This window comes from Streptomyces sp. NPDC003027, from assembly GCF_053591435.1.
In genome coordinates, this window is the sequence record NZ_JBSFTU010000022.1 from 57,287 (window position 1) to 111,188 (window position 53,902).

Consider the following 53,902-nt stretch of genomic DNA (forward strand, 5'->3'; position numbering starts at 1 on the left):
AACGGGCGGCCCAACCTGGGCGGCTTCATGGCGGTCGACGCCGAGGCGGGCAGCAAGGACTACGGCCGCATAAAGCTGCTGAGGGTGACCTCCGAAGTGCCGGGCCCGGCCCAGGTGCAGAGCAAGCTCAACGGTCTGCCGGAAGTGGCCCAGTTCGTCCGGGACATGAGAGGCGCCGACTCCGACATCCAGTACGGCAACCTCCTCACCGTGCCGCTGGACGGAGGGTTCCTCTACGTCGAGCCGGTGTACGCCCAGGGCCGCAACGCGCTCTACCCGCTGCTGAAGAAGGTCGCGGTGTCGTACGTGGACGCCGATCAGCCGGACGGTGACACCACCAAGGACACCACGGTGTTCGAGAACAACCTCACCGAGGCGCTGAACAAGGTCTTCGGCGTCGAGGGTGTGACGCCGCCCCAGCCGGAGCAGCCGGGAACGACCCCGCCGACGACACCGACCACGAACGACGAGGCGCTGAAGAAGGCCATCGCCGACGCGCAGAAGGCGTACAACGACGGAGAGGCCGCGCTGGCGAAGCAGGACTGGGCGGCCTACGGCAAGGCCCAGGACGCCCTCCAGCAGGCGCTCCAGCGTGCCGCGGAGGCCGGCGCCAAGCTGAAGTCGGAACAGAAGCCGGCCGACCAGAAGCCGGCCGACCAGAAGCCGGCGGACAAGCCGGCGGGTGACGCCCCCAAGCCGGGGACGACACCGTCCAGCAGCGCGAGCCCGCCGAGCGGCTGAGAGGCCTGGTCAGGCACCACCCCGCGTCGTGGTACCTTTGAGGAACAACGACGCGGGGTGGAGCAGCTCGGTAGCTCGCTGGGCTCATAACCCAGAGGTCGCAGGTTCAAATCCTGTCCCCGCTACTGAAGACGAGGGCCCGGATCCATCAGGATCCGGGCCCTCGTCATGTTCCGGGTCGTCCGCCACGCGTCCCGAAGGCCGCGTGGGATGGGGCGAGTTGGGGCGAGACGTGTTTGACTTATCTCTCTGTGGGCATGTCGACAAAACGCCGAAGTGACCTCACTGGCTGCGGTATACCAGGTGTACGCGCGTTGCGGGTGGTGCGACGATGGGATTTATGGGGGACAGGGCAACTCTGTTGGAGACAGGGCGGTTTGTGCAGCGGCACGCCAAGAATGCCGCGGATGACATCATCGAGGCCGCGGGAGCCGTCGATGCGGCCGTCGACACCACCGCCGAGACCGAGAACGAGACCGAGACCGAGGCGCGTCACCGCCGCGCCGCCGAGAACGGCGACGCCGCGTCGATGAGCGTGCTCGGCGCGCTGCTGCTGCGCCGCGGGGACCTGGACGGCGCCGAGCCGTATCTGCGCGGAGCCACGGCCGAGGGGGACCGTGCCGCGGCCAACAACCTGGGGGTGCTGCTGCACCAGCGCGGATACGCGGACGAGGCCGCCGGTTGGTGGCGCGTCGCCGCCGTGGCGGGCTCCGCCGCCGCCGCCCACGCGCTCGGCCGCCACCACCGCGAGCGCGGGGACGAACCGGCCGCCGAGTACTGGCTGCGCCAGGCCGCCGAGCAGGGCCACGCCCTGGGCGCGTACGCCCTCGCCGACCTCCTGGAGCACCGCAGCGACGTCGGGGCCGAGCGCTGGCTCCGCGCCGCCGCCGAGCGCGGCCACCGCGAGGCCGCCTACCGGCTCGCCCGCACCCTGGAGCGCCGCGCCACCGGCGTGGCCGGAGGCCCCGTCACGGGGGCCGCCACGGCCCCGCACGGCATCGGCGCGGGAGCCGGCACCGACCGCCGCACGGACGCGGGCGCGGTCCCGCACGCGGCGGCCACCGGCGAGCGCCCCGACGAGGCCGCCCGCCCCGCCACCCGTGCGGGCGCCGGGGCCGCCGGCACCGTGCCGCCCGGGGACGACCTGGCCGAGGCCGAGCAGTGGTTCCGGCAGGCCGCCGCGCGCGGTCACCGGCGGGCCGCGCTCCACCTCGGCGCGATCCTGGAGAAGCGGGGCGAACTCAAGGAGGCCGGCCGCTGGTACCTCAGCTCCGCCAAGGCGGGCGAGGCCAAGGCCGCCTGCGCGCTCGGGTTCCTGCTGCGGGACGCCGGTGACGAGGAGAGCGCCGCCGTGTGGTGGCTGCGCGCCGCCCAGGACGGCGACGGCAACGCCGCCAACGCGCTGGGCGCCCTGCACGCCGCCCGGGGCGAGCAGCAGACGGCCGAGCGCTGGTACCGCGCCGCGATGGACGCCGGCGATGTGAACGGGGCGTACAACCTCGGGCTGCTCTGCGCCGCCCAGGACCGCACCCAGCAGGCCGAGCAGTGGTACCGCCGGGCCGCCTACGCGGGGCACCGCGAGGCGGCCAACGCCCTCGCCGTGCTGCTCCTGCAGGCCGGCGACGCCGGGGGTGCCGAGCCGTGGTTCTCCAAGGCGGCCGAGGCGGGCAGCGTCGACGCCGCCTTCAATCTCGGCATCCTCTACGCGGGTCGCGACGACGACCGTACGGCGCTGCGGTGGTACGAACGCGCCGCCGCCGCGGGGCACACCGAGGCCGCCCTCCAGGTCGGCATCGCCTGCCTGCGGGACGGCGACGAGCAGTCCGCCGAGCGGTACCTGCGGTGCGCGGCGGGCGGGGGCAGCCCCGAGGCCGCGTTCCGGCTCGCCACCGTCCTCGACGCGCGCCGGCCCGAGCCGGGACCGCCCGAGCTCGGCGCCGCCCGCGAGGAGAAGAGCGAGTGCGAGGAGTGGTACGAGCGGGCCGCCCAGCAGGGACACCGGCGCGCCCAGGTGCGGGTCGGCATGCTCGCCGCCGCGCGCGGTGACGTGGCGGAGGCGGCGCACTGGTACCGCGAGGCGGCGGAGGCCGGCAGCCGTAACGGCGCCTTCAACCTCGGTCTGCTCCTGGCCCGCGAGGGCAGCGAGCGCGAGGCGGCCCTGTGGTGGACCCGCGCGGCCCGCGCGGGGCACGGCCGCGCCGCCCTGCGCCTCGCGCTGCTCGCGGCGCGGCGGGGCGAGCTGTCCGAGGGGCGGCGCTGGTGCGCCCGCGCGGTGGAGCTGGGCCCCGCGGAGGTGGCCGAGCGGGCCGCACGCCTGAGTGAGGCGCTGCACCAGGAGCTGACCGCGTAGGCCGGCGCGGAAGGGATTTGCGCTGGTCGTGGGCGTCCCGTAAGGTTGGGTTCACCGACGCGGGGTGGAGCAGCTCGGTAGCTCGCTGGGCTCATAACCCAGAGGTCGCAGGTTCAAATCCTGTCCCCGCTACTCAGTAGCGACGAAGGCCCGGATCCAGTCACTGGATCCGGGCCTTCGTCATGCGTGAGATCCGGGCCTTCGTCATGCGTGCCGGCGCGCCCGTCCGGATCCGGACATGGAAGAAGCCCCCACCGCGGTGGGGGCTTCTCGTCGTCCCAGGCCGAGGGCGTGTCTCAGGCGGAGGCGGCGCAGTTCGGGCAGACGCCTCGGTACGTGACCTCGACGTCGGAGATCGTGAAGCCGAAGCGCTCCGAGTCCGGGAGGTCGGCCAGCGGGTTGCCCGCCGGGTGTACGTCACGGATCGCGCCGCAGCGGCCGCAGATCAGGTGCTGGTGCGGGCGGTGCGCGTTCGGGTCGTACCGCTTGGCGCGGCTGTCCGTCGCGACCTCCATGACCTCGCCGAGCGTGACCATCTCGCCCAGCGTGTTGTACACGGTCGCCCGGGAGATCTCCGGCAGCTTCTCCACAGCGCGCGCGTGGACCTCGTCGGCGGTCAGGTGCACATGATCCCCGTCGAGGACCTCGGCCACAACGCGGCGCTGCGCGGTCATCCGCCAGCCGCGGCCGCGCAGTCGTTCCAACAGGTCACTCATAGGGCCAGCCTAACAGTCATGGGATCCGGTCCCGAACGGGTGTGACTTTGGAAGTTAACTTGACTTAGACAATGTCTATCGTAGGATCGAACCCGGCATTGGCCAAGTGTTTCCTCGGGGCGTGTGACCGGGGAGTCGGCCGAAGGACAGGACTTGCAGGAATTGACGCAGGAGGCGCACGTGACGCAGGGACCGCTCACCACGGAGGCCGGAGCACCGGTCGCCGACAACCAGAACAGCGAGACGGCGGGCGTCGGCGGTCCCGTCCTCGTCCAGGACCAGCTCCTCCTCGAGAAGCTCGCCCACTTCAACCGCGAGCGCATCCCGGAGCGCGTCGTCCACGCACGTGGTGCGGGCGCGTACGGCACCTTCACGGTCACCCGTGACGTCTCGCAGTGGACGCGTGCCGCGTTCCTCTCCGAGGTCGGCAAGCAGACCGAGACGTTCCTGCGCTTCTCCACCGTCGCCGGCAACCTCGGCGCGGCCGACGCGGTGCGCGACCCGCGCGGCTGGGCGCTGAAGTTCTACACCGAAGAGGGCAACTACGACCTCGTCGGCAACAACACCCCGGTGTTCTTCATCAGGGACGCCATCAAGTTCCCGGACTTCATCCACACCCAGAAGCGCGACCCGTACACGGGCTCGCAGGAGGCGGACAACGTCTGGGACTTCTGGGGCCTCTCGCCCGAGTCGACCCACCAGGTGACCTGGCTCTTCGGTGACCGCGGCATCCCCGCCTCGTACCGCCACATGGACGGCTTCGGCTCGCACACCTTCCAGTGGAACAACGAGGCCGGCGAGGTCTTCTGGGTCAAGTACCACTTCAAGACCGACCAGGGCATCAAGAACCTCACTCAGGACGAGGCCAACAAGCTCGCCGGTGAGGACCCGGACAGCCACCAGCGCGACCTGCGCGAGGCCATCGAGCGCGGTGACTTCCCCAGCTGGACCGTTCAGGTCCAGATCATGCCGGCGGCCGAGGCGGCCACCTACCGCTTCAACCCGTTCGACCTCACCAAGGTGTGGCCGCACGCGGACTACCCGCCGATCGAGATCGGCAAGCTGGAGCTCAACCGCAACCCGGAGAACATCTTCGCCGAGGTCGAGCAGTCGATCTTCAGCCCCGCGCACTTCGTGCCCGGCATCGGCCCGTCCCCGGACAAGATGCTCCAGGGCCGTCTCTTCGCCTACGGCGACGCCCACCGCTACCGCGTCGGCATCAACGCCGACCACCTGCCGGTGAACCGCCCGCACGCCACCGAGGCGCGCACCCACTCCCGTGACGGCTTCCTGTACGACGGCCGCCACAAGGGCGCGAAGAACTACGAGCCGAACTCCTTCGGCGGCCCGCACCAGATCGACCGCCCGCTGTGGCAGCCGGTCCCGGTGACGGGTATGACCGGCGACCACGCCGCTCCGATCCACTCCGAGGACAACGACTTCGTCCAGGCGGGGAACCTCTACCGCCTGATGTCCGAGGACGAGAAGGGTCGTCTCATCGACAACCTGGCGGGCTTCATCGCCAAGGTGTCGCGTGACGACATCGCCGAGCGGGCGATCAACAACTTCCGCCAGGCGGACGGTGACTTCGGCAAGCGGCTCGAGGCCGCGGTCCAGGCCCTGCGCGGCTGAGGACGCTTGTCGTAGACAGAGAGGGCCGGACTTCCGCGAGGGAGTCCGGCCCTTTCGCGCTGTCCGTGCGCTACCCGGCCAGTGAGTGCGTGCTCCGGAGCGCGGGTGTCCAGCACCGGATGATGTCGCGCACCGAGACGATGCCGACCGGCCCCTTCCCGTCGAGTACGACGAGATGGCGGAAGCCGCCGTGCGTCATGGCCTCCGCGGCCTCCTCCAGGGTCCAGGTCGGTGCGGCGAAGACGACGTTGTTGGTGGTGTGCGCCCCGACGGTCTCCAGGTCGGGGTTCTGGTCCGCGCCGATCGAGTTGAGGATGTCGCGCTCGGTGAGGATGCCGAGCCCGCTGGTGTCGGTGTCGAGGACTATGGCCGCGCCGACGCGGCGGGCCGACATCAGCCGGGCCGCCTGGCGGAGGGTGTGGGCGGGTCCGAGGGTCAGGGCCAACGTGGTCATGGCGTCACGGACGAGCATGGATGGAGCCACCTCCTTGGCGAACAGGTTCCGCCTTCAACGAGAACCGATTCACAAGTTCACAAGTGGGGGGACTCTCAGAGTGGCATCGGGAGACGGAGCCAACAAGGGGGCGTGCAAGGCGCCTTGGGGGCGCCCGGGGTGATCAGCCCTTCTGGTTGAGATAACTCAGCAGCTCGCCGTGGAGGAGTCCGTTCGACGCCGCCGCGTTGCCGCTGTGCGGACCGTGCTGACCGTCCAGGCCGGTGAACGTGCCGCCCGCCTCCTGCACCACGATCGCCGTCGCGGCCATGTCCCAGAGGGACAGCTCCGGCTCCGCGCAGATGTCCACCGCACCCTCGGCGACCATCATGTACGGCCAGAAGTCGCCGTACGCCCGGGTCCGCCAGCACGCGCGCGTGAGGTCGAGGAAGCCCTCCAGCCGGCCCCGCTCCTCCCAGCCGCTCAGCGAGGAGTACGCGAAGGACGCGTCCGCCAGCTCCCCGACCTTCGAGACGTGCATACGGGTCGCCGACGTCAGGCTGCGGCCGGTGTACGCGCCCGCGCCCTTCGCCGCCCACCAGCGGCGGCCGAGCGCCGGAGCGGAGACCACGCCCACCACCGGCTGGAAACCGGTGTCGCCGGCCTCCATCAGCGCGATCAGGGTCGCCCAGACGGGCACCCCGCGGACGTAGTTCTTGGTGCCGTCGATCGGGTCGATCACCCAGCGGCGGGGGCCCGTGCCCTCCACGCCGTACTCCTCGCCCAGGATCGCGTCGCGCGGCCGGGCCCGCTGCAGCTGGCCGCGGATCAGCTCCTCCGCGGCCTTGTCCGCCTCGCTCACCGGCGTCATGTCCGGCTTGGTCTCGACCTTGAGGTCGAGCGCCTTGAACCGGTCCATGGTGGCCGCGTCGGCGGCATCCGCGAGAACGTGGGCGAGACGCAGATCATCGTGGTAATCGGCCATGGTCGAAACTCTATCCCCCGAAGACACGTGGTCACACGAGAGCCCTTGACAGTGCGTGGTCGCCCGTCAACGCTGAGCGCAGAACCGTTCTGGCCGGGAGGCGACGATGCCGACTGCCCGTGAGGCCCTGCTCGGCGCCGCGCTCACGGCCCTCTCGACGCTGCCCTGGTCCGCCGTCCGCATGGTCGACGTCGCCTCGGCCGCCGGGGTCTCCCGGCAGACGCTCTACAACGAGTTCGGCAGCAAGGAGGGTCTGGCCCGTGCCCTGGTGCGACGCGAGGCCGACGTGTACCTCCAGGGCGTCGAGCGACTGCTCGCCGTGCCGGCGCCACCCGAGCGGAACCTCGTCGGCGTCGCCGAGTGGACCCTGACTCAGGCCCGGGCCCGCCCGCTGCTGCGCGCCCTGCTCACCGGCTGCTGGGGCGAACGCCTCCCGATGCCCCGCCCGGCCAGAGCCCGCTCCCGGGCCGCCGCCGTCCCCGCCCAACGGCGCGCCGACGCGGGCACGCCGACCCCCGCCGAGCTGCTCGGTCAGGCCAGGGACCGGGCCGCCGCCGCGCTGCGCACGGCATGGCCGACCGGCGGCGAGGCCGAGACACTGCGCTCCTGCGAGATCGTCCTGCGCCTCACCCTGTCGAGTGTCGTCGCGCCGGGGGATCCGGCCGATCCCCTCTTCCTGGTCCGGGAGGAACTGGCCCGGATGCGGGTGCGGCAGTCCCTCGGTGGGCAGTCCCTCAGTGGGACGAACCCGAGAGCTGGAGACCGATGACGCCGCAGATCACCAGCGTGATCGAGACGATCTTGAGAGTGGAGACGACGTCCCCGAGGAAGACCATTCCGTAGATCGCGGTACCGGCCGCGCCGATCCCGGTCCACACCGCGTACGCCGGGCCGACGTCCAGCTTCTTCAGCGACAGGGTCAGCAGACCGAAGCTGCCCAGGGCGAAGACCGCGAAGGCGAGGGTCGGCCAGAGCCGGGTGAAGCCGTGCGACAGCTTCAGGCAGACCGCGAACCCCGTCTCCAGGATCCCGGCGAGCACCACCAGCAGCCACGCCATCGTCAGTGCCTCCCACGCCGTCGGTGACTGCTTCGCCCCACTCGGTGCGATTATGCACTTACCGGCGGCGGGCGACCGCCAACGTGCGCGGCTCAGTCGCCCTCGCGTCGCTCGCGGGTGGCGAGCAGCCGCCGCAGTGAGTACAGCCGCGCCGGATCCGCGTGCCCCTCCGCCACCCACGCGTCCAGCGCGCACTCCGGCTCGTCATGGCTACAGGCCCGCGGGCAGTTCTCCGTACCCGGTACGAGATCGGGGAAGGCGAGGATCACCCGGGACGGGTCCACATGGTTCAGGCCGAAGGAACGCACGCCCGGGGTGTCGATCACCCAGCCGCCGGCCGGGTCGTCCAGCGGCAGCGCCAGCGCGGAGGTGGTGGTGTGCCGGCCACGGCCCGTGACGGCGTTGACATGGCCCGTCGACCGGCGCCTGTCCTCCGGCACCAGGGCGTTGACCAACGTCGTCTTTCCGACGCCCGAATGCCCGACGAACGCCGTGGTCCGGCCCTTGAGGTGCTCGTGGACCCGCTCCGCCGCCACCCCGTCCACGAACTCGTCGCGCGTGGTCACCACGTACGGCACACCCAGCGCGCCGTACATCTCCAGCAGCTCGTCCGGCTTCGCCAGATCCGACTTCGTCAGCACCAGCAGCGGGGTGAGACCGCCGTCGTACGCGGCGACCAGACAGCGGTCGATCAACCGCGGCCGGGGCTCGGGATCGGCCAGCGCCGTGACGATCGCCAGCTGGTCGGCGTTGGCGACCACCACCCGCTCGAACGGATCGTCGTCGTCGGCCGTGCGGCGCAGGACGGAGCGGCGCTCACCGATCCGGACGATCCGGGCCAGCGTGTCCTTCTCGCCCGACAGATCGCCCACCAGGGAGACCCGGTCCCCGACGACCGCGGCCTTGCGGCCCAGCTCGCGCGCCTTCATCGCCATGACGACCCGGTCGTCCACCAGTACGGTGAGCCGGCCCCGGTCGACGGTAAGGACCATGCCCTCGACCGCGTCCTCGTGCTTCGGGCGGATGCTGGTGCGCGGACGGTTGCCCTTGCGGTTGGGCCGCTGGCGGATGTCGTCCTCGTCGGTGTGCTTCCCGTAACGCCGCATGGCTCAGACTCCGAGCATTTCGGTCCACATCGTTGGGAAGTCCGGCAACGTCTTGGCCGTCGTCGCCACGTTCTCGATCTCCACGCCCTCGACCGCGAGGCCGATGATCGCGCCCGCCGTCGCCATGCGGTGGTCGTGGTACGTGCGGAAGATTCCGCCGTGCAGCGGGCGCGGGCGGATGTGCAGACCGTCCTCGGTCTCCGTCACATCGCCGCCCAGCTCGTTGATCTCCTTGGTGAGCGCCGCGAGCCGGTCCGTCTCGTGGAGCCGCAGATGGGCGACGCCGCGCAGCGTGGACGGGGAGTCGGCCAGCGCCGCGACCGCCGCGATGCCGGGGGTCAGCTCGCCGACCTCGCCCAGGTCGACGTCGATGCCGTGGATCCGGCCGGTGCCCGTGAAGGTCAGCCCGGCGTCGGTCAGTTCGCAGGAGCCACCCATCTCGGTGAAGATCTCGCGCAGCGCGTCACCGGGCTGGGTGGTGCGGGCCGGCCAGTCGGGGACGGTGACCCGGCCGCCGGTGACCAGGGCCGCCGCCAGGAACGGCTGGGCGTTGGACAGGTCCGGCTCCACCGTCAGGTCCCGGCCGAGCAGCGCCGAGGGGGAGACCCGCCAGACGTTCGGCTCACCGCCCGTTTCCGGCTCGTCGACCTGGGCGCCGACCAGCCGCAGCATGTCGACGGTCATCCGGATGTGCGGGAGGGACGGCAGCTTCGCACCGACATGGCGCACCTCCACCCCCTGGTTGAAGCGGGGAGCCGAGAGCAGCAGGGCGCTGACGAACTGGGAGGACGAGGAGGCGTCGATCTCCACCGGGCCGCCCTCCAGGGCGCCACCGCCGTGCACGGTCATCGGCAGCGCGCCACGGCCGTCGTCCTCGACCCGGGCGCCCAGCACCCGCAGCGCGTCGATCACGCCGTGCAGCGGCCGCTCGTGCGAACGGGCGTCGCCGTCGAAGTGCACCGGCCCGTCGGCGAGGGCGGCGACCGGCGGCAGGAAGCGCATGACCGTCCCCGCGTTGCCGACGTCCACGGTCGCCGGCCCGCGCAGCCCGGCCGGAATGATCCGCCACGCCTCACCCGTACCGTCCGGGCCCACGCCCTCCTCGATACGGACACCCAGCGTGCGCAGCGCCTCCGCCATCAGCAGCGTGTCGCGGGAGCGCAGCGGTCGGCGCAGCCAGCCCGGCTCGGCGGCGAGCGCGGCGAGAACCAGGCCGCGGTTGGTGACCGACTTGGACCCGGGCACGGTGACGGTCGCGTCGACTGCTCCGCTCGCGTACGGGGCGGGCCAGAGGTCGGAAGAGGGGTCGGCGTGCTCGGAGCGTTCGGTCATGCCCCTCACTTTAGTGGGGCACCACCGGCTACACCCCCAGCAGCCAGCGGCCTCCGCCGATCAGTGAGCAGATCGAGACCGCGTGGAAGAGGAAGAGCCACATCGCCGCGTGCGCGTGCGTGAGGCGGGCGAGCTGGTCGACGTCGGAGTCCGGCGCGCCTCCGTGGCGCCTCTTGCGCTGGAGCTCGAAGACCGGCCGGACCCCGCCGAGCAGCAGGAACCAGACGACGGCGTACGCGAACGCCGACTGGACGTCCGGCCCGGTCAGCCAGGAGACCAGGAGGAAGGTCCCGCCCGTGAGGAGGACGGTGAAGATCCCGTACACGTTGCGGACCATCACGAGCAGGGCCAGCAGCAGCGCGGTCGCGACCCACAGCAGCAGGGTGATCCGGTGGTCGGCGAGCAGCCAGGCGCCGCCGAGGCCGAGCAGCGGGGCGGCGGTGTAGCCGGCGGCGGCTGTCAGGATCATCCCGAGGCCCGTCGGACGGCCGCGCGAGACGGTCAGGCCGCTGGTGTCGGAGTGCAGCCGGATGGACTGGAGCCGGCGCCCGGTGACCAGCGCGATCAGACCGTGGCCGCCCTCGTGGGCGATGGTGATCGCGTTGCGCGACAGCCGCCAGGCCATCCGGGGCACGACGACGGCGAGCGCGGCCACCGCGGTGGCGATCACCAGCCACTGCTCGGGGGCGGGCTGGGTGCCGAGGACTTCGGTCATTTTCTGGACGGCCCCCTCGGAGCTGACGTGGATCGTGGCAGTGTGGCACGTATGTGCGGAAGGTATGCGGCGAGCAGGCGGCCCGAAGACCTGGTCGGTCTCTTCGGGGTCGAGAAGTGGGAGCCCGAGGAGACCCTGGCTCCGGACTGGAACGTGGCCCCCACCAAGGAGGTCCACGCGGTACTGGAGCGTCCTCTGAAAGACGCGGAATCATCCCGGCCGGTTCGTCAGCTGCGCACGCTGAAATGGGGCCTCGTGCCCTCCTGGTCGAAGACGCCGGAGGGCGCCGCCCGGATGATCAACGCACGGGCGGAGACGGTGCACGACAAGCCCTCGTTCAAGCGGGCCTTCTCCGCGCGCCGGTGCATCCTGCCCGCCGACGGCTATTACGAGTGGGTGACCGGGTCCGGCGAGCGCGAGCTGGAGGTCGAGGGGAAGAAGAAGCGCCCGCGGAAGCAGCCGTACTTCGTCACCCCGGCGGACGGCTCGGTGTTCGCGATGGCCGGCCTCTACGAGTTCTGGCGGGACCGGACGCTGCCCGACGACCACCCGTCGGCGTGGTGGGTGACGTGCTCGGTCATCACCACCGAGGCGGAGAAGGACCCGCTGGGCGTCGCACCGGCGGAGGGACCCCGCTCCCTGGCCGACATCCACCCCCGGATGCCCCTCATGCTGACCCCGGACCGCTGGGACGCCTGGCTGGACCCGCGCCGGACGGACGTGGAGGAGCTGCGCTCCCTCCTCGCGCCGCCGCCGGGGGGCCTGATGCGGGCCTACCCCGTGGCGACGGCGGTCAGCGACGTCCGCAACAACGGGCCCGAGCTCCTGAAGGAGCTGGAAGGACCGGAGCTCGGCACGCTCTTCTGACCCCCGCGCTGCCACGCCCCGGCGCCCCCGGGCGGCAGGATGGGAACGTGACGAAGAGCGAGATCGTATCGACCGGGGCCGGGGACGCGCGGATCACCTGGCACCCCGGCAAGAAGCCCTGGACGGTCCTCGCCCTCGGCCATGGCGCCGGGGGCGGGATCGAGGCACGGGACCTGGTGGCCCTCGCCGAGGCGCTGCCCGCCCACGGGGTGAGCGTGGCGCTCGTCGAACAGCCCTGGCGGGTCGCCGGGAAGAAGCTCGCGCCCGCGCCGAAGACCTTGGACGCCGGATGGCGCGGGATCTGGCCGGCGCTCGCCAAGCCGGGGCTGCCGGTGATCGCCGGCGGCCGCAGCGCCGGGGCCCGGGTCGCCTGCCGCACCGGCGCGGAACTCGGCGCGGCCGCCGTACTCGCCCTGAGCTTCCCCCTCCATCCGCCCGGCAGGCCCGAACGGTCCCGCGCCGACGAGCTCCTCGGCACCGGCCTGCCCACCCTCGTCGTCCAGGGCGGCAACGACCCCTTCGGCAGACCCGAGGAGTTCCCCGGGATCGAGGCCGCGCGCCCCGGGCGCGGCCGTGCGCGGGTGGTGGAGGGAGACGGATGGGAGTACACCCTCGTCGAGGTGGACCACGGCGATCACGGCTTCGCCGTCGCCAAGCGCGCTCCCGTCGGCCAGGACGAGACCCTCGCCCTCATCGCCGCCGAAGTCGCCACGTGGGCCACGTCACTTCGGTGACCCCGGTCGCCGCCCGGGAATGTCGAGCGCGTGACCTCTGTTGTGACGGACATCGGTGTGAGAGCAAAGGAAGAGGGAGTCCGTCGCATGGGTTCGACCATCTGCCCCGAACGCCCGCAGGCCGCTGACCTCGACTGGACAGTGCTGCCCGCGGCCAGGGTCGCCCCTATTCGGGCGGCGGGCGGAGCGGTTCCTCGTCTATCCTCCGAAACGAGCGGGTCCGCATTCGGGTTCGCCGCAGCGTTGGAGGAGGTGGGTCCGGTCACTGGGACCGACACAGGGACCGACGACGGCCCCGAGGAGACGACCGCGGAGCGCAACGCGCGCTTCGAGCGGGACGCCCTCGGCTACCTCGACCAGATGTACTCCGCCGCGCTGCGCATGACGCGCAACCCCGCGGACGCGGAGGACCTGGTGCAGGAGACGTACGCCAAGGCGTACGGCTCGTTCCACCAGTTCCGCGAGGGTACGAACCTGAAGGCCTGGCTGTACCGGATCCTCACCAACACCTTCATCAACTCGTACCGCAAGAAGCAGCGGGAACCCCAGCGCAGCGCCGCCGAGGAGATCGAGGACTGGCAGCTCGCCCGCGCCGAGTCGCACATGTCGACCGGTCTGCGGTCGGCCGAGTCCCAGGCTCTCGACCACCTCCCCGACTCCGACGTCAAGGAAGCGCTCCAGGCGATCCCGGAGGAGTTCCGCATTGCCGTCTATCTCGCCGATGTCGAGGGCTTTGCGTACAAGGAGATCGCGGACATCATGGGGACACCCATCGGTACGGTGATGTCCCGACTGCACCGGGGCCGCCGCCAGCTGCGCGGCATGCTCGAGGACTACGCTCGCGACCGCGGGCTGGTTCCCGCGGGCGCCGGAGAGTCGTCGAACGATCTGAAAGGCTCGGGCTCATGAGCTGCGGAGAGCCGCACGAGACGGACTGCTCAGAGGTCCTGGATCATCTCTACGAGTTCCTCGACCGCGAGATGCCCGACAGTGACTGCACCAAGTTCGAGGTGCACTTCGAGGAGTGCTCCCCGTGCCTGGAGAAGTACGGCCTGGAGCAGGCGGTGAAGAAGCTCGTCAAGCGGTGCTGCGGCAGCGACGACGTGCCCACCGACCTGCGGGCCAAGGTGATGGGCCGGATCGACCTGATCCGCTCGGGCCAAGCGGTGCCCGAGCAGGACGTGACGGCGACCGCCCAGGAATGACCCCGCGGGCGTGACGCCCCGCGCCGAGGGAAGGGCCGCCGCGATCTGATCGCGGTGGCCCTCGTGCGTATATCAGCTTGTATCACCCGAAGGTGCGAATCAGCCGCACCTCGCCGTCCCCGGCCGCCCGACTCGCTAGCGTGGCGGGGGTGATGGGCGTGATGGTGATTCCACGAGCGGCACGCGGGTACATCTGCTGCGCCCTGCTCGGCGCCGCCGTGTGCTGCGCGCCCGCGCTGCGCCCCGGCGCGCAGACCCCGTGGAGCACGGTGGTCCTGCTCGCCGCCCTGTACGCCGTCTGCGAACTGCCCGCCCGCTGCCGCCTCCTCAACCGGGCGCTCGGCGGCTCGGTGCCCATGGGCACCGGCTCCTTCTTCCCCGTCCTGCTGGCCGCCGCACTGCTCCTGCCGCCCGCCGCGGCCGCGCTCACCGCGCTGCCCGGAGCGCTCGTCGCCAGGGTGGAGCAGCCCCCGGCGGCGCTACGGCGGGCCTGGCGGGCGGCCCAGCTGGTGATCGCGGTCTGGGCCGCCGGACTCGTCGCCGGGGCCCTGCGCCGCGACGACGCCCTCGGCAGCGGCCCGCACGCCCCCGACTTCCCCTACGTGCTGGTCCCGGCCGGCGCCTCCGCGCTCACCTTCTGCCTGGTCCTGACCGCCCTGGACGGCGGGATCCGGGCCACCGCCGAAGGAGTGTCCGCGCGCACCGCCTGGCGCGGGCTGTTCGGCCGGGCGCTCGCCTCGCACACGGTGCACGGGCTCGCCGGACTGATGATGGCGGTGCTCTGGCGCAGTACGTACGGACCCGTCGCCGCGCTCTTCGTCCTGCTCCCCATGTACATCTCCTGCTGGGTGTTCGCCCAGTACCACCGCGAACGGGCCGCCCACCAGGCGACGATCCGCGCCCTCGTCCAGGCCGTCGACATCAAGGACCGCTACACCCGCGGGCACAGCGAACGGGTCGGCCGCGCCTCGGTGCTGATCGCCCGTGAGCTGGGCATGGCGGAGGAGCGGCTGGAGATCCTGCGGTTCGCCGGGATCCTCCACGACGTCGGGAAGCTCGGGGTGCCGACGCGAGTGCTGAGGAAGGACGGCCCACTGACGCCGGAGGAGCGCCGGATCATCGAACTCCATCCGGAGTACGGACACGAGATCGTCCGGGGGATCGGCTTCCTCGGCGAGGCGCGGTCGGCGATCCTGCACCACCACGAACGCATGGACGGCAGCGGCTACCCCTACGGGCTCAGCGGGCAGCAGATCCCGGAGTTCGCCCGCGTGGTCGCCGTCGCGGACGCCTTCGACGCGATGACGTCGACCCGCTGCTACAGCCGGGCGCGGCCGGTGGCGACGGCGGTGGCGGAGCTGGAGCGGTGCGCGGGCTCCCACTTCGACCCGCGGATGGTACGGGCGCTGGTACGGGCCCTGGACCGGCACGGCTGGCAGAAGACGGTCACCGCCGACGAGGTCCCGCTGCGGGGCGACGGCGTCCCGCAGCCGCGCCCGTCGGCGGCGACCGGCACCCGGGAGGCGCCCGGCACGGGCAGGGCACCCCGCGCCCGGGAGGCGGCGCCCGACTCCGGGGAGGCGCCCCGTACGGGCCCGGCGCCCGATACCGGTGTCGCGCCCCTGCCGCGCACCCGCGCGCCCAAGGGGCGCGGGTGAGACGCGGCACGGTCACCGTCCGGGCCGTCCACGCCTCCGCGCTCCTGCTCGCCGCCGGCGGGTTCGCCTCCACGCTCTGGTACGGCCTCGCCGAGCCCGGCACCGCCCTCGCCTTCGGAGCCCTCATCACCGTCGGCGAGCTCGCCCGCTGGGGCGCTCCGCGAAAGCGGGGAGTACCCCCGGTACTCGAAGAGCTACGGGGCAGGGAACCCGCCCCGCTCGCCGCCGCCGGGGCACTGGCCTACGCCCTGCTCGGCGAGAGCGGGGGCAGCCCCAGCAGCCACGACGTACCGCAGATCATCGCGGTCGTCGTCGCCGGCGGGCTCGTCGGCATCGTGCCGCACGTGGCCCGGGACAAGGGCCCCGACCTCGACCACCTCGCCCGGCGCGTCCTCACCGTCTGCTTCGCCGCCCTCTGCTTCCAGCCGCTTTACAACAGCGGCTGGGTCACCCGCCACCTCGGCCAGGGCCCCTCCTACGCCCTCTTCCTGCTGCTCCTGCTCCTCCTCACCGCCCTGTGCGACGCCGTCCTCGCCGCCCTGATGCTCCGGGCCCGCACGGGGCACCCCTACGGGCCACTGCTCAGGGACGAGCTCCGCGCCCTGATCGGCATCGGCTCCGCCGTCTGCGCCACCGGCGCCGTCATGGCCCTCGGCGTGGCCGCCGCGGGACTCTGGGCGCTGCCTGTCTTCTGCGTGCCGCTGCTGCTCACCCAGGTCTCCTTCCGCCGCTACACCGCCGTGCGCACCACCAACGGGCAGACCATCGCCTCCCTCGCCCGCGCCACCGAGATCGCCGGCTACACCCCGCCCGGCCACGCCCGCAGGGTCGCCGCCCTCAGCACCGCCGTCGGACGCGAGCTGGGTCTGTCCGGGCCCGAGCTGACCGTCCTGGAGTACGCCGCGCTCATGCACGACATCGGGCAGCTCTCCCTCGTCGACCCCGTCCCCAAGGGCGCCACCGCCCTCCTGCCGGCCGAGGAACAGCGCCGGATAGCGCTGCTCGGGGGCGCCGTCGTACGCCAGACCGGGGTCGCACGGGCCGTCGCCGTGGTCGTGGAACGGCAGGCGGACCCCTACCGGGAACAGCCCCTGCCCGCCCGGATCGTCCGTACCGTCAACGCGTACGACGATCTCGCCGGAGGCAGGGCAGGCGGCGCCCTGAGAGCACTGGAACGCCTGCGTCTCGGGACCGCCCGCGACTTCCATCCGGAGGTGGTGGAGTCCCTGGCCAGAGTCCTCGCACGAGGCGGCGTCACCCCCCTCCCTCCTGGGTAACCCATGGGTAATGAGCGCGCGTCCAACCGGGCATGGTTGGATGCGAACAAGAGGGTGAAGCGACCGGCAGGCGGGAATCGTGAGGATCTTCGGGAAGGTACGGCATCGGCCCTCCGCCTCGTGGCGGCAGGCCACCGACCGCGCGTTCACGCTGATCGGTGACGGCCGGTACGAGGACGCGGGCGCGCTGCTGACGCGCGCGGCGGACCTGGAGCCCTGGCTCTCGGAGTCCTGGTTCAACCTGGCCCTGCTGCACAAGTTCCGGCACGACTGGGAACAGGCCAGGGCCGCCGGGCTGCGCGCCGTCGCGCTGCTCGACAAGGAGACCGGCGCTCCCGACTGGTGGAACGTCGGCATCGCCGCCACCGCGCTCCAGGACTGGCCGCTGGCGCGCCGCGCCTGGCAGGCGTACGGACTGAAGGTGCCCGGCGCCTCTGCCGGTACGGGCGAGCCCGCCGGGATGGAGCTGGGCAGCGCGGCCGTGCGGCTCTCGCCCGAGGGCGAGGCGGAGGTCGTGTGGGGCCGCAGGCTCGACCCGGCCCGGATCGAGGTGCTCTCCATCCCGCTGCCGTCGTCCGGGCGGCGCTGGGGCGAGGTCGTCCTCCACGACGGCGTGCCCAACGGCGAGCGGACCACCACCGCCGGGCCCTCCTACCCCGTCTTCGACGAGATCGAGCTGTGGGCGCCCTCGCCCGTCCCCACCTGGGTGGTCCTCCTGGAGGCCGCCACCGAGGCCGACCGGGACGCCCTGGAGCAGCTCGCCGCCGACGCCGGATTCGCCGCCGAGGACTGGTCCTCCTCGGTGCGGCTGCTCTGCCGTGCCTGCTCCGAGTCGACCATGCCCAGCGCCGAGGGCGAGGGCGAGCACCTCGACCCGCACGACCACAGCGAACCGGGCCACCCCGGCCCGCTCGGACACCGCTCACCCGGCGAGCTGTGGGTCCCCGAACGCGAATGCGGTATCGCGGCCCCCGCCGGCCTGGTCCGCGGGCTCCTCGACGGCTGGGTCGCGGACAGCCCGGACAGCCGTGAGTGGCGGGATCTCGAAGAGGTCTGCTGACCATTGCCCGTAGGCTGTACGCGACCATCGCTGGGGTTTTGAGGAAGGCGCAGAAGCGACATGGCGCAGCAGGAGACGGACGAGCAGATCAACGACGGGTTCGTCGTGGACACGGAGGACTGCGAGGCGCGTGAGCTCGCCCACCGTGAGCGCGGCACCGCACGCCCGATCACGGTCGTCGGCAACCCGGTGCTCCACAAGGAGTGCAAGGACGTCACCGAGTTCGACGACAAGCTCGCGGCGCTGATCGACGACATGTTCGCCAGCCAGAAGGCGGCCGAGGGCGTGGGCCTGGCCGCCAACCAGATCGGTGTGGACCTCAAGGTCTTCGTCTACGACTGCCCGGACGACGACGGCGTGCGGCACACCGGTGTCGTGGTCAACCCGGTCCTCCAGGACCTGCCGGCCGACCGCCGCGTCCTCGACGACTCCAACGAGGGCTGCCTCTCCGTCCCCACCGCGTACGCCTCGCTGGCGCGCCCGGACTACGCCGAGGTGCACGGCCAGGACGCCCAGGGCAACCCGATCAAGGTCCGCGGCACCGGCTACTTCGCCCGCTGCCTTCAGCACGAGACGGACCACCTCTACGGCTACCTCTACATCGACCGGCTCTCCAAGCGCGACCGCAAGGACGCCCTCCGGCAGATGGCCGAGGGCACGCCGCGCTACGAGACCGTCCCGAACGACTGACGCACGGCGACCGGCGTACGGCGAAGGGGCCCGGCTCGAAGCGAGCGGGGCCCCTTCGTCGTACGGGCCGGGACTAGAAGTCCTCGTCCAGGTCCACCGAGCCCTCGACCGCGACCTGGTAGGCCGACGGGCGGCGCTCGAAGAAGTTCGTCAGCTCCTGGACGCCCTGGAGCTCCATGAACCCGAACGGGTTCTCCGAGCCGTACACCGGGGCGAAGCCCAGGCGGGTGAGCCGCTGGTCGGCGACGCACTGGAGGTACTCGCGCATCGACTCGGTGTTCATGCCCGGCAGTCCTTCGCCGCACAGGTCCCGGCCGAACTGGAGCTCCGCCTCCACGGCCTCCTTCAGCATGTCCGTGACCTGCTGCCGGAGCGCGTCGTCGAAGAGGTCCGGCTCCTCCTTGCGGACGGTGTCCACGACCTCGAAGGCGAAGTTCATGTGCATCGTCTCGTCCCGGAACACCCAGTTGGTGCCGGTGGCCAGACCGTGCAGCAGGCCGCGCGAGCGGAACCAGTAGACGTACGCGAAGGCGCCGTAGAAGAACAGGCCCTCGATGCAGGCGGCGAAGCAGATCAGGTTGAGCAGGAAGCGGCGGCGGTCGGCCTTCGTCTCCAGACGCTCGATCTTCTCCACCCCCCCTTCCCCATCCAGGGCGGCCATCCAACGGAAGCAGAACTGCGCCTTCTCGCGGATGGAGGGGATGTTCTCGACGGCGGCGAACGCGGCGGTGCGGTCCTCCGGGTCGGGCAGGTAGGTGTCGAGCAGCGTCAGATAGAACTGGACGTGCACGGCCTCCTCGAACAGCTGGCGCGAGAGATACAGCCGCGCCTCGGGGGAGTTGATGTGCTTGTAGAGCGTCAGCACGAGGTTGTTGGCGACGATCGAGTCACCGGTGGCGAAGAACGCCACCAGCCGGCCGATCATGTGCTGCTCGCCCGGCGTCAGCTTCGCGAGGTCGGCGACGTCCGAGTGGAGGTCGACCTCCTCCACGGTCCAGGTGTTCTTGATCGCGTCCCGGTAGCGCTCGTAGAAGTCCGGGTAGCGCATGGGGCGGAGAGTCAGCTCGAAGCCCGGGTCGAGGAGATTTTTTTCAACGGACATTACTGGCAGGCCTCGCAGGACTCGGGGTTTTCGAGGGAGCAGGCGACGGCGTCTTCCGGGGTCGCCTGTACGGGAATCGGGGTGGCGGCCTGGGCCGCGCGGGCGATCCGGGTCGCCGGGCGCGAGCGCAGGTAGTACGTCGTCTTCAGACCCTGCTTCCAGGCGTACGCGTACATCGACGACAGCTTGCCGATCGTCGGCGTCTCCAGGAACAGGTTCAGGGACTGCGACTGGTCCAGGAAGGGGGTGCGGGCCGCCGCCATGTCGATCAGGCCGCGCTGCGGGATCTCCCACGCCGTGCGGTACAGCTCGCGCACCTCGGCCGGGACCCAGGTGAAGCCGGCCACCGAGCCGTTGGACTCGCGCAGCGCCTCACGGGTCTGCGCGTCCCACACGCCGAGCCGCTTCAGCTCGTCCACCAGATAGGAGTTGACCTGGAGGAACTCACCCGACAGCGTCTCGCGCTTGAAGAGGTTGGAGACCTGCGGCTCGATGCACTCGTACACGCCCGCGATCGAGGCGATCGTCGCGGTCGGAGCGATGGCGAGCAGAAGGCTGTTGCGCATGCCGACCGTGGCGATCCGCTCGCGCAGGGCGGCCCAGCGCTCGGGCCAGTTCAGCTCCACGTCGTAGTGGTCGGGGTGCAGGACGCCCCGGGCGGTGCGGGTCTTCTCCCAGGCCGGGAGGGGGCCGTTGCGCTCGGCGAGGTCGGCGGAGGCCTCGTACGCGGCGAGCATGATCCGCTCGGCGATCCGCGTCGACAGGGCGCGCGCCGCGGGCGAGTCGAAGGGCAGCTTCAGCTGGAAGAAGACGTCCTGGAGCCCCATCGCGCCCAGGCCCACCGGCCGCCAGCGGGCGTTGGAGCGCCCGGCCTGCTCGGTCGGGTAGAAGTTGATGTCCACGACCCGGTCGAGGAAGGTGACGGCCGTACGGACGGTCGCGTCGAGCCGCTCCCAGTCGATGTCACCGCCGGTCACGAAGGCGCCCAGGTTGACCGAACCGAGGTTGCACACGGCCGTCTCGCCGTCGTCCGTCACCTCCAGGATCTCCGTGCAGAGGTTGGAGGAGTGGACCGTGTGGCCCGGCTCCGCCGTCTGGTTCGCGGTCCGGTTCGAGGCGTCCTTGAAGGTCATCCAGCCGTTGCCGGTCTGGGCCAGCGTGCGCATCATCCGGCCGTACAGGTCCCGGGCCGGCATGGTCTTGCGGGCCAGGCCCCTGGACTCGGCGGCGCGGTAGGCGGCGTCGAACTCGTCGCCCCACAGGTCGACCAGTTCGGGCACGTCGGCGGGGGAGAACAGCGACCACTCGGCGTCGGCGTTCACCCGGCGCATGAACTCGTCCGGGATCCAGTGCGCCAGGTTGAGGTTGTGCGTACGCCGCTGGTCCTCACCGGTGTTGTCGCGCAGCTCCAGGAACTCCTCGATGTCCGCGTGCCACGTCTCCAGGTAGACGGCGGCCGCGCCCTTGCGCCGCCCGCCCTGGTTCACGGCGGCGACGGAGGCGTCCAGCGTCTTCAGGAACGGCACGATGCCGTTGGAGTGGCCGTTGGTGCCGCGGATCAGCGAACCGCGGGCCCGGATGCGGGAGTACGAAAGACCGATGCCGCCCGCGTGCTTCGACAGCCGCGCGACCTGGTGGTAGCGGTCGTAGATGGAGTCCAGCTCGTCCAGCGGCGAGTCCAGCAGATAGCAGGACGACATCTGCGGGTGGCGGGTGCCGGAGTTGAACAGGGTGGGGGAGGAGGGGAGGTAGTCCAGCCGGCTCATCAGCCCGTACAGCGCCGCGACCTCGTCCAGCGCGCGTACGGAATCGTCCTCGGCGAGCCCGGCCGCGACCCGCAGCATGAAGTGCTGGGGCGTCTCGATCACCTTGCGGGTGATCGGGTGCCGGAGCAGATAGCGCGAGTACAGCGTCCGCAGCCCGAAGTAGCCGAACCGGTCGTCGGCGGCCGGGTCGATCAGCGCGTCCATCCGGTCCGCGTGGGCGGTCACGAACGCGGCCGTACGGTCCGCGATCAGACCCTCCCGGTGCCCCACCGCCACCGACGCCGAGAACGCCACCGCACCCTGCCCGGCCGCCTCCTCCGCGATGGTCCGGGTCAGCAGCCGGGCCGCGAGCCGGGAGTAGGCCGGGTCCTCGGCGATCAGGCCGGCGGCCGCCTCGGTGGCCAGCTCCCGCAGCTCCGCCTCGTCCGAGGCGGCGTTGCGGCCGCGCAGCGCGGCGGCGGCGACCTTGCCCGGGTCGGTGTCGGGAAGGTCGGCGGTGAGGTCGGTCAGGGTCCGGAGCAGTAGCGTCCCGGGTCCGTCGCTCTCGATCGCCGCGGCCGGATCGGCTGGCGCGATGGTCACGTGGGGCTCTCCCTCGCTCGGCCCGGGGGGCGACGGGGAGGCGGACGGCACGCGCACCCGTACGCGGGCGCGCTCCGTGTCCACCGGCCCACTCCGCGAGGCCCGGACGACTCTGGCACCCGGAACGGACGGACCGGGCGCACTGTCGGCAGGTGTTCGGACTCGTAGGAGCGCAAAAGCACGCCAACACACCGTTGCGGGACAGTTCCGGATTTCCACCGGATTCCCCTGCGGCGACAGCGAGCATGAGCATACATGTGGGGGGCGCTCCTTGAAGCACCCCCCACATGTAGTGCCGTTGGGTGTCAGAGCTCTTCGCCGAAGCAGAGGCGTTTGTCATCGGGGGAGGGAAGCGCGGTGAGTTCGCCGGGGGTCTGACGCAGCGGGCCGCCGCCTTCCCGGGAGGGGGAGGGCGGCGGCCCGTCGGACGGCCGGTGAGGGCTCAGCAGCAGCGGAACCCCTCGCGCGGATCGGCCTCCCGCGCGTCGGTGCGGCTGCGCTCGAACTCCCGCCGGGTCATCACCTCGGCGTCCGGGTCGCAGCTTCGGGCGTGGGCGACGTACCGGTCGTAGACGGCCTCGCCGGAGAGCTCGCGCACGTACCAGCGGATCGCGCGCACCGCGCGCCGCAGGTGGCGGACCGTGTTCGCCGTGCTCATGCGGATCCGGTCCCGGTCGGCACGTCACTCCGCGGCTCGCCCGGCGCGGTCTCCTCGCGCATGCCGCCTCCGGCGCCGAGTCCGGCGGCCACCAGCTCCGCCTTCTCCTCCTTCGTGGGGAACATGCCGGCGGGCGCGACGAGCTTGGACTCGGTGTGGGGCGCCTCGGAGAGCCGGACGCCCTCCGGGTTCCTGATCGCCTTGAAGCAGACCCGGCCCGCGTCGGCGATCACCACGATGATGAGGATCGCGAACAGCGCGGACAGCACGCCGTCCACGGTGGAGTTGGTGACGACGGTGTGCATGTCGTCGATCGACTTGGCGGGCGGGAGCACCTTGTCGGCGTCGATGCCCGCCTGGTACTTGTCCCGCTGGGCGAAGAAGCCGACCCGCGGGTCCTCGGAGAAGATCTTCTGCCAGCTCGCGGTCAGGGTGACGGCGACGTCCCAGGCGAGCGGGACGCCGGTGACCCAGGCCCACTTCAGGCGGCCGGACTTGATGAGCAGCGTGGTGCAGACGGCCAGCGCCACGGCGGCGAGCAGCTGGTTGGCGATGCCGAACAGCGGGAAGAGCTGGTTGATGCCGCCCAGCGGGTCGTGCACGCCGACCCAGAGGAAGTAGCCCCAGCCGCCGACGACCACCGCGCTGGCGAACCAGACGCCCGGCTTCCAGCTGACCTGGCGGAACGGCTTGTAGACGTTGCCCAGCATGTCCTGGAGCATGAACCGGCCGACGCGGGTTCCCGCGTCCACGGTCGTCAGGATGAACAGCGCCTCGAACATGATCGCGAAGTGGTACCAGAAGGCCTTCATCGCGGTACCGCCGATGACAGCGGAGAAGATCTCCGACATGCCGAGGGCGAAGGTCGGCGCGCCGCCGGTACGCGAGAGCAGGCTCGCCTCCTCGACGTCCTTGGCCGCCTGGGCCAGTGCCTCGGGGGTGATCGTGAAGCCCAGGTTCGCGACGGCCTCGGAGGCGGACTGGACCGTGGTGCCGACGACTCCGGCGGGGGAGTTGATGGCGAAGTACAGACCCGGGTCGATGATGCACGCGGTGATCATCGCCATGATGGCGACGAACGACTCGGTGAGCATGGCCCCGTAGCCGATCATCCGGACCTGCGTCTCCTTCTGGATCATCTTCGGGGTGGTGCCCGAGGAGACCAGGGAGTGGAAGCCGGAGAGCGCGCCGCAGGCGATGGTGATGAAGACGAACGGGAACATCGAGCCGGCGAAGACGGGACCGTCGCCGCGCGTCGCGAAGTCCGTGACGGCGTCCATCTTCATGGTCGGCAGGGCGATGACCACGCCGAGCGCGAGGAACACGATGGTGCCGACCTTCATGAAGGTCGACAGGTAGTCGCGCGGCGCGAGCAGCATCCAGACCGGGAGCACGGAGGCCAGGAAGCCGTACACGATCATCCAGATGACCAGGGTGCCCGGTTCGAGCGTGAAGGTGTCGGCCCAGGACGACTCGGCGACCCAGCCGCCCGCGACGATGGCGAGCAGCAGCAGCGCCACGCCGATGACCGAGACCTCGGTGACCCGGCCCGGGCGCAGGACGCGCAGATAGACGCCCATCAGCAGGGCGATCGGGATCGTCATGCCGATGGAGAAGACGCCCCACGGGGAGTGGGCGAGGGCGTTGACGATGACCAGGGCCAGCACCGCGAGCAGGATGATCATGATGGCGAAGACCGCGATCAGCGCAGCCGCGCCACCGAACGGGCCGATCTCGTCACGGGCCATCTGGCCCAGCGACCGGCCGTTGCGCCGGGTGGAGAAGAACAGCGTCACCATGTCCTGGACGGCGCCGGCGAAGATGACGCCGACGATGATCCAGATGGTGCCCGGCAGATAGCCCATCTGCGCGGCCAGCACCGGGCCGACCAGCGGGCCCGCGCCGGCGACCGCCGCGAAGTGGTGTCCGAAGAGCACCCTGCGGTCGGTCGGATGGAAGTCGACACCGTTGTCGAGGCGCTCGGCGGGGGTGGCCCGTGTCTTGTCGACCTTCAGTACGCGCCGTGCGATGAACCGGGCGTAGAAGCGGTAGGCGATCGCGTACGAGCCGAGCGCGGCCGCGAGCATCCAGGCGGCGGAGACGTCCTCGCCGCGGGAGAGGGCGAGTACGGCACAGCCCGCCGCGCCCACCAGGGCGACGAGCGACCAGATGGCGATGGACTTGGGAGTGAGGCCTTTTCGCCCAGTATCGGGTGTTGCTTCCGGCTCTGGCATTGCTGCAACCGTCCCCTCGCTGATCACCGTGTAATGCGCAGGAAATCTAGGCGCTGGCTTCGCGCAGCGTCACCCCCCGTCCGCATATCGGTACGGCAACGCTTTTCCGCTCAACTGCCCGGCGGGGTACGCCGAAGGCCCCGCGGAGGGTGCTCCGCGGGGCCTTTCGGGGTGTTCGGCAGGTGGGTCTCAGCCGTTGGGGCGCTTGAGCCGTGCGACGAACTTGTACCGGTCGCCGCGGTAGACCGAGCGCACCCATTCGACCGGCTCGCCCCGCGCGTCCAGCGAGTGGCGGGAGAGCATCAGCATCGGCAGGCCCACGTCCGTACCGAGCAGACCGGCCTCGCGCGGGGTGGCCAGCGAGGTCTCGATCGTCTCCTCGGCCTCCGCGAGGTGCACGTCGTACACCTCGGCGAGCGCGGTGTAGAGCGAGGTGTACTTCACCAGCGAACGGCGCAGCGCGGGGAAGCGCTTGGCGGACAGGTGCGTGGTCTCGATCGCCATCGGCTCGCCGCTCGCGAGGCGCAGCCGCTCGATCCGCAGCACCCGTCCGCCCGCCGCGATGTCGAGCAGTCCGGCGAGGGTGTCGTCGGCGGTGACGTAGCCGATGTCGAGCAGCTGCGAGGTGGGCTCCAGGCCCTGGGCCCGCATGTCCTCGGTGTAGGAGGTGAGCTGCAGCGCCTGCGAGACCTTGGGCTTGGCCACGAACGTGCCCTTGCCCTGGATGCGTTCGAGCCGGCCCTCGACGACCAGCTCCTGGAGGGCCTGGCGCACGGTGGTGCGTGAGGTGTCGAACTCGGCGGCGAGGGTGCGCTCCGGCGGGACGGGCGTGCCGGGCGGCAGGGTCTCCGTCATGTCGAGCAAGTGCCGCTTCAGTCGGTAGTACTTGGGCACGCGCGCGGTACGGGTGGCGGCACCGCCCTCCGTGTCCGTGCTGCCCGGGTCCGTGGCCATGCTCCGCCTTCCCGACTCCTGTGCTGCTGCCGTCACCGGCTCCTCCGTCTGTCGCGGCTCACATGGTGGCACGGACCGGTCACGGGTCGTCGCCCTCCCTCAGGTGTCGGTCCGATAACGGACCCGACTGCCCTTCTTATACACCCTTGACACCCCTAAAGGTCTAGGCCAAGCTCCCGGTACTGGTCTAAACCATTAAAGACCAGCTCCCAGCCCCGACGAGCGTTACTCGGCGTATGTCTTCGCGCGGTGGGCAGGGGTTGCAGGCATCCCTGAGGAGGGTGGCGTGAAGCGCAAGCTCATCGCGGCGATCGGCGTCGCGGGCATGATGATCAGCATCGCGGCGTGTGGCGGTTCCGGCAAGGGTGGGGACTCGGCCGGTGGCGACGTCAAGGAGATCACCGTCTGGCTGACGGTCGACGCCCAGAACAACTGGCCGGAGCTGGTCAAGGCCGCCGACGACGCGGTGACGAAGAAGCACCCGGGCATAAAGATCAACCACGAGTACTACGGCTGGCCGGACAAGAACACCAAGCTCGACGCCGTACTCGCCACGGACAAGGCCCCGGATGTTGTCGAGATGGGCAACACCGAGATGATCGGCTACATGGCCAAGGGTGCCTTCGCCGAGGTCGACGCGTCGAAGTTCGAGAACTCCGACAAGTGGCTCGACGCGCTCAAGGACTCGGTCACCTACAACGGCAAGACCTACGGCGTCCCCTACTACGCCGGTGGCCGCGTGGGCACCTGGCGCAAGGACATCGCCGCCGAGGCGGGCGTCAAGGCCGCCCCGAAGACCTGGGCCGAGCTGACCGCCGCGCTCGACGCCATCCAGAAGAAGAAGGGCGACAAGTTCAGCGCCTGGTACCAGCCGGCGCCCGACTGGTACGCCGCGATGTCCTTCGTCTACGACGCCGGCGGCTCCATCGCCGAGCAGAACGGCGAGACCTGGAAGGCGAACCTGTCCTCGCCCGAGTCCCTCAAGGGCCTCAACGAGTACAAGAACATCGTCGACAAGTACATGCACGGCGACAAGACCAAGGACGAGTCCGACCGTCCGATCGTCTTCGGCCAGGGCAACGCCGCCACGATGTTCGCCGCCGGGTGGGAGGGCGCCACCGCGGCCGACCCGAAGAGCGACAAGGTCGGCGGGCTGAAGGACAAGCTCGAGAACTTCGTGATGCCCGGCCCGTCCGGCAAGAACCTCCCCGTCTTCCTCGGCGGCTCGGACCTGGCCATCCCGGTCAAGTCCAAGGCGCAGGGCGTCGCGGCCGAGTGGATCGCCGCCTTCACCGGCGCCGAGGGCCAGAAGGGCCTCGTCGCCAAGGGCAACCTGCCCAACAACAAGGCGGACCTCGCCCCGCTGAAGGCCGACCCGGCGACCGCCGTCCCGGCCACCGCGGCCGAGTCGAGCTGGTTCGTCCCGACCGCCCCCGGCTGGGGCCAGGTCGAGAAGGCCCAGACCCTCAAGACGATGCTCATCGAGATCGCCAACGGCAAGAAGTCGGTCGAGGCCGCCGCCAAGGACGCGGACGCCGCGATCGACAAGGTCATCAACACCAAGTGACCTAGAGGCAGGGCCCCTTCACCCCCTGGTGAGTGAGCCGAAGGGGCGTGCGGGTGTCGAGAGGGAGAGCGCGGAGGGTCGCGAGGAACGAGCGACCCGAGCACGATCGACCGTCGACGCACGCTGAGAGCGCCCCGGAGGAGAACCGAGCCTCAAAAAAGGGGTGCCGCGGGGCCCTGCTTCCCGTACCAGGAGAGGGATCGCTGAGGAGCACGGGATGAGTGCCGCAGACACAACCACCGCGAAGGTGCCGCCGGTGCGGCAATCGCCACCATCCGGCCCGCGGGCCGGTGCCCCGAAGCCGGGGAAGAAGCCCACCAACGGCGGAGGCGGGATCCCCTGGCTCCTGCTCGCGCCATGCCTGCTCGTCCTGCTCCTCGTGCTCGGCTATCCGCTCGTGCGCCTGGTCACCCTCTCCTTCCAGCACTTCGGCCAGCCGCAGCTCTGGGGCTTCCAGGAGGCGGAGTCGGCCGGCTTCGCCAACTTCGCCACGATCCTCTCCGACGGCGAGTTCTGGGCCGTGGTCCTGCGGACCGTGATCTTCGCGGGCGGCGCGGTGATCCTCACCATGGTGCTCGGCATGATGATCGCGCTGCTGCTGCAGAAGGTCTCCGGCTGGGTCAAGGCGCTGATCAACATCGTGCTGGTGGCGAGCTGGGGCATGCCCATCATCGTCGCGACCGCCATCTTCAAATGGCTCTTCGACGCCGACTACGGCGTGCTCAACTGGCTGCTCGACAAGCTGCCCGGCGTGGACATGATCGGCCACAACTGGTTCGCCAGCGGTCCCCAGGGCCTCGCCGTCATCATGCTGCTCGTCGTCTGGGGCGCCGTGCCCTTCGTCGTGATCACCCTGAGCGCCGGTCTGACGCAGGTGCCCAAGGAGCTCGAAGAGGCCGCTCGGCTCGACGGCGCGGGCGCGTGGGGCGTCTTCCGGTTCGTCACCCTGCCGATCCTCAAGCCGATCATCGTCATGCTGACGACGCTCTCGGTCATCTGGGACATGGGCGTCTTCCCCCAGGTCTACGTCATGCGCAACGGCCACCCGGAGGCCGAGTTCCAGCTCCTCACCACGTACTCGTTCGACAAGGCGTTCGTCGTCAACGACTACGGCACCGGCTCGGCCATCGCCCTCGTCACGGTCGCTCTGCTGCTGGGCGTCGTCGCCGTCTACATGCGCCAGATGCTCAAGATCGGAGAGGTGGAGTGACCACGACCACCCCTGCCCCCGGCGTCACCCGCCCCCGCGGGTCGAAGCTCGGCTGGAACCTGCTCGGGCTGCTCGTCTTCGCCGTCGTCGGCTTCCCGGTCTACTGGATGGTGAACACGGCCCTCAAGCCGGCCAAGGACGCCATCGACCCGAACCCGCACTTCTTCCCCTCCACCTTCACGCTGGAGAACTTCAAGCGCGCCCTGGAGATCGCGGACTTCTGGGGGCCGGTGGGGCGCAGCCTGGTCGTCTCGGCCACGGTCGTCGTGATCGGCATCGTCGTCGGCATGCTGGCGGCCCTCGCCATCTCCCGGTTCGCCTTCCGCGGCCGCAAGATCGTGATCGTCGGCATCCTCGCGGTCCAGATGATCCCGCTCGTCGCGATGATCATCCCCGTCTTCCTGATGCTCAACGATCTCGGTCAGTACGACAGGATCAGCGGCCTGATCATCACCTACCTCACCTTCATCCTCCCCTTCACGGTGTGGACCCTGCGCGGCTTCATCGTGAACATCCCCAAGGAGCTGGAGGAAGCCGCCCAGGTCGACGGCTGCACCCGCACCGGTGCGTTCGTCCGGGTCGTCTTCCCCCTGCTCGCGCCGGGCATGGTCGCCACGTCCGTGTACGGCTTCATCCAGGCGTGGAACGAGTACCTCTACGCGCTGATGCTGATGAGCCAGCAGAACCAGACGGCCACCGTCTGGCTCTCCAACTTCATCACGAAGAACGGTACCGAGTACGCCCCGATGATGGCGGGTTCCACCATGATGGCCGTCCCCATCGTGATCCTCTTCCTCCTTGTCCAGCGCAAGATGGCCGCGGGACTGACCGCGGGCGCGGTGAAGGGATAACGCCTCCCCATGACCACTCTCGTAACCGGCACGGACACCCTGACGCGTGACGCGCTCACCGTCCTCCAACCCGGCTTCGTCGGCACGACGGCGCCCGACTGGCTGCTCCGCAGGATCGGTGAAGGACTCTCCTCCGTCGGCCTGTTCGGCCGGAACATCGCCTCTCCCGAGCAGCTCGCCGCGCTCACCGCGCGGCTGCGGGCCGAGCGGGACGACGTCCTGGTCGCCATCGACGAGGAGGGCGGGGACGTCACCCGCCTGGAGGTCCGGCACGGCTCCTCGTTCCCCGGCAACTACGCGCTCGGCTCCGTGGACGACACCGGCCTCACCCGGGCCGTCGCCCGCGAGCTCGGCCGCCGGCTCGCCGCGTGCGGGGTCGACCTCAACTGGGCGCCCTCCGCCGATGTGAACTCCAATCCGGACAACCCGGTCATCGGGGTGCGCTCCTTCGGCGCCGACCCGGAGCTCGTCGCCCGGCACACCGTGGCGTACGTCGAGGGCCTCCAGGCCGTCGGCGTCGCGGCCTGCACCAAGCACTTCCCCGGACACGGCGACACCAACGTGGACTCCCACCACGCGCTGCCCCGCATCGATGTGGACCTCGACACACTGCACGCCCGTGAGCTGGTACCTTTCCGCGCCGCGATCGCGGCGGGTACCCAAGCCGTCATGAGCGCGCATATTCTTCTCCCCGCGCTCGACCCCCACCGGCCGGCCACCCTGAGCCCGCGGATCCTCACCGGTCTGCTGCGCCAGGAGCTGGGCTTCGAGGGGCTGATCGTCACCGATGGCATGGAGATGCAGGCCATCGCGTCGACGTACGGCATCGAGCGCGGATCGGTCCTCGCGATCGCCGCGGGCGCCGACGCCATCTGCGTCGGCGGCGGGCTGGCCGACGAGGGCACCGTACTGCGGCTGCGCGACGCCCTGGTCGAAGCGGTACGGACCGGCGAACTGCCCGAGGAGCGGCTGGCCGACGCCGCGGCGCGGGTGCGCGTCCTGGCGGCGTGGACCCAGGCGCACCGGGCCAGGGGGGCTGTAGCGGGGCCGGGCGCGGCAGTGCAGGAGGGGACCGCGCCCGGCACCGACATCGGACTCGTGGCGGCCCGCCGCGCCGTGACGGTGACGACGGGGGAGCGGCCCCACACGCCGATGACCAGCGCTCCCTACGTCGCCGCCTTCACCCCGGTCGCCAACATCGCCGTCGGGGACGAGACCCCCTGGGGCGTCGCCGCGGAGCTGGAGCGGCTGCTTCCGGGGACCGCGACGGGCACCTACGACGAGCCGTCGGTGGACGCGGTCCTGGCCGCGGCGGGGGAGCGCCGCATCGTCGCGGTCGTACGGGACTCCCACCGGCACCCCTGGATGACCGAGGCGCTGGACGCGCTGCTGGCGGCGCGCCCGGACACCGTGGTGGTGGAGATGGGCCTCGACCAGGCGGAGCCCCGGGGGGCCCTGCACATCGCCACGCACGGCGCGGCCCGGGTCTGCGGCCGCGCGGCGGCGGAGGCCGTCGCCGGCATCTGACCGCGGTACGCGAAGGGGCCCGGCACCTGGAGGTGGTGCCGGGCCCCTTCGCGTACGTCTCAGATGCCCTGCCAGGCCGGCTTGTTGGCGAACGTGTGGCGGAAGTAGGGCGCGAGCTTCAGCTTCGACGCGGCGGCCTCGTCCACGACGACCGTGGCGTGCGGGTGCAGTTGCAGCGCGGAGGCGGGTACGAGCGCGGCCACCGGGCCCTCGACGGTCTGGGCCACGGCCTCCGCCTTGCCCTCGCCGGTGGCGAGGAGCACCAGGTGGCGGGCCTCCAGGATGGTCCCGATGCCCTGCGTGATGACGTGGTGCGGCACCTGCTCGATGTCGTCGTCGAAGAAGCGCGCGTTGTCGATCCGGGTCTGCTCGGTCAGTGTCTTGATCCGGGTGCGGGAGGCGAGCGAGGAGCAGGGCTCGTTGAAGCCGATGTGCCCGTCGGTACCGATGCCGAGGATCTGCAGGTCCACGCCGCCGGCGTCGGCGAGCGCCTTGTCGTACGCCTCGCAGGCCGCCTGGACGTCCTCGGCGGAGCCGTCGGGGCCCATGAAGGCGTCCGGGGAGAGCCCGAGCGGCTCGACGACCTGGCGCAGCACGGTCGAGCGGTACGCCTCCGGGTGGCCCGCGGGCAGCCCGACGTACTCGTCGAGCTGGGCGATCCGGGCCCGCGAGACGTCGACGGTGCCGGCCTCGACCTGGGCGATCAGGGCCTCGTAGATGGGCAGCGGAGTCGATCCTGTGGCCACGCCGAGCAGCGCGTCGGGCTTGCGGCGCAGAAGGCCGGCGATGCCGTCCGCGATCAGCTCGCCGCCTGCCTTGGCGTCCGGGACGATGACAACTTCCACGCTGTGCCTGCCGATCGTGTGAGGGGCGGGTGGTATAGACCAATTGTAGCGCTGAATCTAGCAGAGCGCGGGCCCCCGGCACGGTCCCGTCCGCTCGCCGGACCCCGCCCCTCTCATCGTCGATCGGCGCCTCCGGTCCAGCCACCCGGGACCCGCGAGCTCCGGAGCCGCTTTCCGTAACGTGCGCTATAGAATCGGGCGCCATGACCACCAAGCGGCGCGGCCGGCCCCGCTCCTTCGACCGCCGGGCGGCGCTGGAGCAGGCCATGACGGCGTTCTGGGAGCAGGGGTACGAGACGACCTCCGTCTCCGACCTCACCCGCGCCATGGGCATCAGCGCCCCGAGCCTGTACGCCGCGTTCGGCGACAAGCGGACGCTCTTCGAGGAGGTCGTGGAGGCGTACGCCGTCTCGTACGGCGCCTACGGCGACGAGGCCCTGGCGGAGGAGCCGACCGCGCGCGACGCGCTGGCCCGGATGCTGAGGGAGGCGGCCGACGCCTTCACCGACCCGTCCCACCCGCGCGGCTGCCTGGTGATCTCCTCCGCGACCAACTGCTCGAACCTGGAGGTCGAGGAAGCCCTGCGCCAGCGCCGCAACCGCGCTCTGGCGTCCTTCGAGACCCGGATCCGCCGCGGCGTCGCAGCCGGGGAGCTGCCCGCGGACGCGGACACCGGCGCGCTGGCCCGCTTCTGCGGCGCGGTCCTCCAGGGCATGTCCCAGCAGGCGCGCGACGGCGCGACCCGGGAGGAGCTCCGGGCGGTGGCGGAGGTGGCGACGGCGGCCTGGCCCGTGGTGCGCGGGAGGGCTCGGGAAACACCCGCGGGCCGCGGCGCCTGACGGGACCCTCAACCCGTCCGGCACCGCAGCCCGGAGTCGCCCGGCCGGGGGTGTGCGGTCCCTCGGCCGTGTGGGAGGTCTCGGCGCAGTCAGGGCAGAGAGCGCCGGGTACCTCGATCCACCCTCCTGTGCGGGGAGGGCGGAGGTCGTACAGGATGCTGCTCCGCCATTGTGGACTAGACCATTCTTGTCTGTCCATCCATGGGAACCGCGTCCTTCCTGGCCCATCCTCCATCACGAACGCCCCGAGATCCAGGTTCATGGCCCCTGAATTCCGCGGGTACGCTCGCACCTGTGCCCTCCATGAACGACCTCGTCCGCCAGCACACCGCTCTGAGTGAGTCCGACCTCGAGTGGCTCCATCTGCTGGTGTCGGAGTGGCAACTGCTCTCCGACCTCTCCTTCGCCGACCTGGTGCTCTGGGTCCCCACCCTGGACGGCACCCGGTACGTCTCCGTCGCCCAGATGCGGCCCAACACCGGCCCGACCTCCTACCAGGACGACATGGTCGGTCACCTCGTGCCGCGCGGCCGCCGCCCGCTGCTCGACGCCGCCCTCGACGAGGGCCGGATCGTGCGCGAGGGCGACCCCGAGTGGCGCGAGGAGGTCCCCGTCCGGGTCGAGTCCATCCCCGTACGCCGGGAGGGCCGCGTCCTCGGCGTCATCGCCCGCAACACCAACCTCCTGACGGTACGGACCCCGAGCCGGCTGGAGCTCACCTACCTCCAGTCCGCCTCGGACCTCGCCCAGATGATCGCCGCCGGCTCCTTCCCCTTCCCCGGGGAGGCCGTCGACATGGACTCCTCGCCCCGCGCCGGTGACGGACTGATCCGGCTCGACGCCGACGGGATCGTCCAGTACGCCTCGCCCAACGCGCTCTCCGCGTACCACCGCCTCGGCCTCGCCGCCGACCTCGTCGGCCAGCACCTCGGGCAGATCACCGCCGAGCTCGCCCCCTCCCGCGGCCCCGTCGACGAGGCCCTGGTCAAACTGGCCTCCGGCTACGCCCCCCGGGAGGCCGAGGTGGAGGGCAACGGCGGGGTGATCCAGCTGCGCGCGATCCCGCTCAAGCCCAAGGGCGCCCGCATCGGTTCGCTCGTCCTGCTCCGCGACGTCACCGAACTGCGCCGCCGCGAGCGCGAGTTGATCACCAAGGACGCCACCATCCGGGAGATCCACCACCGGGTGAAGAACAACCTCCAGACGGTCGCCGCGCTGCTGCGCCTCCAGGCCCGCCGGATGGACTCGCCCCAGGGGCGCGAGGCGCTCAACGAGGCGGTGCGCAGGGTCGGTTCGATCGCCATCGTGCATGAGACGCTGTCCCAGAATCTGGACGAGCGGGTCGAGTTCGACGAGATCGCCGACCGGGTGATCGCGATGGTCGCCGAGATCTCCCCGGGCAAGGTGACCTGCCGGCGCAACGGCCGGTTCGGCATCCTGGACGCTGAGGTCGCCACCCCGCTCGCCATGGTCCTCACCGAAGTGCTCCAGAACGCCCTCGAACACGCCTTCGCGCCCGCGGAGCTGGGCACCGTCGAGGTCACGGCCGTCCGCGGTGAACCCCGCGCGGACGCACGCCTGCTGATCACCGTTCAGGACGACGGGCGCGGGCTGCCCGAGGGCTTCGACCCGCAGCGTGCCGGAAACCTCGGACTGCAGATCGTCCGCACCCTGGTCGAGGGCGAGTTGGGCGGCACCTTCGACATGCGGCCGGGCGGCGAGCGCGGCACCAAGGTCGTCCTCGACATCCCCGTACTGCCGCAGAAGTGATCGCCCCGCCGAGCGCCGCCGCGTAACGGCACCGCGTACGGCCGCGTGACGGCACCGCGTTCGGCTGAGTCCGGCCGAGCACAGCAGCGAGCCCCGGACCGAAGAGATCGGTCCGGGGCTCGAATGCTGTGGGTTACTGCTGCGCGCTGCGGCTCGGGGGCGGTGATTGCGTACGCGATGTACGCGCCGCTTGCCTCAGGCTTGTCAGGGTGTTCAGGCGCTGGCGTTGCGCGCCCGGTTGCGAGCGGCGCGGCGCTTCATCGCGCGGCGCTCGTCCTCGCTGAGGCCACCCCAGACGCCGGAGTCCTGGCCGGACTCGAGCGCCCACTGCAGGCACTGCTCCATGACGGGGCAGCGGCGGCAGACGGCCTTGGCTTCCTCGATCTGCAGCAGCGCAGGACCGGTGTTGCCGATGGGGAAGAACAGCTCGGGGTCTTCCTCACGACAAACGGCGTTGTGACGCCAGTCCATGGCTGCTACCTCTCTTGGTGTTACGTGCGGGTTGCTTGTGAATGTGAACGCTTTCACGAATCCCCCCGCAAGTGAAGGGCCGACTGCCAGATGAACTGGTGTGGTCCAGGATTCGTGGAGGGGTTCTGGCTCTCAGTGGAGGCCGGTCCTGCGGGCCGTCCCGATCGCCATGAAGAGATTCGCAAACCTCGGCGGCGGATACAACCCCTTCAGGAAAGTTTTTTTTGATTCCTCGGTGTCGGCTAGGTCACAGCCGTACTTCTTAGGGGTGGATGCCAGCCTAAACGTTCGAGTGAAAGGACTTTAGGCCCTTCCACTCACACAATCACACGCAGTGCACGGCGTACGCCTGTGAACGTCACGCTGGTACGCAGTCCCAGGTGGTCTCCGTCCATCTGTAGGGGGAGCGGAACCTTGGAATGCAAGGTGAAGTCGGTCAGATCGTGTAGAGACAGTGCGTGCTTGCCGTGGGGACCGCGCTCGGGTGTCGACGTGAGCAACTGGGTGGCGTAGCGGGCCACCGCGGGCGCCGAAAGACGGCTCAGTGCGAGGACGTCCAGCGCCGTCTCGAAGGACGCCTCCGGGGACGCGTACACCGGACGATTGCCCAGGTAGGTCCAGGGAGAGGTGTTGCAGATTATCGACAGGACCAGGTCCTCGACCGGGTCCTGCCCCGGGCGCTCCAGGGTGATCGTGCCGTTGCGCCGGTGCGGCTCGCCCAGGAACTGGCGGACCACCTGACGGAGGTAGAGCGCGTGGGTGGATCTCCTGCCGCGCTCCCGCTGCTGTTCGACCCGGCCCACGACACCGGCGTCGAAGCCGAAGCCGGCGCAGAACGTGAACCAGCGGGGCGGCACCCCCTCGTCCTCGCTGCCCGGGGTGCCGGAGGCGAGCCCCAGGCTCACTGTCCGTGCACGGCGCTCACGCAGGGCGTCGAGAAGGGCGCCGGTCGCCTCCACGGCGTCGTTCGGCAGCCCGAGGGCGCGGGCGAAGACGTTCGTCGAACCACCGGGGACCACCGCGAGGCCCGGAAGCCGGTCGGGGTCCGGGCCGCCGTGGAGGAGTCCGTTCACGACCTCGTTGACGGTGCCGTCGCCGCCCAGGGCGACGACCAGCTCCACGTCCTTGGACTCGGCGGCCCGCCGCCCCAGGTCCCGGGCGTGCCCGCGGTACTCGGTGGTGACCGCCTCCAGCTTCATCTCGCTGGCGAGCGCGTGGATGAGGACATCACGGGTGCGGGCACTGGTGGTGGTTGCTGCCGGATTGACCACAAGAAGTGCGCGCATGGCCGCCAGCGTACCTACCCGGCGGTACCGGGCCCAGAGGGGTGGGTCCCGCCGGCCCGGCTACCCTGCCAGGTATGAGCAGTACGGAACGGACCACCGCGCACACCTCCCGTCCCGCCCGGCTGGCCGCGGCGGCCGCGGTGGCCGGGATCGAGGCGCTGGCCCTGGTGGCCGGGGGCCTGTACGTCCTCGTGACCGGCGTCACCGGCAGCCCGGACAGCCTGACCCAGGCCGTCACCGGCGGGGCCACGCTGGTCGTGCTCGGCCTCTTCCCGGCGGCGGCGGCGCGCGGACTGCTCCTGCGCCGCGCCTGGAGCCGCGGGCCGGCGATCATCACCCAGATCCTGGCCCTGCCCGTCGCCTGGCAGCTGCTCCACACCAGCAGCGCGATGATCCTGGCGGGCATCGCCCTCGCGGTCCTCGCGGTGACCGGCCTGGTCCTCCTGGTGAACCCGGCGACGACCGAGGCCCTGGGCATCGGCCGCCGCGGCGCGGCCTGAGGTTCCGTACCCCCGGCGCACCGGCGGCGGCACGCGAGGACGCCTACTCCTCCACGAGGAGCTTCTCCCGGAGCTGGGCCAGCGTGCGGGCCAGCAGCCGGGAGACGTGCATCTGGGAGATGCCGACCTCCTGAGCGATCTGCGACTGCGTCATGTTCCCGAAGAACCGCAGCAGCAGGATCCGCTTCTCCCGCGGCGGCAGGCCCTCGAGGAGCGGCTTGAGGGACTCCCGGTACTCGACACCCTCCAGCGCCTCGTCCTCCGCGCCCAGCGTGTCCGCGACGGCGGGTGACTCGTCGTCCGTGTCCGGGACGTCCAGGGAGAGGGTCGAGTAGGCGTTCGCCGACTCCAGGCCCTCCAGGACCTCCTCCTCCGAGATCCCGAGGCGCTCCGCCAGCTCGTGCACCGTCGGGGATCGGCCGTGCTGCTGGGAGAGCTCCGCCGTCGCCGTCGTCAGCGAGAGCCGCAGCTCCTGCAGGCGGCGCGGCACCCGGACCGCCCAGCCCTTGTCCCGGAAGTGGCGCTTGATCTCGCCGACCACCGTCGGAGTCGCGTACGTCGAGAACTCGACACCCCGCTCCGGGTCGAAGCGGTCCACGGACTTGATCAGGCCGATGGTCGCGACCTGCGTCAGGTCGTCCAGCGGCTCGCCGCGGTTGCGGAAGCGCCGGGCCAGATGCTCGACCAGCGGCAGATGCATCCGCACCAGCCGATTGCGCAGCTCCGCCTTCTCCGCGGAGCCCTCCGGCAGCCCGCGCAGCTCGACGAAGAGCGCCCGCGCTCCGCTCCGGTCGTGCGGATCCGGCACCTCGTGCGGCTCGGAGTCCGCGAGGATCGCGGAGGCCTCCGCCGCCTCGGGAACCTTGCTGTGCTGCTCGTGCTCGCTCATGTGGACCGCCTGCTCCGTAGCGACCTCGACCTCGACCTCCGGATGCGGCCGCGCCTGCTGCTCAGGGATGCCGGCCGTCGCGTCCCCGCTCCTCACGCCGGGCCTGGCCCCGCGCCGCGCTGTTTGTACAGGCTGATGGAGACCGTACGGTCCTCGGCCACGGACGACTCGACCTTCCCGGCCAGCGCGGAGAGCACCGTCCACGCGAAGGTGTCGCGCTCCGGCGCCCGTCCGTCCGTCGTCGGCGCGGACACCGTCACGTCGAGCGAGTCGTCGATCAGCCGGAACACACAGCTGAGGACGGACCCCGGCACGGCCTGCTGGAGCAGGATCGCGCAGGCCTCGTCGACCGCGATCCGCAAGTCCTCGATCTCGTCGAGGGTGAAGTCCAAGCGCGCCGCGAGGCCGGCCGTGGCCGTACGCAGCACGGACAGATAGGCACCCGCAGCGGGCAGCCGGACTTCCACGAAGTCCTGGGTCCCGGGCTCGCCTGCGATCTGGGACACCCTCACCTCCAAGGTGGCACAAGCTCATTCGGGGCCCGGGGAGAAAGCCCCCCGAACCAGGCGGTACGCAGTCGGTTGCGCAGTCCGCCGTGACGCTATCGCGATCCATGCCGCCGTGTCGCCGTGGGCCCCAGCGGACCCCACCCCACGCCTGTCACTCATGGTAAGGCAATGAGTACGCACAGTGGCTAGGGGTGTGCGGGGCCCAATTGCGGGGGCTCGACGGGCGTTTGGCCGCGGGGGTGTGACGTACCCAACCGTCAGACGATCGAACCGTCCACGAAGCACCAGCGCCAGCGCTCGTCCGGCTCGAAGGTCCGCATCACCGGGTGCCCGGTGGCCGAGAAGTGCCTCGTCGCGTGCCGCCCCGCCGAGGAGTCGCAGCAGCCGACGTGCCCACAGCTCAGGCAGAGCCGCAGCTGCACGGGGTGGGTCCCGTCGGACAGGCACTCCGGGCAGGTGTCGCTCAGCGGCGCGGGTTCGGGGCGCGGCATTTCGGCAACGTGGGGACACTCGCTCATGATGGCCAGGTTACGGGGTCGATCGAGGCGGGGACGGGGCATGGACGCACTGGAACTGGTGGGGCTGGTCGCGGGGAGCGCCGCGGTGGCGGGCGTCGCCCGGAGGACACCGGTGCCGGCGCCGCTGCTCCTGGTCGCGGCCGGCCTCGCCGCCTCGTACGTCCCCGGCGTACCGGACTACGCCCTGGATCCGCACATCGTGCTGCCGCTGATCCTGCCGCCGCTCCTCCACACCGCCGCCGTGGAGTCCTCCTATCTCGACCTGCGGGCCAATCTCCGGCCCGTCGCCCTGCTCTCCGTGGGGTACGTCCTCTTCGCGACGGTCGCGGTCGGCTGGCTCGCCTACGTCCTGGTTCCCGATCTGCCGCTGACCGCCGCGCTGGTCCTCGGCGCGGTGATCGCGCCTCCGGACGCGGTCGCCGCCACCGCCATCGCCCGCAGGCTGGGGCTGCCGAACCGGATCACCACCATCCTCCAGGGCGAGTCCCTGGTGAACGACGCCACCGCGATCACCGCCTTCAAGGTGGCGCTCGCCGCGGCGGTCGGGGCGGGCGTCGGCTGGGTGGGCGGCATCGGCGAGTTCGCCCTCGCGGCGATCGGCGGGATCGGCGTCGGGCTGGTCCTCATGGTCCCCCTCCACTGGCTGCGCCGCCGGCTCGGCGGGGAGGCCCTGCTGCAGAACACCCTTTCGCTCCTCATCCCCTTCGTCGCCTACGCGGCGGCGGAGGAGGTCGGCGCCTCCGGCGTCCTCGCGGTGGTCGTCGTCGGCCTCTACCTCGGCCACCGCAACTGGCAGGTGGACTTCGCCACCCGCCTCCAGGAGGAGGCCGTGTGGAAGATGGTCGCGTTCATCCTGGAGTCCGCCGTCTTCGCGCTGATCGGACTCCAGTTGCCGTACGTCGTCCAGGGGCTCGGCCGGTACGGCGTCGGCGAGGCGGCCTGGTACGCCGTGGGCGTCTTCGTGGCCGTCGTCGTGGTCCGGTTCGTCTGGGTCTTCCCGGCCACCTTCATCCCGCGCCGGTTGTCGCGGCGCATCCGCGAGCGCGAGCCCGGGGTGGACTGGAAGGCACCGCTGATCGTCGGCTGGGCCGGGATGCGGGGTGTGGTCTCGCTCGCCATCGCCTTCTCGATCCCGGTCGCCACGGACGGGGTGGAGTTCCCCGCGCGGAACCTTGTCCTCTTCCTCACCTTCACCACGGTGATCGGGACGCTGGTGGTGCAGGGGCTCACCCTCCCGCCGCTCATCCGGCTGCTGAAGCTCCCGGGCCGTGACCGCCAGGCCGAGACCCTGGCCGAGGCCCAGGCCCAGAGCGAAGCGTCGAGGGCCGCCGAAGAGCGCCTCGAACGGCTGCTGAGCGATGAACGAAACGCCCTGCCGCAGCCGCTGGCCGACCGCCTCCGCACCGTCCTGGAGCGCCGCCGCAACGCGGTCTGGGAGCGGCTCGGATCGGTCAACGAAGCCACCGGCGAGACCGCGGACGACACCTACCGCCGGCTGGCGCGCGAGATGATCGAAGCCGAACGCGAGGTCTTCGTCCGCCTGCGCGACGAGCGCCGCATCGACGACGAGATGATGCGCACCCTGCTGCGCCGCCTGGACCTGGAGGAGGCGGCGGCGTACCGCGAGGAGACGGCCTGAGCCGGTCCCGCGTGCCCGGGGTCCTCACGACGGCGCGCCGGTGATCACCGCCGCGATCCGGGTGCCCGGGGCGAACGCTCCCTCCTCCGCGAGGGTGACGAGTCCGTACAGCATTTTGGCGACATACAGTCGCTCGACGGCGAGTCCGTGCCGCGCCTCGAAGTCCCGCGCGAACGCTTCCAGGGCGGGGCTCGTACGGGCGTAGCCGCCCCCGTGGAAGCGCTCGTCGAGGCTCCAGTCGCCCCGGGGGCCACCGAAGGCCGCGCTCTGCAGGGCACGTATCTCCGCGCCGAGGAAGCCGCCCTTGAGGACCGGGACGCCCAGCGCCCGCTGCCCCGGCGCGAGACCGGCGGCCAGACCCGCGAGCGTGCCGCCGGTGCCGCACGCCACCGCCGCGACGTCCGCCGCGCCCGACAGCTCGCGGCCGAGCTCCGCGGAGCCCTCGGCGGCGAGCGCGTTGCTGCCGCCCTCGGGGACCACGTACGTCTCCGGGGGAGCGCCGGCGAGCAGGGCGGCCAGCACGGCGGGGTCGTTCTTGGAGCGGTAGGTGGAGCGGTCCACGAACACCAGGCGCATGCCGTCCGCCGCGCACCGCGCGAGCGAGGGGTTCAGCGGCCGGCCGGCCAGCTCGTCCCCTCGTACGACCCCGGTCGTCGGAAAGCCGAGCAGCCGGCCGGCGGCGGCCGTCGCACGCAGGTGGTGGGAGTAAGCGCCGCCGAACGTCAGCACCGGCCGCCCGTCCGCCGCCCGCAGGTTGAGCGCCAGCTTGCGCCACTTGTTGCCCGGCAGGTCCGGGTGGATCAGGTCGTCCCGCTTGAGCAGCAGCCGCAGGCCGGAGCGGGTGAAGCGCTCGTCCTCGACCGGCTCCAGCGGGGACGGGAGCCGGGGCCGCAGCCGGGAGAGGGCGAGGTCGAACGCGTTCACCCGGCCATTGTCCACCGCGGCCGGGCCGGGCCCGGCGGCCACGGACACGGCCTACCGCAGGCGCTCGCCGATCCGCTGGCGCATCGACGCCATGGTGAAGCCCCGGGGGTCCACCTTCCCCGGTTGCCACTCCAGGTGCCCGATGACCGAACGCTGCGTCCAGCCGTGCACCCGGCACACCGCCGCGGCCGCCTTCTCGATGGCCTCCAGCTGCACCTTCGGCCACGGGTCCTTCCCGTCACCGAGGTTCTCGCACTCGAACCCGTAGAAGTGCCGGTTGCCGTCCGTGGTGGCCTCGTTGTCCGGCGGCAGGCGCTGCTCGGCGATGACGGCCCGCAGGACGTCGTCGTCACCGGCGCCCGCGTGGTTCGCGCGGCCGTACCCGACGAGGTGGACCGTGCCGTTCTTGGCGATCACGCCGTGACAGAGCGGTCCCGGCAGGGAGGCGTAGCCGTCCCGGCAGAGCCGGACGGTGTTCGCCGTGCCGCGGGTGACGGTGTGGTGGATCATCACGCCGTGGACAGGGCCCCAGGGGCCCTTGTGGTTGCGGTTGTGGGTACGCCAGTCGCCGACCTCGACGACCGAGAGGCCCTCGTCGCGCAGCGCGTCGAGGAACCTGCTCGCGGACATGGGTGGGGCCATGGCCGACTCCTTCGATCAGGGGAATGGGGGAGGGCAGGGACGCAAGCGGGCTGCCGGTTACTGCGAGTGTTCCCGAAGTAACGGAGCGATCCACTCGCGCACCAGCCGTTCGGACCGTGTGCGAGCCGATCCGGACAGTGAGCCATGAGACCGAAGGGGCTGCGCTGTTCGAGTGGAAAGCGTGTGACATGCCCCGCTGGAGATGATCCACTCCCACTCATTTGTGTAATGGCGCTGGCACGCTCCGTGCTGAAAGGCTTCCTCTCGCAGGTCAGTCATACGAGAGGGAGTTCCATGTCCGTTGGTTCGGTTGGCGACGAGGTCCGTGCGGAGCAGGCGGGGCCGCAGCAGAGTCTCGGTACCGCCGCCGCGCGGAACCTCGCGACCACCACCAAATCGGCCCCGCAGATGCAGGAGATCACCTCCCGGTGGCTGTTGCGGATACTGCCGTGGGTGCAGGTGCAGGGTGGTACGTACAGGGTCAACCGGAGGCTCAGCTACGCCGTGGGAGACGGACGCGTCACGTTCGTGCAGACCGGTGAGCAGGTCGCCGTCATCCCCGCCGAGCTCGGCGAACTCCCCGCACTGCGGGGGTACGACGACGAGGCTGCCCTCGCCGAGCTGGCGGCGCGCTGTCGTCAGCGCCAGTACGCGCAGGGCGAGCTGATCGCCACCGCGGGCGAACCCGCCGACCGGGTGCACCTCCTGGCCCACGGCAAGGTCGAGCAGCTGGGCGAGGGGCCGTACGGCGACGAGGCGATCCTCGGAGTCCTCGCCGACGGCGCCTACTTCGGCGACAGCTCGCTCACCCACTCCGACGCCACGTGGGAGTGGACCGCCCGCGCGGCCACCGCCTGCACCGTCCTCGAACTCACCCGCGACGACGTCCGCAACCTCGCCGACCGCGCCGGCTCGCTCGCCGCCCACCTCGCGGGCGTGGCCGCACTGCCCCACCAGCGCACCAACAAGTACGGCGAGGCGGCGATCGACCTCTCCGCCGGTCACGTCGGCGAGGCGATCGTCCCGCACACCTACGTCGACTACGACGCCTCTCCTCGTGAGTACGAACTGTCCGTCGCCCAGACCGTGCTGAAGGTCCACAGCCGGGTGGCCGATCTCTACAACCAGCCGATGAACCAGACCGAGCAGCAGTTGCGGCTCACGGTGGAGGCGCTGCGCGAGCGCCAGGAACACGAGCTGGTCAACAACAAGGAGTTCGGGCTCCTCTCCAACTGCGACTACGGCCAGCGGCTCCAGCCCCACGACGGCGTCCCCGGGCCGGACGACATGGACGAGCTGCTCTCGCGCCGCCGCGGCTCCAAGATGTTCCTCGCCCACCCGCGGGCCATCGCCGCCTTCGGCCGCGAGTGCAACCGCCGGGGCCTGGTCCCCGAGTCCATCGAGGTCAACGGCAACCGCATCCCGACCTGGCGCGGTGTGCCGATCTACCCCTGCAACAAGATCCCGATCTCGGACGCCCGGACGACGTCGATCATCTGTATGCGTACGGGCGAGGCGGACCAGGGCGTGATCGGCCTGCACCAGACGGGGATTCCGGACGAGATCGAGCCGAGCCTGTCCGTCCGCTTCATGGGCATCGACGAGCAGGCGATCATCTCCTACCTGGTCACCGCCTACTACTCGGCCGCGGTGCTGGTACCGGACGCCCTGGGCGTCCTGGAGAACGTGGAGGTCAGCCGCTGGCACTGACGAGGGGAGGGGGCCGCCACCATGTCCGTGCTACGCCCGCGCGCCCCTTCGGGTCCCCGGCGAAGCCAGGGGGAGAACCGAGCCTCAAAAAGAGGAGGAAGTGACCGTGACCACGACCAGCGCGGACGCCATGACCGACGGGCACGGGGCCGCGGCGTTCCTCGAGCACACGATGAACGTCGTCCATCCCCGACTGCGCACACTCGTCGAGTCGTTGCCCGGCTCCATACGGCGAGTGGCGATGTACCACTTCGGTTGGGAGCACGCGGACGGCACGCCGGCCGCCGGGCAGACCGGCAAGGCGATCCGGCCCGCTCTCGTGCTGGCCGCGGCCCGCGCCCTCGGCGGTGATCCGGCCCCGGCGGTGCGGGCGGCGGCCGCGGTGGAGCTCGCGCACAATTTCACCCTGCTCCACGACGACATCGTGGACGAGGATCCGACCCGCCGGCACCGGCCCACGGCGTGGACGGTGTTCGGTGTCCCTGACGCGCTGATCGCGGGCGACGCGATGCTGGCCCTGGCGCTGCGCCTGCTCGCGGAGGAGGGCCATCCTGCCTCGGCCGCGGCGTCGGCCAGGCTCGCCGGCTGCGTCATCGAGCTGTGCGCCGGTCAGCAGGCGGACTGCGCCTTCGAGCGGCGCGGCCCGCACGAGGTGTCGCTGGACGAGTGTCTGGCGATGGCGACCGCCAAGACGGGGGCGCTGCTGGGGTGTGCCTGTGCCATGGGCGCGCTGTACGCGGGTGCGGGTGAGGCGGAGGTGGCGGCGATGGACGCCTTCGGCCGGGAGGCGGGGCTCGCGTTCCAGTTGATCGACGATCTGATCGGGATCTGGGGCGACCCCGACCGGACGGGCAAGCCGGCTGGGGCCGATCTCGTCGCCCACAAGAAGTCGCTGCCGGTGGTGGCGGCGCTCGCTTCGGGGACAGCGGCGGGGGAGGAGCTGGCCGGGCTCTACGCCCGTCCGGTGCTCGATCCCGCTGCGGTGCGGGCGGCGGCGGACGCGGTGGACCGGGCGGGCGGCCGCGACTGGGCGCAGGCGGAGGCGGCCGACCGGATGGCTCTGGCCGTGCGCCATCTCTCCCGCGCGGTGCCGGACCTGTCCGCCGCCGGGGATCTGCTGGCCCTGGCGGAGTTCGTCACCCGCCGGACGCGGTGAGGCTCAGGTCTCGGGCACGATCCGGGTGACGACCGTCTCGATCAGGTCGTCCAGTGCCCGGTCGCCGTGGAGGCCGGGGACGGTGAAGTGGTCCAGGAGCAGCCCGGTGAGCGCGAAGTAGAGCAGCCGGACGGTGTCGCCGTCGCCCGGCATCCCCGAGTCCAGATGGAGGCGGATGTTGTAGTCCAGGTCCGAGCGCAGGATCCCGGTGAGCCGGCCGCGCAGGTCGGGGCGGCGGGCGGCTTCCAGGCGCAGTTCGAAGAGGCCGAGGTAGCAGCTGCGCTCGGCCGCCATGCGCCGGGCGAGCCACCGCATCAGTTCCACGACGAGTTCTCGGCTGGGCTCCGGCCGCATGGCCGTGTCGAGGGAGCCGGGGGCGGGGGTGAGTCGGACGAAGATCCGGTCCCCGACCTGGGAGAGCAACTGGTCCCGGTCGGTGAAGTAGTTGGACGAGGTGCCCGTGGGGACGCCCGCGCGGGTGTCGACCGCGCGGAAGGTCAGCCCGCGGGCGCCCTCGTCCGCGAGGACCTCGATCGCCGCGTCGAGCAGGGCGGCCCGCCGTTCCGGATTTCTTGCCATCGCCGGCTCCTTCGAACATTCGGGAAAGGGTCTTGCGCAACCACTACAGGTGAAGCACTATAACTGTCGTGGTTGCGATCGCAGCCGCCTCCCGAAGACAAAGAGGACCGGTTTGCGCAAGCTCACCTACTTCATCGCCTGCAGCATCGACGGCTTCATCGCTGACCCGAAGGGCGATGCCACCTCCACCTACCAGTACGTGCGAGGGGAGTACCTGGAGTATCTGAAGACGGAGTACCCGGAGACCATCGCCGCCCAGGGCTGGGCCCTGCTCGGCGTCGACCCCGACTCCCGGAACCAGCACTTCGACACCGTCGTCCAGGGCATGAACTCCTACCGGCTCGGCCTGGACGCCGGCGTCCCCAGCCCGTACGCCCACATGCGCGAGCTCGTCGCCACCCGCTCGCTGACCGAGTCGCCGGACCCCAACGTCGAGCTGATCACGGACGACCTGATCGGCCGGATCCGCGAACTCAAGGCCGAGGACAGCCCGCTCGGCATCTGGCTCTGCGGCGGTTCCACCATCGCCGGGGAGCTGATCGACGAGATCGACGAGCTGATCGTCAAGACGTATCCGCAGGTCTTCGGCTCCGGCATGCCGATGTTCGGCACGGACTTCGAGCCTCGCGACTTCGAACTGGGCACGGTGCGCGCCTTCGACAACGGCGTGCTGGTCCGTACGTACACCAGGAAGCGGTGACCAGGAGGGCGCTCTACCCTGGAGGTATGGGCACCGAAGGACGCCACACCGTCCATGATCCACAAGCCGACCCCCGCTGCCCGGCCTGTGGACAGCGTGTCGGTACGGCCATCAAGCGGCACAAGGTCATGGGGGCCTGGGTGCCGGTCTGGGAGGCACGGCCGTGCCCCAACCCGGACTGCGAACTCTTCGGCCGCAAGGCGGACGGCTCCCGGCCGACCGGTGCGGCACCGGACGGTGCCGAGGGCACCGAGGACTCCGCGGGCGCCGGGAGCGGGGAGGGTTCCGCGGGCACCGGAACGGGTGGTGCGGAAGCCGCGAGCACGCAGTTGACCGGCAAGAACGACGAGACCGGGAGAAGTCAGGCCCCGGGGTGACCGGCCGCGCGGTGGAGCCGGTCATACCGCTACAGTCCGCGCATGTCATCGGAGTCGACAGAAGTCTGGACCGGCTGGTACCGGGACCGCGGCGGCGCGGAAGCGATCGTCATCACGGTGGACGGAGCGCACGTGTCCACCCGCATCAGGGGAATCGAGTACAAGGGCGCGAGCTTCGGGGCCCTGCGTGCGGCCGGTGAGGGCGGCAGGACGCTCACCGGGTGCGTACTGGAATGGGATCTGCCGCTTCCCGTGGTCCTCGACGGGGTCACCGAGCAGGCCACCCTCAGCTGTCTGCTGACGCTCGGTGAACGCGTGGACCTCAGCCTGACGCTGCACCACGCCGGCGCGGCCTACGAATCCGGCATCGCGGGCGGTGACTTCGAGGAGGCCCTCGCCCGGGTCGGACGCCAACTGCCGCAGGGGGCAGCGTTCGGCCGCCGGCCGCTCCAGACCGCCTGAGCCCAGCCACCCGCCCGCCCCGCACTCCGAGCCACGCACGCGGAAGGGGCCCGACCGGGATCGCCGGTCGGGCCCCTTCGGGCGCTCTGCGGGGAGGAAGGTCAGGCCTTCTTGGTCTCCCAGAAGATGCGGTCGATCTCGGCGATGAGCTCGAGGGCCTTCTCGCCCGTCTTCGGGTCCGTCGACGCCTTGGCGGTCGAGAGGGCCTTCAGGGTTTCGTTGATGAGCAGGTGGAGCTCCGGGTACTTCTCGAAGTGCGGGGGCTTGAAGTAGTCGCTCCACAGCACCGAGACGTGGTGCTTGGCGAGCTCCGCGCGCTGCTCCTTGATGACCGTGGCGCGGGCGCGGAAGTGCGCGTCCTCGTTGGCCTGGTACTTCTCCTGGACGGCCTTGACCGACTCGGCCTCGATCCGGGCCTGGGCCGGGTCGTAGACACCGCAGGGGAGGTCGCAGTGGGCGCTGACCTTCACCTTGGGGGCAAACAGGCGGGAGAGCATTGAGCTGTCCTTCCTCGTGATCGTCTTCTCAGGTGGGACATTACTCCGTGAGAAGCGCGTTTTCGCGAGCGCCCCCTAGGGCTTAGGACAAAAGTCCAGGGTCACCATGGGACTCGTGGACGATCGGACCGGGAGGTGCCGGATGACGGAATCGGGGCGGGAGCCGGGGCGGGGAGCCGGGCCCCTGTTCGGTATCGCCGAGGTGACCGGGGTGTCGATGGTGCCCACGCTGCTCCACGGCGATCAGCTGCTCGTGCACTACAGAGCCCGGCTGCGCCCGGGGAACGTGGCCGTGCTGCGCCATCCGCTCCAGCAGGATCTGCTCATCGTCAAGCGCCTGGTCGAGCGCCAGGGCGCCGGCTGGTGGGTGCTCGGGGACAACCCCGGCGCCGAGGGTGACAGCCGGGTCTTCGGGGTCGTGCCCGCCGAGTTGGTGCTCGGCCGCGTGCGGGCGCGCTACCGCCCCGTGACTCCCGGCCGCCGGCGCTCGCCGGCCGTCGTGCTCTCCTGGCTGCTCTCGGCCGTCAGGCCGGTGCGCTCGTCCTCCTGGTCGGTCCGTTCGGCCTCCAGGCGCTTGCGGGCCCGGTAGGCGGCCACGTTGGCGCGGGTCGCGCAGCGGTCCGAGCAGTAGCGCCGGGAGCGGTTGGTCGAGGTGTCGAGGTAGGCGTTGCGGCACGGTGCGGCCTGGCACAGGCCGAGCCGATCGGCGCCGAACTCGGTCAGGTGGAAGGCGAGCCCCATCGCGGCGATGGCCGCGTAGCCCGCGGTGGCGTTCGAAGGGTGGTCGGCGAGGTGCATGTGCCAGCGCGGCCGCCCTTCGCCGTCGAGGTGGTCGTGCCCCGAGATCTGCGGGCTCACCGGGAACTCCAGGAGCAGGGAGTTCAGCAGGTCCACGGCCCGGGTCTGGTCGCCCTCGTCGGCCGCGGTGAAGACGGCCCGCAGCCGGCCGCGTACCGAACGGAAGCGCGTCACGTCGGCGTCCGTCGCCCGCCTGGCCATCTGGGAGGCCGCGCCGAAGAGCTCCCGGACCGCCTCGACCGAGGTCAGGGAGTCCTTGTTGCGCGTCGGCTCCTCGGTGTTGACCAGACGCACGGCGTAATCCGAGTAATAGGCCAGTTCCACTTGTAGTCCTTACTCAGGCGGTCTAGGGTCGGGGCGGAAAGGGGTAACGGCTGTTTCCCCTTCGAGGGTATTACGAAGAGGGCGAGGTAGGGCGATGACGGACGCGGCGACGACCGGAACCGACTGGGCGGCCTGGCAGCAGAGCTGGGACCGCCAGCAGGAGTGGTACATGCCGGACCGCGAGGAGCGGTTCCGCGTGATGCTCGACATGGTCGAGGCCCTGGTGGGACCGGAGCCCCGCGTCCTCGACCTGGCGTGCGGTACTGGGAGTATCACGGATCGGCTCCTCGCGCGGTTCCCGAACGCGATCAGCACCGGCGTCGACCTCGACCCCGCCCTGCTCGCCATCGCCGAGGGGTACTTCGCCGGCGACGAGCGCGTCACCCTCGTGACCGCAGACCTCAAGGACCCCGCGTGGGTCACGAAGCTCCCGCACGACACGTACGACGCCGTCCTCACCGCCACCGCGCTGCACTGGCTCCACACCGAGCCGCTCACCGCGCTCTACGGGCAGCTCGCCGGGGTCGTCCGCGACGGCGGCGTCTTCATGAACGCCGACCACATGATCGACGAGACCACCCCGCGCATCAACGCCGCCGAGCGCGCCCAGCGGCACGCCCGCATGGACGAGGCCAAGGCCGCCGGCGCCCTCGACTGGGCGGACTGGTGGGCGCTCGCCGCCGCCGACCCGGTCCTCGCGGAGCCCACCGCCCGCCGCTTCGAGATCTACGGCGAGCACGCCGACGGCGACATGCCCTCCGCCCGCCGCCACGGCGAGATCCTGCGCGCCGCCGGCTTCGCCGAGGCGCGCCCCGTCTGGGCCTCGCCCTCCGACACGCTGATGCTCGCGGTGAAGTAGGCCGCGTCCACGGCGAAGGGGCGGTACGGGAGTCCCGTACCGCCCCTTCGCACGCCGTACCGCTTACAGCACCTTGGACAGGAACGCCTTCGTCCGGGCGTGCTGGGGGTCGCCGAGGACATCGCGCGGGTGGCCGGACTCGACCACGACACCGCCGTCCATGAACACCAGGGAGTCGCCCACCTCGCGGGCGAAGCCCATCTCGTGGGTGACGACGACCATCGTCATGCCCGACTCGGCCAGGTCCCGCATGACGTCGAGGACGTCGCCGACCAGCTCGGGGTCGAGCGCCGACGTGGGCTCGTCGAAGAGCATCAGCTTCGGCTCCATCGCCAGCGCGCGGGCGATGGCCACACGCTGCTGCTGACCGCCGGAGAGCTGCGAGGGGTAGTTCCCGGCCTTGTCGGCCAGGCCCACCCGGTCGAGCAGCCGCTCGGCCCGCTCGCGGGCGACCGCCTTCGACTCGCCCTTCACCTGGATCGGCGCCTCCATGACGTTGGCCAGGGCCGTCATGTGCGGGAACAGGTTGAAGCGCTGGAAGACCATGCCGATGTCGCGGCGCTGGGCGGCGACCTCGCTGTCCTTCAGCTCGTAGAGCTTGTCGCCCTTCTGGCGGTAGCCCACCAGTTCACCGTCGACGTACAGCCGCCCGGAGTTGATCTTCTCCAGGTGGTTGATGCACCGCAGGAAGGTCGACTTGCCGGAACCGGACGGGCCGATCAGGCAGAACACCTCGCCGTTGTTCACCTCTAGGTCGATGCCCTTGAGGATGTGGGCGGCACCGTAGGACTTGTGGACGCCCTCGGCCTTCACCATTGCCGTCATGTGTTTCACCGCCGCCAGTTGGAGAGGGAGACCAGGTTCGCCTTGACCTTCTGCCATGGCGTCGGGGGCAGCGTGCGCAGGGAGCCGCGTGCGTAGTGCCGCTCCAGATAGAACTGGCCCACGCTGAACACCGAGGTCAGGATCAGGTACCAGATCGAGGCGACGAAGAACATCTCCATCACCGCGAACGAGGTCGACGCGATGTCCTGCGAGGCCCGCAGCAGATCCGGATACTGCACCGCCACGACCAGGGACGAGGTCTTCAGCATGTTGATGAACTCGTTGCCCGTCGGCGGGATGATCACCCGCATCGACTGCGGCAGCACCACGCGCCGCATGGTCTTCGCCTGGCTCATGCCCAGGGCGTGCGACGCCTCCGTCTGGCCCTCGTCGACCGACTGGATACCGGCCCGGACGATCTCCGCCATGTACGCGCCCTCGTTGAGGCCGAGACCCAGCAGGGCGGCCAGGAAGGGGGTCATGACATCGGTCATCTCGTCCTTGTAGAACCCGATGTTGAAGATCGGGAAGATCAGGGCGAGGTTGAACCAGATCAGCAGCTGCACATAGACCGGCGTGCCGCGGAAGACCCAGATGTAGAGCCAGGCGACGGAGCTGGTCACCGGGTTCTTGGAGAGCCGCATGACGGCGAAGAGCACACCCAGCACCAGGCCCAGCGCCATCGAGGCGACGCTGATGAGGATCGTGTTCCCCAGGCCGGACAGGATGCTGGGGTCGAACAGCTTCTCCGGCACCGTCGCCCAGCGCACGTTGCCCTGCGAGAAGGCGTACGCGAGCAGGGCCAGGAGCGCCACGACCAGGACGCCGGCGACCCAGCGTCCGTAGTGGCGGACCGGAATGGCCTTGATGGCCTCCGGCGGGAGCCCGGCCGGGGCGGGCGACGCCCCGGCGGGAACCTTGTCGAGCTTGTCAGTCACAACGACTGCCCTTCAGTGGTGCGTGGGGGTCAGGAGCCGCCGTTGATCTTGGCCGCGGGGATGGCGCCGTCGCCCGCGTTCCACTTGTCGAGGGCGGCCTTGTACGTGCCGTCCTTGATGATCGCGTCCAGCGCTTCCTTGAGAGCGTCGCGCAGCTGGGTGTCCTTCTTGTCGACGGCGATGCCGAAGTAGCCGGCGTCCGTCTTGTTGGCGATCGCGTCGAAGTCCTTGCCGCCGCCCGCCGTCTTCGCGATGTACGCGGCGACCGGGGAGTCGTTCAGGTCGGCGACGGCGCCGCCGGCCTTGACGCGGGTCTGCGCCTCGGCGTCGGTCGGGAAGGACTCGAAGGTGAGGGCCGGCTTGCCGTCCTTCTTGCACTTCTCGGCCTGGTCCTTGGCGGCCTGCTCGTACGTCGTGCCCCGCTGCACGGCCAGCTTCTTGCCGCACAGGTCGTCGAGCGACCTGATGTTCTCCGGGTTGCCCTTCTTCACCAGGATGCCGGTGGAGGCGGTGAAGTAGTCGACGAAGTCGACGCCCGTGCCGGTCTTCCTGCCCTTGTCGTCCAGACCCTCCTGACGGGCCTTGGTGTCCGTCATGGAGGACATGACGATGTCGGTGCGACCGGTGGGCAGGGCGGTCAGCAGGGTGTCGAAGGTGCCGCTGGTGAACTGGAACTTCACGCCGAGCTGCTTGGAGAGGGCGGCGGCGATGTCGGGGTCGACGCCGACGATCTCGTTGCCCTGCTTGAACTCCATCGGGGCGTACGTGGCGTCCGTGCCGACCTTGATGACGCCGGCCTTCTGGATGTCGGCGGGCAGCTTCGAGAAGAGGGGCGCGTTGGAGGCGACGGACTGCGTGCCGCCCTCGGGGGTGGTCTTCGCGCCCTCGGTCTGGTCGCCACACGCGGTCAGCAGCATGGAGCCGGCGACCGCGATGGCGGCGACCGCGGCAAGACGGGAGGTGCGGGTCTTGGCGGTCGTACAACGCGTGGAGCGTGCGGTCATGGTCGGGTTCCTCCGGCGTATGAGGGAGTTGCCATAGGCCGCGCACGCACCTTCGGGTGTCGCGACCTCGTGTGATTACGGCATCTTGCCATTCGGACCCCCTCAAACAGACTGCCCCGCATGTCAAAATCGGATAACGGGTGACCCCCGAACTTCGAGAAGCCGGTCCTTCCCGGCCGGACCTTCTCCGGAGATACCTCCTCCGGACCGGAAAATCTCCGGCCCATCTCGCCATTCGGACGACACGAACCACGCGATTCGGTGTGCCGGCATATCTGTCCGGACATTCGTGACGCGTCCACCCAAGACAAGGTGCCGATACGGCCGTATGAGTCGCATCACCGCTCCACTATGGACTCGTCCGCGGTGCCGTCCGTCCGGTAAGAAGGATCCTTACACCCCTCATCCGGGGCTCAGGGCGCGTTGTGCGGCGCGCCCGCGCGGCTGCCAGACACGGTGGCCGCGGGACCCACCCACCCCCTCCTCAACCAGGAGTGGCCACCCTCAAATGATGAAGACTTAAGGGGTCAACCCAATGGCAGCGGAGATCGTCAACCCTCGCAGCGGGAGCGGTGCGGAAGGGGCTCATGAGGAGCCCTTCGATCCGGCTTTCGCTCTGCACCGTGGCGGCAAGATGGCCGTCGCGGCCACCGTGCCGCTCCGGGACAAGGACGACCTGTCCCTCGCGTACACACCAGGCGTCGCCAAGGTGTGCACCGCGATCGCCGAGCAGCCGGAGCTGGTCCACGACTACACCTGGAAGTCCCAGGTCGTCGCCGTCGTGACCGACGGAACGGCCGTGCTCGGACTCGGCGACATCGGCCCGGAGGCGTCGCTTCCGGTCATGGAGGGGAAAGCCATCCTCTTCAAGCAGTTCGGAGGCGTGGACGCGGTGCCGATCGCGCTCGCCACCACCGACACCGACGAGATCGTGGAGACCGTCGTCCGGCTCGCCCCCTCCTTCGGAGGAGTGAATCTGGAGGACATCTCGGCGCCGCGGTGCTTCGAGATCGAGCGCAAGCTCCAGGAGCGCCTCGACATCCCCGTCTTCCACGACGACCAGCACGGCACGGCCGTCGTCACGCTCGCCGCGCTCCGCAACGCGGCGAAGCTGACCGGCCGCACCCTCGGCGACCTGCGCGGAGTCATCTCCGGCGCCGGGGCGGCCGGGGTCGCCATCGCCAAGTTCCTGCTGGAGGCGGGGCTCGGCGACGTGGCCGTCGCGGACCGCAAGGGCATCGTCAGCCGTGACCGTGAGGACCTCACCGCGGTCAAGCGCGAGCTCGCGGAGATCACCAACAAGGCGGGCCTCACCGGCTCCCTGGAGAGCGCCCTGGCCGGCGCGGACGTCTTCATCGGCGTCTCCGGCGGTACGGTCCCGGAGGCCGCGGTCGCCTCGATGGCGCCGAACGCCTTCGTGTTCGCCATGGCCAACCCGAACCCCGAGGTCCACCCCGACGTCGCGCACAAGTACGCGTCCGTCGTGGCGACCGGCCGTTCGGACTACCCGAACCAGATCAACAACGTCCTCGCCTTCCCGGGCATCTTCGCGGGCGCCCTCCAGGTCCGGGCCTCCCGGATCACCGAGGGCATGAAGATCGCCGCGGCGAACGCCCTGGCGGACGTGGTCGGCGCCCAGCTCGCCGCCGACTATGTGATCCCGTCCCCGTTCGACGAGCGCGTCGCCCCGGCGGTCACCGCCGCCGTGGCCGCCGCCGCCCGCGCCGAGGGCGTGGCGCGCCGCTGACGCGTCCCGGACGCCGACGCCCACCGAGAAGGGGGGCCCCCGGGCCCGCCGGGGGCCGGGGGGGGGGGGGGGGGCGGGGAGGGA

General features: G+C 70.9%; 53 protein-coding genes, 2 tRNA genes, 1 pseudogene and 1 riboswitch (1 of these 57 only partly in view). Of the genes and pseudogenes, 30 read left to right on the forward strand and 26 right to left on the reverse strand.

Going from position 1 to position 53,902, the window contains the following annotated elements:
- The 4 genes from ACWDX6_RS17735 to ACWDX6_RS17750 form a co-directional block, all read left to right on the forward strand.
- Positions 1-741: the end of a UPF0182 family membrane protein gene (locus ACWDX6_RS17735; RefSeq protein WP_451485825.1), read on the forward strand. It extends 2,259 nt beyond the left edge of the window; only the last 741 of its 3,000 coding nucleotides appear in the window; the start codon falls outside the window, past its left edge; its stop codon occupies positions 739-741.
- A 51-nt stretch (positions 742-792) separates the two neighbouring features.
- Positions 793-866: transfer RNA gene (locus tag ACWDX6_RS17740), tRNA-Met, on the forward strand.
- A 206-nt stretch (positions 867-1,072) separates the two neighbouring features.
- Entirely contained in the window at positions 1,073-3,091 is a 2,019-nt protein-coding gene (locus ACWDX6_RS17745) for a tetratricopeptide repeat protein (protein WP_451485826.1), read from the forward strand.
- A gap of 58 nt (positions 3,092-3,149) precedes the next feature.
- A tRNA-Met gene (locus ACWDX6_RS17750) sits at positions 3,150-3,223 on the forward strand.
- 164 nt (positions 3,224-3,387) lie between these two features.
- Here ACWDX6_RS17750 and ACWDX6_RS17755 read toward each other — a convergent pair.
- On the reverse strand, positions 3,388-3,807 hold the full coding sequence (locus ACWDX6_RS17755) for a Fur family transcriptional regulator (protein WP_451485827.1): 420 nt from the start codon (positions 3,805-3,807) through the stop codon (positions 3,388-3,390).
- 180 nt (positions 3,808-3,987) lie between these two features.
- On the opposite strand from ACWDX6_RS17755, the gene ACWDX6_RS17760 reads away from it, so the two are divergent.
- Positions 3,988-5,439 (forward strand): catalase, encoded by a 1,452-nt coding sequence (locus tag ACWDX6_RS17760; RefSeq protein WP_451485828.1) that lies wholly within the window; start codon positions 3,988-3,990, stop codon positions 5,437-5,439.
- A gap of 70 nt (positions 5,440-5,509) precedes the next feature.
- Here the strand turns inward: ACWDX6_RS17760 and ACWDX6_RS17765 are convergent, their stop codons facing one another.
- Together ACWDX6_RS17765 and hisN are read right to left on the reverse strand one after the other, a co-directional pair.
- Positions 5,510-5,911 carry a CBS domain-containing protein gene (locus ACWDX6_RS17765; RefSeq protein ID WP_451485829.1) on the reverse strand — a complete coding sequence of 134 codons (402 nt, stop codon included), beginning with the start codon at positions 5,909-5,911 and terminating at the stop codon, positions 5,510-5,512.
- A gap of 145 nt (positions 5,912-6,056) precedes the next feature.
- The gene (gene hisN / locus ACWDX6_RS17770; RefSeq protein ID WP_451485830.1) at positions 6,057-6,857 is read right to left on the reverse strand and encodes a histidinol-phosphatase; all 801 of its coding nucleotides are present in this window, start codon (positions 6,855-6,857) and stop codon (positions 6,057-6,059) included.
- A gap of 106 nt (positions 6,858-6,963) precedes the next feature.
- Here hisN and ACWDX6_RS17775 point away from each other — a divergent pair, with 106 nt between their 5' ends.
- Positions 6,964-7,626: a TetR/AcrR family transcriptional regulator gene (locus ACWDX6_RS17775; RefSeq protein WP_451485831.1), complete on the forward strand. Its 663-nt coding sequence runs from the start codon at positions 6,964-6,966 to the stop codon at positions 7,624-7,626.
- On the opposite strand, the gene ACWDX6_RS17780 is transcribed toward ACWDX6_RS17775, so the two are convergent.
- The 4 genes from ACWDX6_RS17780 to ACWDX6_RS17795 form a co-directional block, all read right to left on the reverse strand.
- Positions 7,592-7,915, reverse strand: coding sequence for a DMT family transporter (locus ACWDX6_RS17780; RefSeq protein ID WP_403288383.1), 324 nt, complete (start codon positions 7,913-7,915; stop codon positions 7,592-7,594). The two genes, ACWDX6_RS17775 and ACWDX6_RS17780, sit on opposite strands and share 35 nt — an antisense overlap.
- Positions 7,916-8,007: 92 nt before the next feature.
- Positions 8,008-9,021 (reverse strand): ribosome small subunit-dependent GTPase A, encoded by a 1,014-nt coding sequence (gene rsgA / locus ACWDX6_RS17785; protein ID WP_451485832.1) that lies wholly within the window; start codon positions 9,019-9,021, stop codon positions 8,008-8,010.
- Between the two features lie 3 nt (positions 9,022-9,024).
- Positions 9,025-10,353 carry a 3-phosphoshikimate 1-carboxyvinyltransferase gene (gene aroA / locus ACWDX6_RS17790; RefSeq protein WP_451485833.1) on the reverse strand — a complete coding sequence of 443 codons (1,329 nt, stop codon included), beginning with the start codon at positions 10,351-10,353 and terminating at the stop codon, positions 9,025-9,027.
- Positions 10,354-10,381: 28 nt separating this feature from the next.
- The gene (locus ACWDX6_RS17795; RefSeq protein ID WP_451485834.1) at positions 10,382-11,068 is read right to left on the reverse strand and encodes a M50 family metallopeptidase; all 687 of its coding nucleotides are present in this window, start codon (positions 11,066-11,068) and stop codon (positions 10,382-10,384) included.
- Between the two features lie 51 nt (positions 11,069-11,119).
- Between ACWDX6_RS17795 and ACWDX6_RS17800 the strand changes: the two genes are divergently transcribed.
- The 8 genes from ACWDX6_RS17800 (at position 11,120) to def (ending at position 18,559) form a co-directional block, all read left to right on the forward strand.
- Complete coding sequence (locus ACWDX6_RS17800; RefSeq protein WP_451485835.1) at positions 11,120-11,935, forward strand: SOS response-associated peptidase; 816 nt, start codon at positions 11,120-11,122, stop codon at positions 11,933-11,935.
- Positions 11,936-11,982: 47 nt separating this feature from the next.
- Positions 11,983-12,669 carry an alpha/beta hydrolase family protein gene (locus ACWDX6_RS17805; protein ID WP_451485836.1) on the forward strand — a complete coding sequence of 229 codons (687 nt, stop codon included), beginning with the start codon at positions 11,983-11,985 and terminating at the stop codon, positions 12,667-12,669.
- Positions 12,670-12,921: 252 nt separating this feature from the next.
- Positions 12,922-13,578, forward strand: coding sequence for a sigma-70 family RNA polymerase sigma factor (locus ACWDX6_RS17810; protein ID WP_352186978.1), 657 nt, complete (start codon positions 12,922-12,924; stop codon positions 13,576-13,578).
- On the forward strand, positions 13,575-13,874 hold the full coding sequence (gene rsrA / locus ACWDX6_RS17815) for a mycothiol system anti-sigma-R factor (RefSeq protein WP_361436466.1): 300 nt from the start codon (positions 13,575-13,577) through the stop codon (positions 13,872-13,874). Before ACWDX6_RS17810 ends, rsrA begins: the two co-directional genes overlap by 4 nt.
- 158 nt (positions 13,875-14,032) lie before the next feature.
- The gene (locus ACWDX6_RS17820; RefSeq protein WP_451485837.1) at positions 14,033-15,532 is read left to right on the forward strand and encodes an HD-GYP domain-containing protein; all 1,500 of its coding nucleotides are present in this window, start codon (positions 14,033-14,035) and stop codon (positions 15,530-15,532) included.
- On the forward strand, positions 15,529-16,809 hold the full coding sequence (locus ACWDX6_RS17825) for an HD-GYP domain-containing protein (RefSeq protein ID WP_451485838.1): 1,281 nt from the start codon (positions 15,529-15,531) through the stop codon (positions 16,807-16,809). The genes ACWDX6_RS17820 and ACWDX6_RS17825 overlap by 4 nt, the downstream gene beginning before the upstream one ends.
- Before the next feature lie 79 nt (positions 16,810-16,888).
- Positions 16,889-17,869 (forward strand): tetratricopeptide repeat protein, encoded by a 981-nt coding sequence (locus tag ACWDX6_RS17830; protein ID WP_318103157.1) that lies wholly within the window; start codon positions 16,889-16,891, stop codon positions 17,867-17,869.
- A gap of 60 nt (positions 17,870-17,929) precedes the next feature.
- Positions 17,930-18,559 (forward strand): peptide deformylase, encoded by a 630-nt coding sequence (gene def / locus ACWDX6_RS17835; RefSeq protein ID WP_356894528.1) that lies wholly within the window; start codon positions 17,930-17,932, stop codon positions 18,557-18,559.
- 73 nt (positions 18,560-18,632) lie between these two features.
- Here the strand turns inward: def and ACWDX6_RS17840 are convergent, their stop codons facing one another.
- The 5 genes from ACWDX6_RS17840 to ACWDX6_RS17860 all read right to left on the reverse strand — a co-directional run bounded on the left by ACWDX6_RS17840 (position 18,633) and on the right by ACWDX6_RS17860 (position 25,855).
- Positions 18,633-19,661, reverse strand: coding sequence for a ribonucleotide-diphosphate reductase subunit beta (locus ACWDX6_RS17840; RefSeq protein ID WP_451485839.1), 1,029 nt, complete (start codon positions 19,659-19,661; stop codon positions 18,633-18,635).
- Positions 19,661-22,009, reverse strand: a complete 2,349-nt coding sequence (locus ACWDX6_RS17845) for a ribonucleoside-diphosphate reductase subunit alpha (protein WP_451485840.1) — start codon at positions 22,007-22,009, stop codon at positions 19,661-19,663. Before ACWDX6_RS17845 ends, ACWDX6_RS17840 begins: the two co-directional genes overlap by 1 nt.
- Before the next feature lie 130 nt (positions 22,010-22,139).
- Positions 22,140-22,262: riboswitch (cobalamin riboswitch) on the reverse strand.
- 189 nt (positions 22,263-22,451) lie between these two features.
- Positions 22,452-22,667 carry a YbdD/YjiX family protein gene (locus ACWDX6_RS17850; RefSeq protein ID WP_451485841.1) on the reverse strand — a complete coding sequence of 72 codons (216 nt, stop codon included), beginning with the start codon at positions 22,665-22,667 and terminating at the stop codon, positions 22,452-22,454.
- Entirely contained in the window at positions 22,664-24,901 is a 2,238-nt protein-coding gene (locus ACWDX6_RS17855; RefSeq protein WP_451485842.1) for a carbon starvation CstA family protein, read from the reverse strand. The genes ACWDX6_RS17850 and ACWDX6_RS17855 overlap by 4 nt, the downstream gene beginning before the upstream one ends.
- Positions 24,902-25,090: 189 nt before the next feature.
- Positions 25,091-25,855: a GntR family transcriptional regulator gene (locus ACWDX6_RS17860; protein WP_451485843.1), complete on the reverse strand. Its 765-nt coding sequence runs from the start codon at positions 25,853-25,855 to the stop codon at positions 25,091-25,093.
- Positions 25,856-26,141: 286 nt separating this feature from the next.
- Here ACWDX6_RS17860 and ACWDX6_RS17865 point away from each other — a divergent pair, with 286 nt between their 5' ends.
- From ACWDX6_RS17865 to ACWDX6_RS17880, 4 genes are all read left to right on the forward strand, one after another.
- The gene (locus ACWDX6_RS17865) at positions 26,142-27,422 is read left to right on the forward strand and encodes an extracellular solute-binding protein (protein ID WP_451485844.1); all 1,281 of its coding nucleotides are present in this window, start codon (positions 26,142-26,144) and stop codon (positions 27,420-27,422) included.
- Positions 27,423-27,639: 217 nt separating this feature from the next.
- Positions 27,640-28,632 carry a carbohydrate ABC transporter permease gene (locus ACWDX6_RS17870; RefSeq protein ID WP_451485845.1) on the forward strand — a complete coding sequence of 331 codons (993 nt, stop codon included), beginning with the start codon at positions 27,640-27,642 and terminating at the stop codon, positions 28,630-28,632.
- Positions 28,629-29,483: a carbohydrate ABC transporter permease gene (locus ACWDX6_RS17875; RefSeq protein ID WP_451485846.1), complete on the forward strand. Its 855-nt coding sequence runs from the start codon at positions 28,629-28,631 to the stop codon at positions 29,481-29,483. Before ACWDX6_RS17870 ends, ACWDX6_RS17875 begins: the two co-directional genes overlap by 4 nt.
- A 9-nt stretch (positions 29,484-29,492) precedes the next feature.
- The gene (locus tag ACWDX6_RS17880; protein ID WP_451485847.1) at positions 29,493-31,010 is read left to right on the forward strand and encodes a glycoside hydrolase family 3 protein; all 1,518 of its coding nucleotides are present in this window, start codon (positions 29,493-29,495) and stop codon (positions 31,008-31,010) included.
- A 59-nt stretch (positions 31,011-31,069) separates the two neighbouring features.
- Here ACWDX6_RS17880 and nagB read toward each other — a convergent pair whose 3' ends face one another.
- Positions 31,070-31,855 carry a glucosamine-6-phosphate deaminase gene (gene nagB, locus ACWDX6_RS17885; RefSeq protein ID WP_451485848.1) on the reverse strand — a complete coding sequence of 262 codons (786 nt, stop codon included), beginning with the start codon at positions 31,853-31,855 and terminating at the stop codon, positions 31,070-31,072.
- Positions 31,856-32,058: 203 nt separating this feature from the next.
- Here nagB and ACWDX6_RS17890 point away from each other — a divergent pair, with 203 nt between their 5' ends.
- A complete protein-coding gene (locus ACWDX6_RS17890; RefSeq protein ID WP_451485849.1) occupies positions 32,059-32,694 on the forward strand; it encodes a TetR/AcrR family transcriptional regulator in 636 nt (211 codons plus the stop codon).
- A gap of 303 nt (positions 32,695-32,997) precedes the next feature.
- A complete protein-coding gene (locus ACWDX6_RS17895) occupies positions 32,998-34,464 on the forward strand; it encodes a sensor histidine kinase (protein WP_451485869.1) in 1,467 nt (488 codons plus the stop codon).
- Between the two features lie 213 nt (positions 34,465-34,677).
- On the opposite strand, the gene ACWDX6_RS17900 is transcribed toward ACWDX6_RS17895, so the two are convergent.
- Entirely contained in the window at positions 34,678-34,935 is a 258-nt protein-coding gene (locus ACWDX6_RS17900) for a WhiB family transcriptional regulator (protein WP_003953983.1), read from the reverse strand.
- 317 nt (positions 34,936-35,252) lie between these two features.
- Positions 35,253-36,221: a diacylglycerol/lipid kinase family protein gene (locus ACWDX6_RS17905; RefSeq protein WP_451485850.1), complete on the reverse strand. Its 969-nt coding sequence runs from the start codon at positions 36,219-36,221 to the stop codon at positions 35,253-35,255.
- A 74-nt stretch (positions 36,222-36,295) separates the two neighbouring features.
- Here ACWDX6_RS17905 and ACWDX6_RS17910 point away from each other — a divergent pair, with 74 nt between their 5' ends.
- Complete coding sequence (locus ACWDX6_RS17910; RefSeq protein WP_451485851.1) at positions 36,296-36,721, forward strand: hypothetical protein; 426 nt, start codon at positions 36,296-36,298, stop codon at positions 36,719-36,721.
- 43 nt (positions 36,722-36,764) lie between these two features.
- Here the strand turns inward: ACWDX6_RS17910 and ACWDX6_RS17915 are convergent, their stop codons facing one another.
- The 3 genes from ACWDX6_RS17915 to ACWDX6_RS17925 form a co-directional block, all read right to left on the reverse strand.
- Positions 36,765-37,706, reverse strand: a complete 942-nt coding sequence (locus ACWDX6_RS17915; RefSeq protein WP_451485852.1) for an RNA polymerase sigma factor SigF — start codon at positions 37,704-37,706, stop codon at positions 36,765-36,767.
- The gene (locus ACWDX6_RS17920; RefSeq protein WP_123457481.1) at positions 37,703-38,116 is read right to left on the reverse strand and encodes an ATP-binding protein; all 414 of its coding nucleotides are present in this window, start codon (positions 38,114-38,116) and stop codon (positions 37,703-37,705) included. Before ACWDX6_RS17920 ends, ACWDX6_RS17915 begins: the two co-directional genes overlap by 4 nt.
- 260 nt (positions 38,117-38,376) lie before the next feature.
- Positions 38,377-38,637, reverse strand: coding sequence for a UBP-type zinc finger domain-containing protein (locus ACWDX6_RS17925; RefSeq protein WP_451485853.1), 261 nt, complete (start codon positions 38,635-38,637; stop codon positions 38,377-38,379).
- Between the two features lie 40 nt (positions 38,638-38,677).
- Between ACWDX6_RS17925 and ACWDX6_RS17930 the strand changes: the two genes are divergently transcribed.
- Positions 38,678-40,276: a Na+/H+ antiporter gene (locus ACWDX6_RS17930; protein ID WP_451485854.1), complete on the forward strand. Its 1,599-nt coding sequence runs from the start codon at positions 38,678-38,680 to the stop codon at positions 40,274-40,276.
- Between the two features lie 24 nt (positions 40,277-40,300).
- On the opposite strand, the gene ACWDX6_RS17935 is transcribed toward ACWDX6_RS17930, so the two are convergent.
- Together ACWDX6_RS17935 and ACWDX6_RS17940 are read right to left on the reverse strand one after the other, a co-directional pair.
- The gene (locus tag ACWDX6_RS17935; RefSeq protein ID WP_451485855.1) at positions 40,301-41,200 is read right to left on the reverse strand and encodes a 1-aminocyclopropane-1-carboxylate deaminase/D-cysteine desulfhydrase; all 900 of its coding nucleotides are present in this window, start codon (positions 41,198-41,200) and stop codon (positions 40,301-40,303) included.
- Between the two features lie 51 nt (positions 41,201-41,251).
- The gene (locus ACWDX6_RS17940; protein ID WP_451485856.1) at positions 41,252-41,842 is read right to left on the reverse strand and encodes an N-acetylmuramoyl-L-alanine amidase; all 591 of its coding nucleotides are present in this window, start codon (positions 41,840-41,842) and stop codon (positions 41,252-41,254) included.
- Positions 41,843-42,136: 294 nt separating this feature from the next.
- Between ACWDX6_RS17940 and ACWDX6_RS17945 the strand changes: the two genes are divergently transcribed.
- Positions 42,137-43,552, forward strand: a complete 1,416-nt coding sequence (locus ACWDX6_RS17945; protein WP_451485857.1) for a family 2B encapsulin nanocompartment shell protein — start codon at positions 42,137-42,139, stop codon at positions 43,550-43,552.
- 130 nt (positions 43,553-43,682) lie between these two features.
- Positions 43,683-44,708, forward strand: coding sequence for a family 2 encapsulin nanocompartment cargo protein polyprenyl transferase (locus ACWDX6_RS17950; RefSeq protein ID WP_451485870.1), 1,026 nt, complete (start codon positions 43,683-43,685; stop codon positions 44,706-44,708).
- Between the two features lie 3 nt (positions 44,709-44,711).
- Here ACWDX6_RS17950 and ACWDX6_RS17955 read toward each other — a convergent pair whose 3' ends face one another.
- A complete protein-coding gene (locus tag ACWDX6_RS17955; RefSeq protein ID WP_451485858.1) occupies positions 44,712-45,287 on the reverse strand; it encodes a TetR/AcrR family transcriptional regulator in 576 nt (191 codons plus the stop codon).
- Between the two features lie 112 nt (positions 45,288-45,399).
- Here ACWDX6_RS17955 and ACWDX6_RS17960 point away from each other — a divergent pair, with 112 nt between their 5' ends.
- From ACWDX6_RS17960 to ACWDX6_RS17970, 3 genes are read left to right on the forward strand one after another with little or no spacing between them, the layout of a single operon-like run.
- A complete protein-coding gene (locus ACWDX6_RS17960; protein ID WP_451485859.1) occupies positions 45,400-45,987 on the forward strand; it encodes a dihydrofolate reductase family protein in 588 nt (195 codons plus the stop codon).
- Between the two features lie 26 nt (positions 45,988-46,013).
- On the forward strand, positions 46,014-46,364 hold the full coding sequence (locus ACWDX6_RS17965) for a hypothetical protein (protein ID WP_451485860.1): 351 nt from the start codon (positions 46,014-46,016) through the stop codon (positions 46,362-46,364).
- 42 nt (positions 46,365-46,406) lie between these two features.
- On the forward strand, positions 46,407-46,826 hold the full coding sequence (locus ACWDX6_RS17970; protein ID WP_451485861.1) for a DUF6304 family protein: 420 nt from the start codon (positions 46,407-46,409) through the stop codon (positions 46,824-46,826).
- 101 nt (positions 46,827-46,927) lie between these two features.
- Here ACWDX6_RS17970 and sodN read toward each other — a convergent pair whose 3' ends face one another.
- Positions 46,928-47,323: a superoxide dismutase, Ni gene (gene sodN / locus ACWDX6_RS17975; protein WP_403288422.1), complete on the reverse strand. Its 396-nt coding sequence runs from the start codon at positions 47,321-47,323 to the stop codon at positions 46,928-46,930.
- Between the two features lie 217 nt (positions 47,324-47,540).
- Here sodN and ACWDX6_RS17980 point away from each other — a divergent pair.
- Positions 47,541-47,714: pseudogene (locus ACWDX6_RS17980) on the forward strand (S24 family peptidase); the annotation flags it as partial.
- 65 nt (positions 47,715-47,779) lie between these two features.
- Here ACWDX6_RS17980 and ACWDX6_RS17985 read toward each other — a convergent pair.
- Positions 47,780-48,445: a CGNR zinc finger domain-containing protein gene (locus tag ACWDX6_RS17985; RefSeq protein ID WP_451485862.1), complete on the reverse strand. Its 666-nt coding sequence runs from the start codon at positions 48,443-48,445 to the stop codon at positions 47,780-47,782.
- Between the two features lie 94 nt (positions 48,446-48,539).
- Between ACWDX6_RS17985 and ACWDX6_RS17990 the strand changes: the two genes are divergently transcribed.
- Positions 48,540-49,304 carry a class I SAM-dependent methyltransferase gene (locus ACWDX6_RS17990; protein ID WP_451485863.1) on the forward strand — a complete coding sequence of 255 codons (765 nt, stop codon included), beginning with the start codon at positions 48,540-48,542 and terminating at the stop codon, positions 49,302-49,304.
- Between the two features lie 63 nt (positions 49,305-49,367).
- On the opposite strand, the gene ACWDX6_RS17995 is transcribed toward ACWDX6_RS17990, so the two are convergent.
- From ACWDX6_RS17995 to ACWDX6_RS18005, 3 genes are read right to left on the reverse strand one after another with little or no spacing between them, the layout of a single operon-like run.
- Positions 49,368-50,129 carry an amino acid ABC transporter ATP-binding protein gene (locus tag ACWDX6_RS17995; protein ID WP_403288425.1) on the reverse strand — a complete coding sequence of 254 codons (762 nt, stop codon included), beginning with the start codon at positions 50,127-50,129 and terminating at the stop codon, positions 49,368-49,370.
- Between the two features lie 5 nt (positions 50,130-50,134).
- On the reverse strand, positions 50,135-51,067 hold the full coding sequence (locus ACWDX6_RS18000; protein ID WP_356894472.1) for an amino acid ABC transporter permease: 933 nt from the start codon (positions 51,065-51,067) through the stop codon (positions 50,135-50,137).
- A 29-nt stretch (positions 51,068-51,096) separates the two neighbouring features.
- Positions 51,097-52,071, reverse strand: coding sequence for an ABC transporter substrate-binding protein (locus ACWDX6_RS18005; RefSeq protein ID WP_451485864.1), 975 nt, complete (start codon positions 52,069-52,071; stop codon positions 51,097-51,099).
- 535 nt (positions 52,072-52,606) lie between these two features.
- Between ACWDX6_RS18005 and ACWDX6_RS18010 the strand changes: the two genes are divergently transcribed.
- The gene (locus ACWDX6_RS18010; protein ID WP_451485865.1) at positions 52,607-53,818 is read left to right on the forward strand and encodes an NAD(P)-dependent malic enzyme; all 1,212 of its coding nucleotides are present in this window, start codon (positions 52,607-52,609) and stop codon (positions 53,816-53,818) included.
- The last annotated feature ends 84 nt before the right edge of the window (positions 53,819-53,902 follow it).

Excerpts from the sequence above, each read along its gene's own strand:
- ACWDX6_RS17850 (WP_451485841.1), bottom strand. The coding sequence starts at position 22,667 with ATGAGCACGGCGAACACGGTCCGCCACCTGCGGCGCGCGGTGCGCGCG.
- ACWDX6_RS18005 (WP_451485864.1), bottom strand. The coding sequence starts at position 52,071 with ATGACCGCACGCTCCACGCGTTGTACGACCGCCAAGACCCGCACCTCC.
- sodN (WP_403288422.1), bottom strand. The coding sequence starts at position 47,323 with ATGCTCTCCCGCCTGTTTGCCCCCAAGGTGAAGGTCAGCGCCCACTGC.
- ACWDX6_RS17930 (WP_451485854.1), top strand. The coding sequence starts at position 38,678 with ATGGACGCACTGGAACTGGTGGGGCTGGTCGCGGGGAGCGCCGCGGTG.
- ACWDX6_RS17970 (WP_451485861.1), top strand. The coding sequence starts at position 46,407 with ATGTCATCGGAGTCGACAGAAGTCTGGACCGGCTGGTACCGGGACCGC.
- ACWDX6_RS17765 (WP_451485829.1), bottom strand. The coding sequence starts at position 5,911 with ATGCTCGTCCGTGACGCCATGACCACGTTGGCCCTGACCCTCGGACCC.
- ACWDX6_RS17795 (WP_451485834.1), bottom strand. The coding sequence starts at position 11,068 with ATGACCGAAGTCCTCGGCACCCAGCCCGCCCCCGAGCAGTGGCTGGTG.
- ACWDX6_RS17855 (WP_451485842.1), bottom strand. The coding sequence starts at position 24,901 with ATGCCAGAGCCGGAAGCAACACCCGATACTGGGCGAAAAGGCCTCACT.
- ACWDX6_RS17840 (WP_451485839.1), bottom strand. The coding sequence starts at position 19,661 with ATGTCCGTTGAAAAAAATCTCCTCGACCCGGGCTTCGAGCTGACTCTC.
- rsrA (WP_361436466.1), top strand. The coding sequence starts at position 13,575 with ATGAGCTGCGGAGAGCCGCACGAGACGGACTGCTCAGAGGTCCTGGAT.
- ACWDX6_RS17990 (WP_451485863.1), top strand. The coding sequence starts at position 48,540 with ATGACGGACGCGGCGACGACCGGAACCGACTGGGCGGCCTGGCAGCAG.
- rsgA (WP_451485832.1), bottom strand. The coding sequence starts at position 9,021 with ATGCGGCGTTACGGGAAGCACACCGACGAGGACGACATCCGCCAGCGG.
- ACWDX6_RS17880 (WP_451485847.1), top strand. The coding sequence starts at position 29,493 with ATGACCACTCTCGTAACCGGCACGGACACCCTGACGCGTGACGCGCTC.
- ACWDX6_RS17745 (WP_451485826.1), top strand. The coding sequence starts at position 1,073 with ATGGGATTTATGGGGGACAGGGCAACTCTGTTGGAGACAGGGCGGTTT.
- ACWDX6_RS17945 (WP_451485857.1), top strand. The coding sequence starts at position 42,137 with ATGTCCGTTGGTTCGGTTGGCGACGAGGTCCGTGCGGAGCAGGCGGGG.
- ACWDX6_RS18010 (WP_451485865.1), top strand. The coding sequence starts at position 52,607 with ATGGCAGCGGAGATCGTCAACCCTCGCAGCGGGAGCGGTGCGGAAGGG.
- ACWDX6_RS17780 (WP_403288383.1), bottom strand. The coding sequence starts at position 7,915 with ATGGCGTGGCTGCTGGTGGTGCTCGCCGGGATCCTGGAGACGGGGTTC.
- ACWDX6_RS17925 (WP_451485853.1), bottom strand. The coding sequence starts at position 38,637 with ATGAGCGAGTGTCCCCACGTTGCCGAAATGCCGCGCCCCGAACCCGCG.
- ACWDX6_RS17860 (WP_451485843.1), bottom strand. The coding sequence starts at position 25,855 with ATGGCCACGGACCCGGGCAGCACGGACACGGAGGGCGGTGCCGCCACC.
- ACWDX6_RS17900 (WP_003953983.1), bottom strand. The coding sequence starts at position 34,935 with ATGGACTGGCGTCACAACGCCGTTTGTCGTGAGGAAGACCCCGAGCTG.
- ACWDX6_RS17755 (WP_451485827.1), bottom strand. The coding sequence starts at position 3,807 with ATGAGTGACCTGTTGGAACGACTGCGCGGCCGCGGCTGGCGGATGACC.
- ACWDX6_RS17940 (WP_451485856.1), bottom strand. The coding sequence starts at position 41,842 with ATGGCCCCACCCATGTCCGCGAGCAGGTTCCTCGACGCGCTGCGCGAC.
- ACWDX6_RS17800 (WP_451485835.1), top strand. The coding sequence starts at position 11,120 with ATGTGCGGAAGGTATGCGGCGAGCAGGCGGCCCGAAGACCTGGTCGGT.
- ACWDX6_RS17965 (WP_451485860.1), top strand. The coding sequence starts at position 46,014 with ATGGGCACCGAAGGACGCCACACCGTCCATGATCCACAAGCCGACCCC.
- ACWDX6_RS17910 (WP_451485851.1), top strand. The coding sequence starts at position 36,296 with ATGAGCAGTACGGAACGGACCACCGCGCACACCTCCCGTCCCGCCCGG.
- ACWDX6_RS17955 (WP_451485858.1), bottom strand. The coding sequence starts at position 45,287 with ATGGCAAGAAATCCGGAACGGCGGGCCGCCCTGCTCGACGCGGCGATC.
- ACWDX6_RS17775 (WP_451485831.1), top strand. The coding sequence starts at position 6,964 with ATGCCGACTGCCCGTGAGGCCCTGCTCGGCGCCGCGCTCACGGCCCTC.
- hisN (WP_451485830.1), bottom strand. The coding sequence starts at position 6,857 with ATGGCCGATTACCACGATGATCTGCGTCTCGCCCACGTTCTCGCGGAT.
- ACWDX6_RS17995 (WP_403288425.1), bottom strand. The coding sequence starts at position 50,129 with ATGACGGCAATGGTGAAGGCCGAGGGCGTCCACAAGTCCTACGGTGCC.
- aroA (WP_451485833.1), bottom strand. The coding sequence starts at position 10,353 with ATGACCGAACGCTCCGAGCACGCCGACCCCTCTTCCGACCTCTGGCCC.
- def (WP_356894528.1), top strand. The coding sequence starts at position 17,930 with ATGGCGCAGCAGGAGACGGACGAGCAGATCAACGACGGGTTCGTCGTG.
- ACWDX6_RS17890 (WP_451485849.1), top strand. The coding sequence starts at position 32,059 with ATGACCACCAAGCGGCGCGGCCGGCCCCGCTCCTTCGACCGCCGGGCG.
- ACWDX6_RS17870 (WP_451485845.1), top strand. The coding sequence starts at position 27,640 with ATGAGTGCCGCAGACACAACCACCGCGAAGGTGCCGCCGGTGCGGCAA.
- ACWDX6_RS17895 (WP_451485869.1), top strand. The coding sequence starts at position 32,998 with ATGAACGACCTCGTCCGCCAGCACACCGCTCTGAGTGAGTCCGACCTC.
- ACWDX6_RS17905 (WP_451485850.1), bottom strand. The coding sequence starts at position 36,221 with ATGCGCGCACTTCTTGTGGTCAATCCGGCAGCAACCACCACCAGTGCC.
- ACWDX6_RS17950 (WP_451485870.1), top strand. The coding sequence starts at position 43,683 with ATGACCGACGGGCACGGGGCCGCGGCGTTCCTCGAGCACACGATGAAC.